The sequence below is a fragment of the Halosimplex carlsbadense 2-9-1 genome (assembly GCF_000337455.1).
Classification (GTDB): Archaea; Halobacteriota; Halobacteria; order Halobacteriales; family Haloarculaceae; genus Halosimplex; species Halosimplex carlsbadense.
In genome coordinates, this window is sequence record NZ_AOIU01000044.1 from 1 (window position 1) to 57671 (window position 57671).

Below are 57671 nucleotides of genomic sequence, written 5' to 3' on the forward strand. Positions count from 1 at the left end.
GATTCGGACAACGACGGCGTCGTCGACAGCATCGAGAACGGGACGATCCCGCTGGGCAACGGCCTCACGACGACGACCGACCCGAACGATCCCGACACAGATGGCGACGGCCTCAGCGACGGCGAGGAATTGCGGTTGACCCAGAAAAACGACGCCGGCTACAAGATCAAAAGCGACCCGAACGACCCCGACACGGACGGCGACGGGCTGACGGACTACCAGGAGATCGTCGTCTTCGACGGGCTGAATCCGATCGACGCCGACACCGACAACGACGGCCTCGACGACGGGGAAGACCCCCAACCGTTGGTGCCCCAGAGCGAGGCGTCCTCGTCGGGTGACGTCGACTTCGTCGACGCCTCGGGCGAGGTGGCGGGCAACGCGATCAAGGGAGCGGTACTCGGCGACGCCGGCGTGGTCTACGAGGTCGACGGCTCGAAGACCCTGGAGTACTACGGCGGCTGGCTGACGGCGAGCATCGCACCGACCGTCGACGTGGCAGCCGACACGCGCGACTGTCTCGTCTTGAACAGTGATATCGGTACGAACGTCCTCGACTGCGGCGGCGCGGTCATCAGCGCCGGTGGGAGTATCGGGACCGTCGTCGGGACGTTGACCGCGCCGACCGGGCTCGGCGCCGCGCTCGGGGCGGGCAGCTTCGCGGTCGATACGGCCGAAGACATCAGCGACGTTGCGACGATTACCGCACGGTTCGTCAAGTACGCGCCCGAGACGGCGACCAGCGTCGGACGCGTGCTCGACCAGAAGATCGGTAGCAGATTCAGCGCCGCCTTCCCACAAATTTCCAGCAGGTTATCGCCTGGCATTGCCGACGATATCAGGCGCGGCGCCCAACGCGGCAAACTAGTCAAAGCAGGCCTCGATGGGGACACCGCCAGGGCGCTCGAAGACGTCTTGCCGCGGGTCGACGCGACGGCCGACGAGGTCGCCCAGCTGACCACACGGATCGACGGTTTCGACGGCCTCGCTGGAGCCGAGCAGCGGTTAGTCGTGCGGAAGGTCGCCGACCGAAGCAACGCCGATCAACTGACCGATGCGTACAATGCAAAGACCCTGAAGCAGTTGTCCCATGCCGATACCGGAGGAAGTGGCGACGCGCTTTCCCGTGCGAGTGATGCCGTTGTCTCTGGCCGTGTCGATGATATCGCAACGTTGGCCGACGATCTTGACCCACGAACGTTGGATGTCGTTCTGGACACGGGTCGAATTCAGGAGGGCGCGACGTTGCTTCGACGGACAGACAGCGGTGGGGACCTATTGAATGCTTTCGACGCTGAGACTATCGATGCGTTCCTCTCATCGACAGTTGGTCGCTCCGATGATATGCGGGAGGCAATCACTGTCGCTGTTTACAAAGCGCCTGGCTTCGACGAGATGACTCCACAGGTTGCTCAGCGGTATGCGAAGGCGCTGAAGCAGTTAGAAGATCAAAAACCGGACCGGCTGGCCAGCCTGGTAAATGGTGATATTGCTTCACGTGTCGACAATCTCCGTGCTGGCGATACGAACAACGTCAAAGGTGGAATCTACGAAGTCATTGCTGACGCTGAAGTACTCGATCCGGCAACGATCACGAAGGTCAATGATAAAGGTCAACTCAACGGTGGTGCAGATATTAGCGGTGAACTCACAGTATTTGAGCGGGGCGGAAGTTCGAGCGTACAACGGTTCGACAGCGTCAGTGATTCGTATGAATTTGACGCTGTGACCGATAGCAACGAAGTTCTCGTTGAGATGAAAAGCGGGAACGTCGAGAAGCAAGATGTTCTACGGAAACTCATCCGATTCCGATTTTTCTTGTCTCAAAGCAAAGATGTCCCGGTCGAGGATATCGATAGTGGGATTCGATTTGTGGTGAACAGCCCAGCAGATATCAGCGACCCAGTCCGACAAACGATCGAAGCCAATGGCGGCGAAGTGGTCTTCGAATCAGTTTATAAGACGGGAAGCTGAAGACCAAACCGGCTAACGAGCAGTCGATACCGATTCGGTTCGGAGGCACACGTTCATGGTTGATACACTCGAACTATACGCACTCTACGACGAACCGTTCGACGACGACGCTCAACTCACGGTATATCAGCGATTGCTGGAACTCGATGAGTTTGAATGTAGCACACCACCAGCGGAACTCCGACGTCAGCTTGCGACGGACGAGGACGTCTTTCTGACGGCAGCGTTTCGATCGGTTCATCTTTCCCTGGTATTCGGGAGTTCGGTGCCTGGATTGCCGAAATTCCCACACTTACTCGTCTCGATAGAGGGAACGGAATTCGAACATCCAAGCCTCTCCGCTGACGAACGGGCAACCAAGATTGATGACCTCTTCGAGTTCGTTCGCTTATTGTACCTGCACTCCAGTGCGGCAGGCTATTCCCCCCGCTATCTGATCGGGGCAGGACCAACTCATATCGACCATCTTCGTCGGGATACCGACTTCCTTCGGACAACTACTGGTGGTGTTCGTTCTGAAGAGCTTGAGGAACTGTACTGGTTGCAGTTGCTTCCCCCTACGTTCGCTGAGTCCGTGGGGTACGACCGGATCCAACGGTCACCTGCCCCACGACTTGTCGAACTCGAAGACGGCGGTATCATCTTTACGGCTCACGAGCATCCGCTGGAATTCGCCGACGACTACCTACGGATGCTGGATCATTTCGGTCTCAACCGATCATAAGACCTCGTTGCGAAGTTGGGTCAGCGTGTAACACCCCGTGAAACCGGGCCGGTCGATCCGGAAGGAGCTCGGAGGCGTCGATTCCGAGTAGGTCTTCTGGATACGGGAGTCGCCGTCCAGCGGGTCGTGCAGCGCCTGGATGATCTCGTGGGCTTTCGAGGTCGACATCGCGACCCAGAGCGCCTCCTCGGGCTCGCAGGCGGCCATCTTGTCGTAGTCGTCGGGCACTGCCCGGCGGGTGTCGTGGTTGATGCGCTCGACTTCGACGGTGACGACGATCTCGCCGTCCTCGTCGAGCCCGGCCACGTCGAGGCGGCGACGCTCGAAGTCGTCGGCGGCGTCGGCGGCCGCCTCGTCGTCGCCGAAGAAGGCCGCGGCGTCGACCGACCCCTCCCGGAGGTCGTAGTAGGGGCGGACCGTCACCACCGCCGAATCAGGGTCGTTGACGTACTCGCGGGTGAGCCAGCGGACGACGAGGTCGACAGCCATGACGTGCTCGCTGGACTCGTCTAGATCTCCTTCGCCGTGGCCGAAGGCGGCGCCGTGGCTGTGTGACTCTTCGAGGACGTCCCGGCCCTCGGGACGGACGGAGTAGAGCCGATGGGGGCGGTCGGTGTCCTTGCGGAGCAGGTCGTCGTCGATGAGTTCCTGGATGGCCTGGTTCTCGATGCTGACGTACTCCTGGAGCCGAACCATCGAGTCGCGGACGATGTCGTACTCGGGGCGCTCGTAACGGCGCCGTTGAACGTTGTAGACGACCTGGAGGAAGAGGAGCTGCCGAGCGCTGTAGTCGGCGTCGGCGACCTCCTGGGGACTCAGCTTGCACTCCGTATCGCAGACCGGAATGTCGTCCTCGTCGACGGCGGCCAGCGAGTGACAGCAAGTGACCGCCTGGATCAGCCCGCGGCTGTCCGTACTGTGGCGGCTCTCGCAGGTGCCACAGCGGAGGACGTGCGAGGCCTCCTCGTAGGCCACACAGTCGGGCAGACGCTTGGTGTAGGGAAGGAGGGTGTCCACGTGGGGGACGTCCATCGCGACGGTCTCGTCGCCAGTGTCGAAGTCGTGGTCGACGGTGCTTGGCTCACCAAGCTCGATGCCAGCCTCGTCGGCCGTCCGCTCGATCACGTCGTCGACGGCCGCCTCGAACGCGTCGCGGTCAGCGCCGGTGATCGGATCGTCGCTGGCGGGGTGGCCCGGCGGGGCGGGCAGCGACTCGCCCAGCAGCGGTCGCACGGGGTCGTCGCCGAAGCCCGCGCCCGGGCGGACGAGCCACTCGCCGCGGCCGAGGGCGCCGAGGCGGCGTTGCACATCATCGGGGGCCATCTCGCCCGTCGCGAGCACGTCGGGCAGATGGCGGTCGACGGCGACGTTGCCGACGACGAACGTCGCCGTCTCGTTGAGCGCTTCGCGGTAGGTGTTGTTCGCCGGGTCGGGCGAATCCAGCTGTTCGAGGAACTGCACGCCCAGCGTCACCGACAGGTCGAAACTGCGCCCCTGGGCGAGCAGCGTGTCGACGAGTTCCGTGTCGGCGACGTCTTTGGCCTCCTCCAAATAGAGGTTGACCTGCGGAGTGTCCTGGCCGCTCGGGGTGCGCTCTTCGCGAGCCTTGAGTGCGGTCCAGAGATTCGAGAGGAGGACGAGCGTCAGCGTGCGCTTGACCCGTGTCTCCATCCCGCCGAAGTCGAAGATCACCACGCAGTCCTCGTCGACGATATCACCGAAGTCGAAGCGAGCGTCGTCAGCCTCGGGGACGTGGTTGAACAGAGGTGCCAGCCGGGCGTCGGTCGCGATGGTCTCGACGCGGGAGATGGCGCCACCCATGATCTTCGTGAAGACATCCCGGTCGCGGTCGAGCAGGCCGGCGAAGTACGTCTCGAAGGTGGCTTCGGAGACGGAGGGCGGGGATTCACCACCTTGGGTGCGCTGGAGCGCGTCGTAGAGTTTCGAGTGGGCGAAGGCGGTGTCGCCGTGGACGGGGTCGTACAGCGCCCGCAGGTGGTTGCGGATGACGCGGGGCGACTCCGTCGCGTCGTCGTACTGGCCGGCAGGCATCGCCCCGCGGAGGATTTCCTCGTAGTGGCCGGTCTTGCGGGAGCGGGCTTCCTCGCGGGGGAGGCCCGCTTCGAGCAGGGGTTCGATATCGAAAAAGGAGAAGGCCGGAAGGACGCTCGTCAGGTCGAAATACAGCACGTCGTCCAGATCGCCCTGGGTGGCGTAGTGGGCCTGGAGGTACTCTCGGGCGGTGCCCCCGCCCTTGTAGTCGAAGAGGATGTCGGGGCCATCGGTTGCGTCGAGATTCGACAGCATTGCACTCATCGTGAGGACGGATTTCCCCGAGCCGGTGTCGCCGACGACCACTTGGTGGCGCGGCTGGAACGCGGGCGGCAGGACCAGCGGCCGGTCGAGCGGTTGGCGGTCGCTCGTGAGCGGGCGGGCCAGCGCCATCCCCGGCGGGCGATACCGAGCGAGCTTGCCCGGCTCGGGCAGCGCGAGGCCCGTGCGTTCGCGGTTGCGGACGCCGACCGCTCGTTGCCCGGTCGGGGTGAGCGCGCTCCCGTCGAGCAGGCACAGGCCCGGCAGTTCCGCAGGGGTGGCGACGATGCCCGGGCTGGTGAAGCGACGGCGCAGGCGATTGTAGGTGGATTCGTAGGCGACGGGGTCGTGTTCACGGGCACAGAGTGCCTCGAAGCAGTCACTGGCTGGCCCGTCGGGGTCGTCGGGATCGTCGACGTGTATCTCGGCGTCGAGGTCGTGATACTCACCGGCGACGGGACTGAGCGCGGTGGCGATGCTCTCGGCGAGTCGTGTCGGCGGGCCACGGTCGTCGGGACCGAGGACGGCCCGGGCGGTCACCTGGAAGGTGTGTCGGGTGTCCCGGTCGGCGAGACCGTCGAGGCGTTGTTGGTCGGCGGCCGGTGGCTCGTAGGCGCGTTCCTCGTCGACGGGTTGGGGGAAGATCGCTTCCCGAAGCTTGTCGCCGAGGGTGGCCCGCCCGTCTTCGAGGGCGAGTTCGTATTCCTCGGCGTCGGGCGTGATATTTCTGTACGGTCGGCAGAGGACCTGGTAGACGGCCGGGGCGTCGGCCTCGCGGAGCGTCTCGACGAGGGTCGTCAGCGGGAGGCGCCGGGTGTCGTCGCCGCGGTGGTGGTCGCCCGTCAGGTCTCCGAAGGGAGTGAGTGGCGTCTGCCAGTCACAGGGTCGGTCGGCGTGGCCGTGGATATCGACGCCGACCAGCGGCGGCGTGTCGGTGTCGGCGGTGTCCGTGTACAACCGGGTGTGGTCGGTCGTTGCTGTGAGGCTGGTGAACTTCTCTGGATGCCAGGCGACCGTCTGCAGTTCGTAGGTGTTCGGGAGGGCGGTCCGGCAGATGCGTTTGCATTCATCGTGGAGGTCGGGGTCGGTGACGCCGACGAGCCACCGGACGCTCGTGTCCGTGTGGCCGTCGGCGACGAGCAGCCACTCGACGCTCGGCGGGGTGGGGGTGCCGAGTAGTCGGTCGCGCAGGCGCGTGTCCGTCGCTCGGTCGAGCGCGCTGTGGAACTGTGCCATCGCCTGCTCGACGGCGCGTGGGGCGAGCGGCGTGTCCGTCGGCGTGATCTCGACGTACCGGCGGGGCTCGGGCTCACTCGGGTCGTCGGTCGTCGCAAGCGCCGTGTCGTCAGCGGGGACTGGTAGTGGTAGGTGAGCGGACTGGGCGGTGGGGGCCGACTCGTCGTTTTCGCTGGCCATCGGCGATCCCTGTTTGGTGTATGTGTAGACGATTCGTGTAGTTGTTTTGAATGTTGTGGGATCGGACGGGAGGGAGATGCGAGACACAGTGGGGGCAACAGCGATGGAAGCCCTCGACCCGCTCCGGGCCCGCGGACTCGCTGCGCGCTTCGCGCGACGCTGCAGTGCTTGCGTCGCCGGGGGCCCCGGAGTGCGCCTCGCCCTTCCAGTCCGCCAGGGGTGTGGGTGGTCGCCGGCCGACTCAACGGCTCGTGGTATTGGGGAGTCAACGCTCTCGGGAGTCTGTGTTTGGTGACGGTGACACCCAGGGCTACGCAGGGTGGACGACCGTCAGGCACTCGGGGCACTCCACGTAGTAGCGGGTGGTCGTGTCTGTGTCGTACTCCACGAGAATATCTCGCTGGTGGAGGGGACTGCCGCATTCGGGGCACGAGCCGATCGAGTCCGAGTGCTGGGGCATTGGTCGTGTTTCAAATGGGAACGGGCGCGTGTGACACCCGCGAGGACTGCGTCCTCTGTTCGATCGTTTGGTCTCGTGTCACTTAACGGTCCGCTGACCGGGGCGAAAGTGAAAATATTCCATCACTTGGCGGGTGTACCGTCACCCCCACTTGACGACGGAAGTCACACGCAGAGCAGCGTGCGATGTCGATGCTAACCGATAGTGGACCGGAAGTGGATCCGATTCAACTGGACACGAGCGCATGGGGGCGGTTCGGGTCACGGTCTCCGGTCACCGAGCGCCTGACTGCTGGGTTCCGAGTGTCGACAGCTCTCTCGGTTCGCAGAGACAGGTATCGGACCCGCAATCTGATAGTGAAGCACCTCACTACATGATCGCTGTTGGGTTCGAAACCGAAGTCAGTCAGCTATCAACGGAATCCTACCAGTCGCGGACGGCGATCGCGTAGACGGAATTCTCCTCATAGTCACCGTTCCCAACGTAGAGATTATTTTCTCCCACTACCGGCCGCTCCATCCTATCATCAGTCTCGAATGCCCACTGTTCGGTTCCGTCGGCTGCGTCTATTGCGTAGAGGGCCTCACCGGTGCCGGTATACAACGTCCCATCGGATACAGCCGGCGAGGAGACCGAGGTTACCGTATTGAACTCCCACTGTTCGACTCCACTGTGTGCATCAAGTGCAGCTATTCGATCCAAAAACCCGACATAGATGCGGTCACCGTCGAGAACCGGATTCGGAGTGATATAATCGTCCGGCTCAATCGACCAGTTGATTGTCGCAGTATCCGTGTCAAGGGCATAGAGACGGTAGTGTTCAGTCTGGGGGTTGTATGTTCGAACATACAGCGTCTCATCGCCGATAGCAGCAGCAGCTGCTTGCTCCTCCGTTTCGAAGACCCATGCCTGGCTTCCATCTTCAGTATCGAGCGCATGGACGCCTTGCTCGGTGCCGAAATATGCTGTTCCGTTTGCGACCACGGGTGAGGATGGGTCCGCTAGATTGCGATTCCAGAGCTTCGTTCCAGTCTGTTTGTCAAGTGCCACCGCCTGGCCGGCACCGACATACACCCTCTGATCGCCGACGACAGGGATAGTAACAGCTGCTTCAACCTGCTTGCGCCATTGCTCGGTTCCGTCGGTAGCGTCAAGCGCATAGACGATGGTTCGATTGTCACAGACGAACACCGTGTTATCGGCTACAACGGGACCGTATACCTCTGATCCAACCGCTTCGAGTTTCCAATCCAACGATCCGTTGGCCGTGTTCAGTGCATAGAGGTTTCCATCCCAGCTGCCGACATATACAGTTCCCTCGGCTATTGCAGGTGAGTTATACACCGTGTCGTCGGTTTCGAATCCCCACTGGAGTTTCCCGGTCCGTGACGTGAAGCCGTATTCGAGACTATCCGGAATACCAGGGTCGTTGGCTCCGCCCAGCGATGGGTATACGTAGCCTGCGAATCCGAATAGGCCAACACCAGCCATGCTTACTGCCTCTCGTCGTGTGACCGACTGACGCAACGTATTCGCTCCCCGGCCGGTTTTGGTCGCCCCCGCAATCCTGTTGTCTACCGTCTGTTGCGTGTCTGTTCTCGTGGTCGACGAGTCAGTACCGGACGCACTCTCGTCGGGCACTTCCTCGTGAAGGGCTGTAGTTAGTGCTTGTCGGAATTCGGAGATCGATTGCTGACGATTCGAGGGCTCCGGGTCGAGCCCAGTTCTAACAACCGTGTCGATAGAAGCCTGTAACGGTGATTTCTGGTGGTTCGGCTGTGCTTCGTCCTGCGTCCCGTCGTCAGTTTCGTCGAGGCGATCGACATCAGCAGGCGGGCTGCCGGTTAGGGTAAAGTACGCCAAGGCTGCCAGTCCGTACACCGTTGCCTGCTCGGATCCTCGTTCGGGGTCCTCGTGGCATTCGGGTGCGACGTAGGCCGTCGGCTGGGGAGACTTGACGGCGCTACGACATCCCCCTTCCAGCCAACAGCCATCGATCGTTACATCAAGCGTCCCATCAGTGTCGGTATCTTTCACTCGGATGTGTTCCGGTCGGATATTGTGACAGGACAATCCCTGATCACCAATCCGCTCGAACGCGTTCGCGACCGTCGTGATGACGGTTTTGACATCGGCTAGCGTCAGTTGTTGGCGAATATCGGGTAGCCGATCCGTGTCGGCGGCGTCGATCGCCAGCCAGGGTCGGGGTTCTTCACCGACCGCTTGTATCGTCGGGATGCTGGGGTCGTCATCCAAGATCAGCCATCGCTTGCGACCGCTCCGGAACGCTTCGTGGACCTCATCTTCGACTGCATCGGGGAGATCCCTCTCAACTATCAGCACCCGTGTTGGCTCGTCGAGATTGTCGAACTCGCTCACGTACTCGTGGACAAAGGTATCCGGAATCGGGAGTGAGTCGTCCGCGTAGTAGTTCTCATACACTTGATCCAGCACGAAAATGGCAACCACAAACCAACCCATCCAGATGACAATCCGTGGCGTATCGGGAAACAGTATAATGGCGGCGACAAAGGGGATCAGCAACAGTCCGCCTGTCGCGTCCGCAACCGTACTCCAGGGGGGGCCACTCCGTTCTAACCTCCGTTTGAGGTCCGGCCTGTAGTGTACTCCCAGGAATGTAGCTATACCTAGTGCAAATACCCCGAGTTCACTCGTTCTTGGTAGCGCAACCGAGATCAAGCTGAACCATCCATATAGCAGCACAAACCAACTTCCGTAGATCCAGTTGTCCGATACGGCTGCTTGGGGTGCCCGTCGGAGTGTCGCCCGGACCCAGAGTCCAGCACCGACCACAGCCAGCGGCCAGAGGACTCCATATGCGGCTTGTACGACGTAGATGTCGGCATAGAACAACTCTGGACGCAACGCAGGGAGTGCAGCTATCGCGATGAGTACCGGAACTGCCATGCCAGCACGTGGACGGCTAACGCTCGGCTTCGGCGGGTTACCGGGGATATCCATACCCTGGCGTTCCCAAGAGTCGATAAAGGCAGTGCTTCGCCGTGCGAGACGAAGCCATCCCCACAGTAAACAGAGTGAACCCACCACCGAGAGTACCACAGACCCGACGACAGCAGTGTTAGCAACCGGCTTGATTGGGGACGGGATTGTACCAGCCCATGACATTGTGGTGCCAACTCCGCGAGTCAACCGATCGGTGAATATCCTCAGCCCAGAGATAGCTTGAACTAACATAACGACCGAACTGAGTGCGACGAACAGCGTTGCAAATGCAAGCCCGTGCGCCTTGTCGTTTTGGAATGACCTGAACGCGAACTTCCCAAGCCGCTTTTCGAGATCTGTGTCGAGAAAACCGGCTTTGATCCGGTCAGGTGTGGTGACGTATCGTTTGGCCTGGGCCGTCACTGTCGTACCGATTACTAGTAGCTCCGGGATTGGATACAGGGAAGCGAGACTCGCGATGATACCGCCGAGGATAAAACAGGATAATGAAATAATACTCACTAGCGATAACAATTCAAAGGCTGTAAAGAGCCGATAGGCAGTCGGGTTCTCAGACTGCTCGATGTTTTAACCGACTCGTTGATCATCTCCCAATTGGTCGAGCAGATCTCGGAAGACGGACTGCTCTGCCAATACCGGTTCCGACCGGCCGAGCCACAGATACACCGAGACCACTGCCGTGTAGGATACAGCGAACAGCATCACTGTCTGCAACAGTGCCGATCCAGACCCTCCAGTAGACACTCCCGTTGTCGAAGTCGTCCGAAGCGACCCGAACACAGTGGTCAACGGCTTAGCAATTACAACCGCACCGACTGCAAGGAGCCACATGAGTACACGATCGTGTGCCAGCGGTGCGACCGACTCAGGCAGCAACTGTGGGACCAGTAGGTAGATCGCGATCGCAAACAGTACCCACATCAGCAGTTCACCGACTGACTGCCCGATCCACCCACTCGAGAGACTGATCGCCGTCCCAACGAGCGCCCACTCACTAACCAGTTCTATCGCATCAATTAGTGATACATTTCGAATCCCCCGAATCAGCACATCGAGACTAGCGATGATACCGAGTGGTGTGAGTGTCTGCGGATCGATATCTCGGAGGCGATCAAACACGTCTCTGCCACTAGAATACTCGGACTTATATTATTGGACTGTAACAGAAGTCGCCGGCACCTGCCGGTTCTCGAATCGTCTCAGTCGGCGACTTCGGACGACTCTCGTACTCACCTGTGGTTCAGCCGTTGCGTGGGGCCCGTCCAACGAACCCTACCGAGCAGCCCGTCGTCCGAGCACGAAAACGACCGTCGCGATCATAATCGCGCCGGTAGCGGCTTGGAGGGTTACGAGTCCACGGCCGAGTGTTGTCGCCGGCTGGAAATTACCGAAGCCCAGGGTCGTGAAGGTGAGCGTACTGAAATACAGTGCATCGACGAGGCCAGAGAGTTCTGCATTCGCTCCGGTCACTTCGATAAGTCCGAAGCCGAGATACAGACTCGCAAACGAGCCGATAATGACCAGGCTCCAGGCCAATATGCGACCGAGACTTTCGCCGTATTTGAACAGGCCTCGCGATACCTGAGCGAACGCCCACTCCAGATACTGCTCGTTGACGCGATACCGACGCCGTTGCACGTCTTGGCGGCGCACGAACATCTTGCTCTGCAGCTGTGGAAACGAGTTCTCCCTGGCGACGGCTTCGAGTGTCCGGTACGTATCTGCCGCTTTGAGGAGTTGGTCGTCAGTCTCGGAATCCGCCGGGAGATGCGCGTGGCCATCTGGAGTCCTCGTGTCTCTGGCGTTCTCTGGGTCGTACGCACACCGCGCCCGGTGGTGCGTTCTCCATGGGAGCCACCCTTCGTCGTCGGCCGGCCAGAAGGCCGTGCGCTCGTTGATCTGCACGTCAGCGACCGTCGCCCCGTATGGTCGGATATCGCACAGCGTGGCATCGAAAAGGTCCGTCCTAACGAGCACCGCGCGTTCAAGTCCCCAGTCAGATCCGCAGCCGGAAGATCGGCGTCAGTGAGATCCACGCGTCGGAGATACCCGTCGGAGAGGTCAGCGTTCCGGAGATATGCCTCCGTGAGGTCGCTATTCCACAGTGATGCCCTCGTAAGCGTCGCATCTTTCAGGTCAGCTCCGCAGAGCGTTGCGTCCTTCAGGTCTGCCTCGCTGAGGTCCGCGCCCCGGAGGTGTGCATCGGTGAGGTCAGCATCGCGGAAATTGGCGCCGGTGAGGTCGGCGTTCGTCAGGGAAGCATTCCGGAGGTCGGCTCCCTGAAAATCGGCGCCCACTAAGTCGGCATCTCGGAGTTCTGCATTCTGGAGACCAGCGCGTCGGAAGGACGCATCTGTCAGTGTCGCCCCACCGAAATCGACGGATTCCAAGGTTCCCGCGGTGAACGATGCCCCGGGCAACACTGCATCTCTCATGGTCGCTTCGCAGAGGGTCGCCCGCTTGAACACTGCCTCGGGTGCCGTCAGATCCCATAGGTGCGCCCTTTCGAGATTGGCGTCTTTGAGGATAGCACCACGCATGACGGCTTTGTCCCCGGATAGCTGCGCGAGCGTCCCACTGGTCAGGTCGGCTTCGACGAGCACTGCACCCATCATATCTGCGCCTGTCAGGTCGACCTCGCGAAGTGACGCATCTGTGAGGATCGCCCCTTTCAGAGTACTACCAGCGAGGTTCGCCCCCGATAGGTCTGCCTCTCGGAGGACTGCTCGCTCCAGGAGCGATTGCTTGGGGAGAGCAACGCCACGCAGTTGAGCGCCATCGAGGAGGATTCGATCAGCGTGCTCAGTCGCTTGCGGTGCAGTCCCCAGGCTTGCGCGGAGGTTTGATACCGTTTTTTCGACCGCCGATTTCGGTGTATGCCAGAGGCAGTGTGCTGTCTCGTCGTGTCTCTCCCGATAACAACAGTTGGCCCGAGGCGTCTCGGCTGGTGACCCATCGGTCGGGAACGCAACGCCACACCGCTCTGTCGGGGGTTCACCTCTCGAAAGATCGGTTCGACGGCGGTGCGATTCCCGTGGCGACGCATCTGAAACCGGAGTGCAGACCGTTGTAGTGCAGTTTGGAGGTGTTGGGCACCGTAGACGAGAAACAGTAGTTCCGATACCGTGTTTGTCCCGCAGCCCGCAAAGCAAGATTTCGGTCAACGATGTTGCGATCATGGAAAACAGCAGGACGTGATGCAGAGCGTTAGTCTCCGTTCTGAAGCGGCATACAGCCTGAATTTCTGGTCGCTGATCCGAATCACTATCTCATCGAGCGCGACTTGATTCGGGGACCGGCCAAATTCGGACTATAGATCGGCTTATTAGAACTAATCGTTGATTGATTTCCGGCTCTGTTGGGCAATCAAGGCGTTAAGTAACTCTACGGAATTCGATAGCGACAGGACCGCATTGTATGATTGAATACCGAACACCATCGCCAGCTCTGGTGTCCGCTCGCGCTCCACGAAATCCGAATCGATCCAGTCACTATGTCCGCTAAGGCGGCTGATGTCTGGTATCGGCACCAAGGAGTTCGCCGTCTCAGTTTTCACGCTCAACTAAATCACAACTATTGAACTCTCCGAAAATATCGGAGATAATATCCCAAACTTGCAGTCAATGACTTCTTTTTCGAGCTATCTGTGTGGATCGGGCTACCTCACCAAGAGCGATGACGAGGAACACTACCGCTCCGGTCAAAACAACCCTATAAGTCCGAAGCCCCGTCGAGGTGTCTGGCTGTCCTCGAACAATCAATATAAACACGATTAGAAGCGCAATCAGACCAGATACGATCCTAGACCCGGGTTGCCACAAGTAGAGACACCATGCCATACCAGCCCCCAAGACGAGAAGTAGGACAACTGCATTTTCCGGATTGGATATGAGCGCCTCTGGAACCAAGCTGAGCGGGATCCATCCAACCGTCATGATCAGATAACCGAGGAAAGCAACCCACCCATCGAGCGGCGGTGAAGGCCTACTGGGGATTAATTCTGAAATAGATGGATTTCCGCGATAATATCCGATCAAACCAGCAGCTACGAAAGAAAGCCCTCCGAGAAATATCTTCAGTCGGCCACCGGTAAAAACGTAATCTGGTGGGCCTATTATGGTCAGCCATAAGAATACACCAGCCGCAAATGACAGGAGACAACTGTTCTTTCCCCACCCTCTCACAGCAGCGAGTAGTGCTAAGCCTGCTGGAGGATACATGACTTTGACTACGTTCGGATTCAACAAGCTCGTATCTGGAAGTGCAAGAGGGCCAATACCCCAAGATCCCATGCTCCCCCAGACGACGAACAACGCTCCAACTCCGACAAGAATTGTCGCAAAAGATCTATTTTGCATCTTCATCTTTGACTGTTCTGAATCATATGGATAAATCAGTTTTGTGGCTCTTCTGAAGTTGAAGTTAAAACATAGTTATATAATGTGTGGCCGAATAGTATCTTCAGTATAATTTCGGGACCAGATCGTGTTTGTCCGCGATGTAATAGCTTGGACTGGCTATGAGTTCATACTGATACTCCAGATCGTCACCTATTACAGGGCACTTTCTCTGAGATGGGTCGTCTCTTGAATCACCAACACCACCGACGATGTGGCCAATGGCTGATAGCGTTCCTGATTCTCCGTTTTCTGGTGTGAATACAGGCCCTCCAGAGTCGCCCTCCGCAGAGTCAACTTTTAACCGAATTCCAAATCCACCGTCTGAATCCGAAAGCCCACTGTTACAGTATCCATAGGCGCCACTGTACTCAATGGCACTGACGCCACTTACCGCCTCACCGGTAGATCCTGTGACATATCCCTGTGAATACACTTTTTTCGATTCCTCAATGGCAGTTACGAGTCCTTTCCTCGTGAGCCAATCCCCATATTGCCAGCGTTCGTCCTTATCGATCCATTGGACGCCACTCTGGAACGTAACATCAGAGTCTGAGTCAATAGAAATAGTCGTCCAGTCAGCGTTAGTGTCTCCTCTTGTTGTCTCGCCAATATAATATTCACTATCATCTTTATGATAGGTCTTCACTCCAGTCCTCATATTGCATTCAAATGCCCCATCGATATCCGTAACGTGGCCAGCAGTCAGGAAGAAGTCAGAGCCCCCTCCGGAAACATCCAGCATTTGATGGCCTAAGGTTCCAGATCCGTTCGGAGATGAAAAAAGGATGCCACCGCGGACGGGATCAAAGGTCCGGTCTGAATAGATGCAATCACCTTCTACGTCTGTTTTGAATCCGTTCCGTTCTGGGACCTTTTTCACAGGAACATTATTTATATTGTCTGGAACCTTCTCTTTATTTTTATCTGGCACATTTCCCTGGTCATCAGTAGCTACTTCTGCTTCTAGCTGTGTGAACTTCCATTTTTTATCTGAGTCCTCATTTGGAATGATTGCGGTTGCCTTGATGTTTGGATTTTTTCCAGTTCTGTTTTCGAGAGCACGTTTTGCATTTTGCATCCTCTCATAGTTCCATTGGTATTTTCGCTTCGGAACCTTCTTTACTTGTATCGGCTCTTTCTCCTCCCCCCTCGACACTACGACCTTTTCGACAGGATTTCGACCTGCCACCCCGTTAGTAAATGCCACTATACCTCCAACCCCGGCAAAACTCTTGAGAGCCCTTCGACGTGAAATTGTCGACTGGCCGTTATTCACCGACGATTCTGAAGTCGTAGACGAATTTCGATCTTTTTGTGTCATTCTGACTTCGATTTAACGTTGTAATACATGTATTTATTTCTTACTAAATGTCAATTATCTACATTTGAATGCCAGTTCGAAACTCCGGAATTCGAAACTATTCTGCCATTCACGTTTTATAAATAGTGTCTTACCGTCGGTAACAGTACGCGCGAATCCCCGTAGCGGTTGCACACGATAATCCTCTGCAATAAAGTCGTGCTCTCAGTAGGGTTGACCGACTCACAGCACGACCGAAACTATTCTCCGAAGTTGACATAGTCGGTCGGGAACTCCTCGTTCCGGTACCTCTGCTGCCCGATCGTGGTGAATCGCCGCGCCCGGATCGCCGGGCGGTATCGCTCCCGGCCCTGGATGTGCTGGCGGCGGCAGCGGATGTTGGCCGCGACCCACGCATTGTACGCGAACATCCCGTAGAGGTACAGATACGTCCGAAGCGCCAGCTCAGTGGACTTCGTCTTCGGGAGGAAAGTCTCCTTGAAGTCGCCGTACGAGGATTCGATAGACCAGCGATACTTGTAGTACTCCCGCAGCGTGCGGGCCTCGGCTTCGTTCGCATCGATGTTCGTGATGTAGGTCAGCCACCCGGCGTTCTTCTGTCCGAAGTCGATGCGATCCTCTTCGTCAGCCTCTTTGGCGGCCTTCTCCCGGATCTTCTTCCCGGTCTCTGTGTCCTGGCGGTTGTTGACGTACTCGGGCTCGGGCTCGACGCCCGCCAGCTCGTCAAGCGTCCGCTGCGTGTGCCCGGGATCGTCTTCGTCCTCATCGTCATCCTCGTCGTTCCCGGTCTCGGCGAATGTCTTCGGTGTCTCACTCCAGAGGTGCTCGTAGCTACAGAACAGCGTGTTCGTGGTCTCTTTCGGCTTCCCCTTCCCCTCGTTCATCGTGTACTCGTCCACCACGCCGAAGGTCTTGTTCTGGTCCTCGAACTGGTCGGTGTACTTCGAGACCCAATCGTTCGGCACCTGGATGATGAAGTTGAGGCCGCGGTTCTTGATCTCGTTGACGACCTCGCCGGGTGCGAACTCGGAGTCGGCCATCAAGATCCCGATGTCGAAACCGCGGCCCTCCACCTCATCAAGCAAACTCATCAGTCTCCGGCTTCGGTTCTTCGGCGTCATCTGCAACGCGTGCGCGATTTGGAACGGCATCCCGTCAGAGACCGCTTGCGCCGTGAAAATTCGGTAGGCGTAGTGCGTGTTCGCCATCTTCTTTGTCCCGAGCACGCCCGAAACGTCCGAGGTCTCGTTACTCCAGGTCGGGATGTTCGTGGTGTCCACCGCGATCGGGACGCCGCGCGACCGGAGTTCCATCGGGTAGACCGCGTCGAGCAGCTTGTCGGTCCAGTCGTTGATGGTCGCCACCCACTCGTAGATGTCCGGCCTGTAGATGTCGTTCCTGAACGTCTCCGCGTCTTTGAAGATATCCTCGCCCTTCTGCAACCCGCGGTTGTCCGCGAAGTTTTCGAGCTCCGCCTCGGGAGCGCCGCCCGTGTCGCAGAGATGCAAGGAGAAGTCGAAGTGGAGGCCGTAGTCCGTCCACGTCGAGATATCCTCCTGCTTCGAGATGGGCATGTCGTCGCGGCCGATATCCAGCGCACCCTGCGCGTACCCTCGCTTCAGTTCGATGGGCACGGTGATCACGCCGCCGTTGTTGGCGAGACGCTTGTCGTCGATCTCCGGGAAGCGGTAGTCCCGCTGCATCCCGATGGCTTCGATCTTCTGTGCCCAATTCGCGGCGAACTCCTGTGCAGCGCGGCCGAACCGTTCGTTGAAGGCCTTCCGGATGGTGTTCTGGTGCGGGATGCTGTCGAACCCGAATATCTTGTGAATCGGCACGTCATCAACGGCGTTCGATCGCCGAAGGTGGCTTACCAGCTGCGGCGGGTTTCGAAAACCCATCATCTCGTAGTAGACGGCCAGCCGCATCATCTTCATATACAGAATCGCATCCCGGCGCTTCGAGTTGTCGTCGTGCGGCGGGTACGCCCAATCGACGTGCCCGACCAGGACCGCGATGTGGTGGTACCAGTCCGAGTCGCCGAACGGGCTCGGTGCCTTGTCGTTGAGGTCTGACGCGGCGTGTCGGTAGCCCCACTCGCCTTTCAGCCAGTCAGCGTCGGAGTCGAGCGTGACGTACTCTTCAAGCCGCTCGTACGGCGGCGGCAGGTGAGAAACCTCGTCTTCGTCGTCGCCACCCTCGAACACAGTTGTCTCAGTTCAAGCCCGTCAGGTATGAAATACGTGCTGGTTGGTTCTCAGTCAGAATCCGAATCCCGATCCAGAGCCTCGTAGTGCTCCCGGGCGTCTTCCTTGGCCGCCGCCGAGAAGTAGTAGGTTAGCTCCTTCTCGTTCACGCGCTGTTTGTCGCACCCCATCGCCGCCGGGTCGAGACTTGCCAGCTCGTACTCGCGGCGATGCCACGGCATCGTGGTCTCGAACTTCTCGCCGGTCGGACTCGACCGCTCGTACTCGGTTGCGTCGTGGTTCCAGAGGCGGGCCGTGACGACCCAAAAGTCGCCGTCTCTCCCCTGGAACACGTCGTCTTTGTCGTACTCGTAGGCTTCGAGCGTGACGTTCTCCCACCGAAGGCAGTCGTCGCAGAGGCGGTTGTACTCCGAGTTGAGTACACTGCTTGCGTCACGATCTCCGCAGCGGTCGCAGGCCAGTTGGTCGGGCGTCGCCCTCCGCCAATTGCCGCCGCAGTCGGCGCACCGCCCTCCAGGCGCGCTACCCGAGACGTGCTTCCCGCAGCCGTCGCAGACCCATCCCGCGTAGCCGTCGCTCTGGCTCACTCTGAGTCACCTCGCGTGCAGATGTCAACCACCCACTCGCGGATGTCATCGGCGAGTTCCTCGTCTTCGGTGGCCTCCGCATACCGGATCAGCGCTTCCCGAGCTGCCGAGTCGTCTTCAGGTTCGAGGACGAAGCAGTTCGAAACTTCCTCGCCCTCTTTGTATACCTCGTACTTCTCGTAGAGGCCTTGCTCAGGCATGGAAATTCACCTCCACACCGTTGATTTCGAGAACCCGGTCGCCGCACTTCGGACACTCGGTCGTGACGTTGTCGGGGAAGTAGAGGCGACCGTAACCGTCCATCTTGACCCGACTGTTGCCGATGTCGAACGACTCTACCCACCCGTCGCACAAGTCCGGTTCGAGCTCTGGAATCTTGCAACGGACGGTGAGTGTGTCTTCCATCAGCGCGTCCGGAATCTGGTCGAAGTGCTCACTATTACCGTCGGTCTCCCTGACGGTGTTACCCTTCGACATCTTCGGTCACCTCCTGTGAATTTACCAGCCAACGCCCATCACGAACTCGCGCGCCGACGACTACGAGGCCTATCCCGACCAGTGCCACCGCGACGCCGCCGAAGCCGGCGACGTAGCGCGGCAAGCTCGAAAAGAGTGATGCGCCGATGCCGGTGAGTGCGAGTATCCACCCGAACTGCATCATCGGCGTGCTGCCGGTATCTGTCGTTGATTCGTTGTTTGTAGACATCGTATCACGGCGGTAGTCCGCCAGCCAATCCCCGCCGGGGAGTCGAACCCCGGTCCGCCAACCGGGGTCACTCCCGACTGAATCCGATCCGGCTCGTTGCGAAATCAACGAATTTGACGCCCATACCGCGCTCTTCCATATCGTCAAGGAACGCCCGGCCAGCGAGCTTCCCGTTGTCGAGGGAGACGTAGACCTCTTCGCCGCCGTGCTTCCAGCTCCACATCTCGATCTCGGGGTGGTCGTCAAGCAGTTCTTCCACACTGTCCGTCTCGCCACCGTCGTGAGCCATTTCTGCGCTCATCGTTACTCGCCCTCCTCAACGCGGGTGAACGTACGCCCGGTCTCCTCCCACACCATGACCTCGACGCCGTCTTCCCGAGTGAGTTCGACGCCGTAGCGCCCCCACTCGTTCTCCGTGCCTTCGACGATCCCGCGCGTCTGACCGTCTTCCGCCACGTCGGAGACAATCACTTCGTCCCCGGCTTCGAGGTCGCTCGGGTCAACCGCGGCGTACTGTGCATCGTCGGACTGAGCCACTTCTGCGCTCATACTACTCCATACAGTAGCATGGATAATAAGTGTTACTCCAAGTAGTAGCCTACTCGGTGGAGTAACTATTATCCCGTTGGCTACCACAAGTAGTAACATGGGCACGGCAGAACAGCGTGCAATGCCAGAGAAGGACTACAGAGCCATCCTTACCGACCGTGAAAAGGAGATCATACGGGGTGAGGCGGATGTTTCTGACAAGTACTACTACCGCGTGATCACTCGCGTCCGACAGAAGATCGAACAACTGGAAGAGGACCTCCAGGTGCTCGACGACAACCACGACTCACTCGGTGACGAGATGCGCGAAGTCGTCTGTGACGATGGTCAGGAATCTGAGGATTGATGGAACGGTGTCGATTCAACGCCCGCGAAACACCCGACTTTCTTTCACAGAATTATCGTGTGCAACCGCTACGGGGATTCGCGCGTACTGGTAAAGGCCACAAGAAGCAGCCACTAGGTGATTAATTGTGGGAGATCAGTATTAGACCGCTGACCGAGCAACGGATCTGCGTACCGTACGATTACCCGCACAATGCCAGGATCGATGAACTGCGCTATAATCAGCCCTCCACGGCTGAGACTATCAACTCCGCGGTCAACCGCTCGCTCGGCGATGCCGTGCGAGCGCTCGGGTGGTATCGGCAGTTCCGTGAGATTGTCCTGATGTTCGCTATCTCCAACATAGAACCGCTCTGTGAACCACTCTAACCATGACTCAGCATCTATTCAACACGGCATACAATAGTACGAATGGCTTCTGGGGATGGGTTCGAGACGGGGCACGTGGATTCGATCCACGTCAGAGCACTCTGACCAGCTTTTGAGCGCTCAGCGATTCTACAACGCAGCGGCTCACTGTGTCCATCGCGCGTAGCTTTTCTGGGATACCGACTTCTCAGTCAGGCGAGAAAGGGCCCAACTCAAAAGTTGGTTCCCGGAGGTTCCACACCTCTCGATTGCTATCAGTCGTCTCTGCTTCAGCCATCCAGTTGACCGACAATTCCGGATCCAGCTTCCCTCGGTAGCTACCGAAACTGGCGCACCGGGGCTACAGTCACGAACTGGTTCTAAATGGGCGGGTCTACCTATTTGTCGTCGGCCATTTCGTACGTTCATTACTGCTTCAAGGGGACCAGAACTAGACTGGTGTCATCTCGGATTTCGGTGGAACGGCCAAAGAACTGAATGGCTGCGGTACTACCCAGTATCGTTTTGACAGTCCTTGACGAATTACTGTGTCTGATTCACCGCATCCTTCGTCCCGTTCACAACGTCGCCGACATCGATACCGTCGCCGCCCAACAATCCACCATCGTCACCGCTATCGCTCGTTGGAGTGTCGGTCCGCTGGGTCGCATTCACGGCATTCGTCCCGCACTGCAGGATATCCTCAGACACCGACTGTACGGTTCCATTCTGCATCGTCAGATTCGAATTCGACAGCACCCGATCCGCACTGAGATTCCGGGCAGTAGCTACCGCTTCCACGTCGCTCCGGGTCAGGTTGATCCCCATTTCGGTGCTTTTCCTGAGTACGTTCGAAGTCGTCGTCAACATCCCAGCGCGGAGCCCGACGTGAACCTCGCTCATCCCCAGTGCCCAGCACCGGTTCCCGCAGACGTACCGGAGCCGATACAGCCCGACTTGGCTGGCCTTGTTCGTGAGGAAGCGAGTGCCGGCGAATGCCGGTTTGTAGAACGCGCCGGTCGTGACGAGCATCGCGTCCACCCCGAACATGAGCGTCGCAGTCTTGTACTCCACGAGGGCGGCGTCAGTTCGTTGTTCGGCGGCAGCACACGCTGTGTCTGCCATTCGATTGTAGCTGCCGATGAGCGGGGCGTACTTGGCGACGTCACCCGTAATGGCTCTGACATCACCAAAGATCTTGACGGGCGCGTTGCCATCGATCTCTTGGACTATCTGGGCAGCGAAATGCGCTCGGCGGACAGCGTGGTTCGTCGTCTTCCCACCCTCTTTCAACATCGCCGGCCTGAGTTCGGACGTGTAGTTGCTGTCGGCGTTACAGAGCCGCTCGGAGCTGTTGAGTAGGGTTCGTCGCCGGTCAGATTCGTTATCGACGCTGTCGTAGAACCCGGCGACGAACGCTTGGACTCGCTGTCGTTCAGTCTTGTTGAGACCCGCTGATCCAGGTCCGAGACGGTCGCTGTACTGAGAGAGGTTGAGTCTCTGTGCTGGACTAGTGTCGGCTCGCTCGCTCGCTGGCGGCTGTGCCGTGGGTGTCGGATTCGGCGTTGGGTCCGGTGTGACCGGTTGAGGAGTGTCTGGTTGCTGGTCGGTACGTCCGACTGTCGTCGTATTCGAACACCCCGCGAAGACGACCATCATCGCAACGGCGACCGCTAGCAGGTGTGTTCTGGTTAGTTTCGTGTTGAACACGGTTGCTTCGGGACGGTGACAGTCCGCTTGGTAGATACGTCGAGGTCCGGTATATACCTATCCGTGGGTTGGACACTCTTCTCGTGGGATAGTTCTCTCCGGTAGATCGAACATGACTGCGGGTGACGACGAACGTTGAAAGCCCTCGGCGCGCTCGCGGTCACTGCGACGGGATATCCGCGCAAGCGCGGATAGTGGCCCACGCAGGCGACCACGCGGACGCGAGCGCACCTCGCCCTTTCAGTCCGCCAGGCTGACGGCTGGGTACCCGGTCGGGACTGTCGGATGGCTAGGATTCGCGACGGCCAGCCGGGCGCGCGCCGCCCGGCGATACCATCAGTTTCTGATATTATCCAGTCGTCCCCATAGAGGCACCTCCAGCGGGCACCACTGACTGTAGTCAGGATCCAGGTTGCGGTCAGTCCACTCCGCGGAAAGCGTCAGGTCGAGGCCCGACCGGGCCCCCACGATCCTGAGATGGCAGTGCAGTGCTCGGCTTCTTCGACCGCTCTGCCCCGGTCAGCATCCAGCAGACTCGTTATTGAGGGTCCTCGATAGGTGCCCCGGACACGTTCAGGCGGACGCTTTCCAGGCCCTGCTTTGCCTTCTGTTTCGATGAGTAGCCCTGCCCGCCGTCGGCGATGATCTCGCCGTTATCGTGGGCGAGTCGCCAGCGCCACTTGCCCTCATTGTCCTCGTACAGTTCGAACGTCGCGTCGCTCCCCGGCTCGTCGGGCTCGTGTCCGTCGTCGTTCGACTGGTCGACTACCACCGCATCGGCTGCGTTCGTTTTGACGCTCTCGAGTCCTTGGGTGACACTCTGCTTGGCCGTGTACCCCTCGCCGCTGTCGGCGATGATGTTCCCGTTGTCGTGGACGAGCCGCCAGCGCCACTGGTCGTCTGCGTCCTCGTAGCGTTCGAATCGGGCCTTACTGACCGGTGTGTCCGTCTCGATGTCGCCGTCGGCATCGTCCCACTCCATCTCGATATCGAGGCTTGCTACGTCGCCCTCGCGGTCGAGTTCAACCTCAAGCTCCGCCTCCGGCGGGAGGTCGGCGGTCACCGTCTGCGCCTCGTCGACCGGTGCCGGCTCGCCCCGTCCCAGCGCATTTGCAATCCGCCGCAGGTACGTCGCGATGCCACGCCGGGTTCGCTTCGATTCCGCCTGATGTATTGCATCGTCCGACATGCAATCGATTCCTAGAGTGACTCACACATAGTTGTACGTCTCCATCGGATCGCTTTCCAACTACCGTTCGAATCAGAGCGAAGTGTGACGGTCGAGGCGACTCCTAGCCACGATCGCGTCTCGCCCTTTCAGTCCATCAGGCTGGTGAATGCGCCCTTAGGGTTCGCTGTCGGCTGGCCGGTGTGTCGTGACGGCCCGCCCCGCTCGCCGCTTACCGCCCGGAGTGCGCTCGCCACCGACCATTCCGGGCTTTCGGGCGCTCTCCGCACCGCGAGCGCCCGTTCCGGGCCTACTCCGTCCGTTCCGGATGGCGCTGTGCGCGGCGGGCACTAACGCGGCCCGCCGTGCTCGCGCTATCCCGCCCTCGCTGCTCTCGCGCTCTCCACGGCCTCCGCGTGTGCCTTCGCGCCAGCGGGTCTCCCGGTTCGGTCCCGGACTTCCGGAGGCTTCCGGGACTCGGGGACCCGCGACGGACGTGGTTGCGGTCGCGGGCGAAACGGGGACTCCGCTGGACGCGCGCTCCGGGCGGGTCGGCGCGCGGTGCTGGTTGGGTGGCTAGCGTTCCACCGCGGCGCCGCGGCCGAATCAGCACTGCCGCCGCGGCGCCGCGGCGGTGGTGCGCCACGATGGAGCCACAGTCACTCACCGAACACACAGTCGAACAGTTGCTAACCGCGCTGCGTCCCTCCGACCGGCAGCGCGTTGCAATCGCGGAGCTCCGGGCGATGGCCCGCGCTCACGACGAGGACCCGGACGAGGCGGTCCGTCAGTACTGCGAACGGCGGCTCGAACAGCAGTACTTCGACACCGAACAGTTCCTCCCGCCCGCGGCCGACCCGGCGTTCTACTGACGACCCGCCTTTTTGCGCGCGCTCAACGCGAATCTTCCCACCTGCGGAGATGGCGTGTCCCACACTCGTGCTCGCGATCGAATCTCCCCGGGTCAGCGATACGGTGGTGTTGACCGAACCACTCGATTCGGCTACAAGTCGGCGGTCAGAACCTCGTCGGGCCACGATCTGGTTGTCGCCTTCGGGATGACGTCTCAATCACTCACTGACGGTTGGACAGTTCGGAAGCACCGCCGATCGTCCTTTCGGGTGAATTCGAATCTGTGGCTCCCAATGCACAGGACGGTATTTCTTGGGGTACACTCGTCGCATCCGTGGTTAGGTCACCAGCCATCGCGGACTGGACCCTCGATGATACGCATACTCCGTTTGCCTCGATGGCGCGCCTGGTCGAATTAAACAAATTCTCCCGTCTCGAGTCTTGTTGCGGCGCTCCTCGCCTCACCCGGCCGCGTTGCTCGCTACTCTCGCGGCGCGGCCGGGTGGCCTGCGGGCGTCCTCACTGGCGAGTCTCGGCGCGCCCTTCCGAGTACTACGGTGAACGTATCCGCCCACCTCCCTCCAGTCTTCTCCGACGCGCCTTCAGTCGTTGCCCGGGGGGCCACCGGGCATGTGGCGCGCCACTGACGGCGCGCCATTCCGGGCGATCCCCCGGGACGCCTTTGTTCAGGCGCGCCGGAGATTTCCCACAAACCCGGCGGGTTTGATCGTCGAGGGAGCGCGTCCGCCTTGAAGGAGTCGGGACGCGGTTTGCCCTCGGTCGCCGCTCCCGGTCCCCGCGCCACACCGCGGCGCGGCGTGACGGGAGCAGGCTCGGTCGGTGTGCCCGCGTCCTGCCGGGGCCCGCCCGCTCGCTCCGCACCGCGCGAGCGGGTCCCACCCGGCATCGCGGCGCTTGCCGCACCGCAGCGCCGCGACGAATCCAACAAGGCGGACCGTCCTGCTTGCTGTGGCGGCCCGCGGGGCCGCGATCGCTTGCTCGCGTCCTGTCGTCGCTCGCGGGCGCGTCGACGGCCCCGCGGGCCGTCCTCGCGGGCGCACTCCTGCGCTCCGTAGTGTGGGGTGTAGTTGCCTCGGAGGGTCGGCCGAGACGTAGCGGCACCGCCCCGCACGTGAGAGGGTCGGCAGGCGACGAGTCGTCGGCTGGCCGGTGTACGGTCGACGGCGGCTCCGCGGTGGCTACCGAGGTGTCGCGTTCCCACCTCGCGACGCGCGGCGTGGAACGCAGGCCGCACGAGGGTGGTCAGGTCGGCGTCGAGAGCCGCGGCTGGAGAGCCGTGGTAGCAACGGAAGACGCCGAGTGAGCGCCTCCGTGCGGAAATCACAGTCCAAGTGATTCCAATGAACAGTAGCACGCGATTCGGTAGTAAAGTTTCGGACGCACAGACGGACGAACAAGAGGTCGAAGCGGCGGTCGACGAGGGGCCGGAGCTGCGGCGGTCGGTCGACCAGGAGATACAGGGGAAGGTGGATACGAATCACCCCGAGGCCAGGCCCGAGGGCATGACGCTGGAAGGCGAGGAAAAGTTCCGAGCGCGGGAGGCCGAGATTCGAAGCACCCGCCAGCGGCTGGATAGGCGCCAATCCTCGGATAGGGAAGCACGGACGCGCGAGGTGGTCAGGTCACAGACGCGCTACGCCCAAGAAGATCCCCTCGAAGATCCGCGGACCAAGTTGAGTCAGGCGCAGTTGGCGGAAGTGAACAAGCGCGCAGCACAGATAGCTGAGGAACTGGACGAGCGTTCCAGGGCGGGGGCGGCGTACCGACTCGCGAAGAAGGTCGCTGAAGGCGTGGACATGCTGAACGCGGCGCTGCTGGTCAAAGAGGAGTTGCACGCCTCACCTGGGGTGCCAGTCCCCATCGGGACGCTCGAGGAGGTGCCACGGTCGACGGTCGACATCGAAGGTCAGGTTGTGCAGCTGTGGGATGCGGACAATCCCCGGATTCAGCAAGTCGGCTTGATAGAGGACGACTCGGGACGAACGAAGTTCACCACCTGGGAGAAGAGCAGGAAGCCATGGGTCGAAGAAGGGCAGACGGTGCGGCTGCGCGAAGTCGAGAAGAGCTGGTACGAGGGCCGCGTCTCGGTGGCCGTCACCGGGTGGTCACAAATTGAGTTCCCGGAACGCGGGCGGTGGTGGGACGAATAGCAGCCACTGACTGCTCTCATTTTTTGTTTGGTGCCGGACCAGCCCAAGCCCCGCCTCCCCGCCCTCCGCTCCGTGCTCGCTTCCGGTCGTCGCTGCGCGCGCAGCCACGACCGATATCGGTAGATTCCATCTCGTACGCTACCGGACTCTCTTTCACGGTCGCTGAATGGTAGGTTTTTCGCGCCCAGGAGGGCCGAGGGCGTCTCACACCCTCGGGAGCAACTGATTGTCGTGAGTTCCGACGATGACTTGACCGACGTATCGACTGATCGGGCTTCGCTCGCTGTCGTGATCTCCAACTTGGAGACAGGCACTTCGAACGGTGTTCCAGACGACATCGTATCGCTTCGCACTCGTGAGCGAACTCCTCCTGATCCATCCACCCGTGGTGTTGAACGAAGCGTGAAACTGACTTCGGTGAGGACGACTGCTGTAAATCTAAATCCCAAAACCATTTTATACAGTTCAGGTCGAAGATTTACACAGATGCTTACTGAGGCCGGACTTGCCGTCATCGGGGCGTTGCATACCGGCCGGGAAGCGACGGTAGCGGAGCTCGCGGCGGATACCGAGTATTCGCAGGCCCACCTCTACGATATCCTCGACGACTTACTCGGAGCGGGGCTTCTCGACGAACGTCGTGGGCCGAGCAATCAGCGGGTCGTTCGTGTTACGAACCACCCGGTCGTCGAGGCGTACCGGACGCTGCAGGCAGATTTGGGCCACGTTGACTGGGCGGACCTGCTTTCACCGAGCACGCTCCGCGTGTGCTGGTATCTCGACGAGCCCCGTCGAGTGGCCGAAATCGCGGATCGACTCGACAGGACTCGACAGGCCGTCCACAAGGCGCTGTCACCGCTCATGCACCGTGCGATGTTGTCCCCGTCCGGCCCGGAGTATGCATTGAACAAGGAGCTCGCGCCACTGCTGTCGTTCGCCCGCGCTGTCGTTCGCCACGAGCACCGGTCACGAGTCCGAGAAGTCGCACCGAGTGCGGTCGTCGAGTGGTGTGACCCCTCGCGGGCACTCGTCCGCGTACAGAACTCCGAAGATACAGACGCACTCGAGGTGGCGTCGGAGTGGCAACTGACCGGGCTCGCCCGGTTTGCCGAGTACGGCTTGCAGTTCTTCCTCGCGGACAAACCTGTGTTCTGGTACGCACCCGAGGAGGAGCTCACCCCTGCAGAGGTAGTGTGCCACACGCTCGTCCTCGATAGCGGCTCGCGCCGTGTCAGCTACGCGATGCTGTTGATCGAGCAGTTGGATATCGACCAGGAGACGCTCACTGAGACGGCGAGGTGGTACGAGTTGGAAGCAGCGGTGACTGCGATGTATCCCCCACTGCAGGGAGCGTTCGACGCCTCGGCAGAGTCCTCGGTCGTCCTCCCGAGCGAAGCAGAATACGCGGCGCTCAAAGCACAGTACGGAGTCCAATGACGGTGTTCACTGGTAGCGAGGCGATCGAAGCGTTTCTCGAAGAGTTCGATAGCTGGCTATCTGAGTCGGTGACAGTGTCGCTTCTCGGAGGGTCGGCGATGACGGTCCAGGGGTTGAAAGACCAGACAGAAGATATCGACCTGGCGCTGAGTGTTGCGTCAGAGTTCGAGCACGTCCATCAGGTGCTTCAGGCCGAGGGATTCGAGGTCATCGACGAGCCGACGGCGTCGTTCGAGGGCGTCGGGAGAACGGTCGAGTTGCAACACGCCGAGCGTGGACTCCAGATCGACCTCTTCGAGCGGCAAGTCGTCGGGAAGGTCTGGATCACCGATCGGATGAACGACCGGGCAACGGAGTTCTGGGATGGGACCTGCGCGACTACAGTCGTTCCGTCCGACGAGGATATGTTCCTGCTGAAAGCTGTCTCCGGTGGTGACCTCGCAGGTGGCCGGCGACGCGATATCGCGGACATGCGGACATACGCCCAGCGTGGGTTGGATTACGAGGTGATTCTGACGGAGATCGACGAGCAGCGGCCGTTCAACACCGGGGTGACCGAGGCACGACAGATCCGTGACCGGTCGCACCCATTGTTCGCGATCGAGATGGCGGTGAGCTCACTCTCGGGACTTCCGGACATGTTCACGTCCCGTATCACAGCGTTCGCGACGGCTTTTGAGATCGAATACACCGTACTGAGTGCTGTCGACGAAGGGCTCACCGATGTCGAGAAGATCCGAGCCCGTGCGCACTCGACTGTGCAGACGCTTTCGGACGACCAATCCGGCGCTGTCGACGACGCGATCGACCGGCTGGCCACAAAGCAGATTCTCGAGCGCGACGACGACACGGTTCGACTCAGGTGAGCAGGCATTTCGATGTGTGTCTAGGTTCTCTCCAGCGAAGAACGGGCCTCGTTGATTCGCAGAGACAGGTCTTAATTCAATCCATAGATCGCGGCCAGTCGTAGGACGAGTAGTGGCGCGTCACTCCCACTGTGTTGCTTAATACCGGACCTGCCCGGACCCCTCCGCCCCACCCTCCACTCCGTGCTCGCTTCCAGTCGTCGCTGCGCGCGCAGCCACGACCGAGTTCGAAAGTACCCATTTCGTCGGCTACCAATTTCTCTACTGGGTTCCCGCCCCGGTAGGTCTGTCGCGCCCAAGCGGGGCGAGGGCGCGTCGCGCCTTCGGAGACAACGAACCCCATGCGTGAGAATGATAGTTCGACTGACGTATCGCTCCGGTTCCCGTCGATGGTAGGCAGACCATCGCAGAGATAGTCACGCCCGGTGAAGTACTGATTCTCACACTCCCGAGTGAATTCTCACCGCTGGGGTATCCGAAGTTCTCTCCCACTACGAGTTTAGTCTCTGTGTCTGGCGGGATCAAGATGAGGAGACTACACGACGTCTCCAAGAGCAATTTCTTGTTGTGAAAAAGAAAACAAATAAATGTAACCGGTAAGCGTGTGGTAGCAATGGGGCCACTGGGCCGAATTGGGGCACTTGGGTGTGCTCTGCTCTTGGTAATGGCAGCGATCCCCCCTGTCGTGGGTGGTACGACCGGATCTGCGGCGATCGGAAACGCCGGTAACGTGGCGACGCTCGCCGGTGCGGGCAATGTCCCGGCGGGACCGCCGATCGCGTTGAAAGCCGAGGCTGCGGCGGCAATCGACGATGCGAGCGTCGAGAAAGAGCGGTTCGCCTCGGCCCGCGACAGCGCCTACGACCGGATCAACGGGACGCTCGACGACTATCGCGATCCCGTGCGGGTGGCGTCGATGGGGTCGTTTACCGACGACGCGGTGGGTGTGCAGGCGCTGGCGAAACTCGCCCGCTCGGACGCGAACGTGACCGCACTGCGTGCCAGCCGCTACGTCGCGCTCGCGGACAACCGGACGACCTATCAGACGATTCTCGACGCGCGACGGGCGCTGAATCAGACCGAAGGCGACCTGGACAATCAGGGGCTCCGTCGGAGCGCCGAGGCGCACTTCGACAACGCCGAGCGGCAGTTCGACCGCGCACAGCGGCGACTGGACCGGGCGAACGACTCCGAGGGTCGGCGGGCGATCAGTCAGTACGCCCAGGCGATCCGGGCGCTGCGAACGAGCTGGCAGCAAGCACAGCAATCGCTCCATATGCTCGACCGAGAGGTCGACCCCGGCGTCGCGATCGTGAATCGCGCCGACCCGATCCGCAACGGGTCGGAGACGGTGACGCGGACTGCGGGAGTGCAATTCTCGGATCCACGACCATGGACGCTCGGGAACCTCACCGTGTACGTCGACGGCGAACAGCGCCGTTCACAGCCGGTCAATCAACTTCGAAATGGGCCGATTGAGAACCGGACGATCGGCGTGCCCGTACGCCTTTCCGACCGCGTGGCGAATGTCACTATTGTCGTCAGCGATAGCGACGTGAAGCCCGGTCAGAACGGAAATAGTGGGCAGACGGCGCGGTCGCGTGCGACGCTGTTGCTCGACGGCGACGGCCTCGACGAGTCGATGGAAACCGCGCTTGGGACCGACCCGCTCGACCCCGACAGCGATTCGACCGAAACCGAGCGCGACGAGAGCGACGACGGCGTCATCGACGGCCGGACGGACTTCGACCATGACGGCCTCGGAACGTTCGCAGAGTTCGACCTGGGGACCGACCCGCTGGTCGCCGACACGGACGACGACGGGCTGGAAGACGGTAACGAGACATCGGTGACACGAACTGATCCGCTGGTGGCGGATACCGACGACGATGGCACGGGTGACGCACACGAAGACCCTGACGGCGATACCCTGTCGAACGCCGAGGAACTGGCCGTGGGAACCGATCCGCTGTACGCGGACATCGACGGGGACGGACTGACCGATGCCGCTGAACTCGCGAACGGAACGGACCCACTGAATCCGGACACCGACGACGACTCACTGGCCGACGGTGACGAGCAACAGGCACCGTTCGAGACAGACCCACTCAACCCGGACACGGATGGTGACGGCGTCCTCGACGGCAACGAGACGTACACCACCACGACAGGCAACGAGTCGCTCGGCGCGACCGTCGACATCACCGGTGAAGGCAACGTCGCCGGCCAGACGACCGTCGAGGAGCCGACACACGTCCGCTATCAGGAGGAATACACGCCCAACGCGTCGGTCGCCCCGTTCGTCGACTTCGAGTCACGGGCGAACTTTTCACAGGCGAACATTACCATCGCCTACAACGAATCCCGCGTCGGGAGTAGCGAAGGGAACCTCTCGATCTATCGGTTCAACGAGAGCGAACAGCGCTACGAGCACGTCGAGTCGACGGTCGATCCAGAGTCGAACACGGTCACCGCGACGACCGAACACTTCTCGACATACACGGTCTTCGACGACCGGCAGTGGCGGAACTACCTCCAGCACCGCAACGACATCCTCTCGCTGCGGCCCGACGGCTCGACCACCGAACGGATCGCCAACTGGACCTTCGAGTCGATGCCGTCGTCGATCGAGGACAGCAACTGGACCTGTAACGTCGAGGACCGCGGTGGAGGCTACAAAGACCAACCCGCAAACGGCGGCTGCGAGATCGAACCCGACAAGGACGCTATCCGGGTCTGGGAGAAGACCAATCGCCAGCGGTTCCTCAACCGGACGACCACGCTGCCCGACGAGGGTCCGCTGTTCGTGAAGGTCAACGTCACCGCCCATATCCAGAGCAGTTGGTCGCACGCGGCGGCGGTCCTGTCGATCGACGCCGGCGACGGTGAAACCGACATCTACCGGCTCGAAAGCGACTGGGATGGGAGTTCGAAAACCAGAACGGTCGTCCGTCGCGTGAATATCACCGAACACGCCGGCGAAACGGTCACCGTCTCGCTCCGCGCGGACGCGCGCCACACGGGCGGCGACAACTCCTGGCTGCGCGCACACTACATCGACTTCGAGCAAGCCACGGAAAGTGTCGCCCAGCGCGACTCGGACGGTGACGGTATCCCCAACTTCCGCGAAGTGAGGGGCGTCCCGCTGGCGAACGGTCCCACTGTCACGCTCGATCCGTTCGATGCGGACACCGACGGTGATGATCTCGAAGACGGCGAAGAGGTCAACCTCGACGCTCGGGTGACCCAGGAACCGCCCAACAGTCAGGCACTGGAAACGGGCTACCGGTGGTTCAGTAACCCCGCCTCGGGCAACAAAGACACTGACGGCGATGGGTTGAGTGACCAGCAAGAAAAGTCAGGTTGGGATATCCCGGTGATGGAGAAACACGGTCAGCCGTATCGCTGGGCGCCTGCAGTACGATATCAAGACGATAAGCTCCACGTCACGTCAGACCCAAGTACGTCACATAGCGACGCTGACGGACTGAACGATACCCAAGAGAAACTGTACACGCACACAGATCCGCAAGCGGTCCAAACATACGATATCACCAGCGAGCGTGAACAGCGATTCAGATCGGTATTCAAAGGCGAGAAGTCGTCAGAGGAGTGGCGTCTGAAAGCCCAGTTGGGCATTCGTAGCGATTCACTACCGAAGATCGACAACATCGAGGAACCGGATTTCACGGACGGCACGGACGACTTCGACTTCGTGACCGATGAGAGCCAATCCGGCCTCCACCAATTTAATTTCACCGCTCTTGACGGGGCGAATCGGACGGATTACTGGCTGTCGAACAAAGCAGAGGTCACCAACTACGAATCAGCCCCCTCGAATGGACAACTCACGAACGACGGGTATCTGTATCGGCTGGATCCGTGGGATCCCGATACCGACGACGATGGACTGACCGACGGCCAAGAGATCGACGGTGTCTCGGCTACTCTTAATGGGGCGAGCGAGACGTTCCATACTGACCCGACCGACCCCGACACAGACGGAGATTACTATTGGGACGGCTGGATCGGTGTCTACGAGATGTCCACCGACCAGGGACAAACAATTCCAGCACTCGATAACGTAGTTCTGTACCGTCAGAACCTCCAATCGGGTACTGGAGTCACAGGCGATGAAATCGTCCAACAACAGATTGGGGTTCATCACGCGGATCAAGTGGCTTCCGCCGGCGGCGCCGACATCGACAACGATGGAAGGGGGGAACACTCGAACGTTCACGTCGGTGAGCTCCAGTGGAAATCAAACCCCGAAGACAGCGGGGACACACCTACTCTCGGTCTCTCTGTCGAGGTCGATTTCGCTCCGGGTGACCCAGCGAACCTGAACACGTCCACGTGGGAGGCTGGAATCGAAGAGAATGCGGCCCTCTACGGTATCAGTCTCGACATCGAGCGTGATGATACGCTTGACGGACCCCGTGAAAATATCGGTGAGGGTGACGGGGGCGCAAAATGGATCGATACTGCCAACAGCCTAAACAATGACCTCTACGTGATGGTTGCCGGTGAAGTGCTCAGCGGTCTAGAACTCCACCCCAATCTCGACAAGTTCGACGATGCATGGGGCTTCAACGTCGAAGCAACCTCAGACGAATATCCCCAGACCAGCTGGCTCCCGAACAACGGGATCATTCTCTTCGAGAACGAGATCTCGAACGCAGCGCTGGGATCAAACGGTTTGGTATCGTCGACGGATATTAAACAGTCACCCTACGTACTCAAACAAGAGGTAATTGCTTCCCAGGTATTCTTACATGAGATAGGTCACTCCCTCACGATAGGGGAAGCCGACGATTCGGCCGGAAGGTTGCCCTTTAGCGAGGTCTACAGCGGTAGTCAACAGGACGAGACGATAGAACGTACCACGATCAGGTCGGATACAGAATCAGTGTGGAGCATCATGAGAGCGGGTTGGGGTAGTCAGTCACTCATCTATCACGGTGATACAGGCTATCACGTCTATAGTATCGAAGAACTACTGAGCGCCGAACAGATGGAAGAATAACACATGCCGCGACGCTATCTCCTGCTACTAGTGGCGATCACGGTCGTCGTTAGTGGTTGCCCAACGAATCTCCCGTCTGGTGGGTACGTGACGTTCAACGGTGAGATGAACGCGACAGCACAGGGATTTACTCTCAACGGTACGATCGAGAATCAGGGCCAAGGCGATGTCCCGACGTTCCGGAACGTGACAGTCTATCTGTACACGACCAACGGGTCTCTCGTCGCTTCGAAGAGCGTCGGAGAACTCTCCAGACGAACCGGTGTTTCGATGGACACAACCGCAATCCCCGAATTCGTTGTCTTCGACAGTCCAGATTTCTGGGACACTGAAAGCATCCAGGTCGACTACTACGAATATGTGAACGAGAGTGAGAGGGACTACACGATTCGCAGTGTAGGGTCGCGCGAACAGCTGCCACCGGATTCTGATCACAATTAACAGAATTTGAACCCGCGAAGCGCGCTTGGGGAACATGAATACGAGGATACTCCTGCTTGTCGTCGCGGGTTCGGTCGCAATCAGCGGATGTCCCGCCGGGAATTCGGACGGCAGTATAAATTTCAGCGGCGAACTGAAGGCGACAGAGTCGCAGTTCGCCCTTGATGCAGCGGTCGTTAATACAGGGTATGCAGATACTGTTTACCGGAACGTCTCTGTATCTCTATTTACGACAAACGGGACCGTGATCGAATCTGTAAGTATCGGAGAGCTGCGCAGATCAACTGATGTCTCCATGATGTCCAACAGGATTCCAGAATACGTGATAAGACACTCACCGGACTTCTGGACGGACGGAAATATCGACGTGAGCTACTACGAGTTCGTCCGGGATTCTCAGGCGCCGGACGGTATCTACACCGAACGAAGCGTATCGAACGAGACTGACTTCCCAGTCGTCGTTCCCGCCGCTACTGAGTGATTGTTAATCCGATACACGAGTAGACGGGAACAATTCGCCTCTTGAAGAGCGGGCTGGCGTAAAGCCTCGCGATCAATAGTGGTACGACTGCGACCAACGAGCGGACACTCCTACCAATGATCGAAGCCATGGATCCAACGGCTGCAAAAGTCGTCTTAGCGATTCAACGCGGTGACTCAATCAACCGTGTCGCGAGCAAGGTCGACATCTCGTACTCGTGGGTGTACGACTGGGTCGAGCGGTTAGAAGACACAAATATTATCGCAAATACTGATAGTGGACTTCGGGTCGTGGATCACGAATTGCGTCAGCAGTACGCCGAACTGATGGGTGCGTTGTACAGCCGCGACAGTATCTCACAAGAAGAGGCGTACATCATTCCCCACTTCGCGGGGATGGCATTTGCGTACACTGAGATCGATGCTGCGTACGTCTGGACACACGGTGGCTACCAGCTCGCCCGTGACCACGAGGATTACCCAGTCTTCATCGCAGTCCACCAGCGCGATGTCGACCGATGGCTCGCCTTTTTCCAGCAGTACGGTGTGGATGCGACGGTCGGCGAGCGCCCGGACCCTCGTGCCGTCAACGGATCCGTCCACTACGTCCTGTTCCCGACGACCGACGGTTTCGATATCGAGTGGGTTGACGGCAATCCAGTCATCCCGCTAGCCGACGCCGTCGACCAGATGGTCGCAAACCGTCCGGCCTTCGAGCCCGCACTGGAGATTCTCACCGAGGAGTACGATCTCGACATCGACGCCTCGCACCACAGTACGACGACCGCTGATTGATCATGAGCCTTCCCGAACGCCAAGCCGAACTCGTCGACACGATGCGCTGCCGGCAAACCGACGCCGAGTAGTCGTATCGCTATCTCCACGAACACAGCACTGTGGCGTCGCTCGCCGTAGCTGACGAGCTTGACGGGCGTCTCCTCGAGCCAGCACTTCTGTTCGCGATGAAACTCCACAGCGGCCGCCTTGCAGACACACGTGACCTCGTCGTCATCAGCACACGGGCCGACTTTGACCGCATCGAACGGCACGTCCACCGCGGCGACTCTGAAGAACTCGACGAGCAGATCGAAACGGTGGTGGGTCGACTTCAGGCAGAGGGTTTCGCAAATTCGTTCAAGGGCGTCTTCCAGCAGGAGCAGCTGCCGGCCGATGCGATCGACGACCTCGTTTCGTTCCTCGCGGATCAGCGTGAGCAACTCTGAGTTACTGGTTCTGTCGTGGCTGTGTTCTTCGGCTTTCAGTCCCCAATCAGGTGACCACATGGGAGCGCGCGACGCTCGGTCGGGCCCCGAATCCCGATTCCAAAGAGTTCACAGCCACACTGGGGACACTGCCTCGGCCACCCATCAGTTGAGACTTCTCGTCGGTCCTGCGGAGGGCCAGTAGTCTCGTTCGTCACGGACTGGCTCCTCGGTAGACCGCTGAACAGTGGTTCCGTCCGTCGAGGGGCTCGACTGCGCCCCCCTTGACAGTGACGGATCGCGAGACGTCTCGCACTGGGTTACCACATAGATTAATGATACGTCGGTATAAAAATTCTCATTAAATAATGTGGCTAGCAACATGAATTTATTATTGGAACCTGATATAACCCCGCCCGCCGATGTAGGGTCAACGTGGCCGACCGTCGTACGCCGCCGGGGTGGATGCAGTTGCCGATAGACGATCGTATCCTCGAATGTCTCTCGTCGTCGGGACTGATTCTCTCGCCGTCGGTCATCGCGATCAACATCGACAAATCCCGGGACGAGGTGAATCGTCGACTATCGACTCTCACTGACGAAGGGTACGTCGAGCGCGTCAAACGGGGGTACTACCGGATCGCGAACTTGGGCGAGCGGTACTTGGAAGGCAACCTAGACGACGAATCCGGATAGCGCTTCGAAGTTACCGAGGAGTTCTTTCGGAACTCAGCTATGATGCGGGTCACTCCGAGTACGCCGCGAGCGTCGCGTCGGTAGTGTCGGCGAGCCACTGGCGAATATCGTCTCGGTCCCACCCCAGCGGCGAGAGGACGCTCTCGACGGCGCGGACCAACTGGGTCTCGTAGTAGGGGGCGTCGTAGCTATCGATGACTTCGTGGGCGAGTGCGACACGATCCCGTGAGGACTTGTCGTCGTCGACGACGACATACGCGACCTGCTGGCCGGGGTGGACGGCCAAGTCCTGGTCGCGAGCACGTTCGAGCGCCGCGACGGTGTGGGTGTACTGCGTGTAGGCTTCGAGTGGCTTCGAGACGCGGATCCGCTCGGTGAGCCGGTCCGGGTCGACCCTGCCGGCTCGTAGCCGTCCGATCGCCGCGTGAAGCCGTTCCAGTACCGGCTCGGGGGCGCGGGCCTCGCCGAGGCGGTCGAGACAGTCGCGCTGGACGGCTTCGACGAACGGCGGTGTCGACCGTTGGCGGGTCTCGATACCGCGGATTTTGTATTCATCAGTGTCGGCGAGCCGGCCGAAGTACTTCGTCAGCGCGCCGGCCGAATCGTTACGTCGCGGGACGAACGCCACCCAGTCGTAGGCGGCCTCGTACTCCAGGCGAATCCCGACCGCGTCGGTAATCTCGGTCGCGAGCATGTCGAGATCGGTCCGCTCGCTGGCCGGGACGTCCGGCGCCGGCGTCACCCAGATCGAATCGACGATGCCGTGGACCACGTCCCAGCCACCGGCTTCCAGCCGTTGTTTCGCCGTCAGCAGTATCTCCCGGGCGAAGGCGTTGATCGCCTCGTGGCACTCGATCCGGCCGAACTTGGCGTTCGCGAAGCCCTGATAGCCGAAACACGCGACGAGGATCCACTTTAGCGCGTCCGAGCGGCCTTCGAGGGCAGTGAGTCGTTCCTCGTCGGGGTCGTCGGTCGCGCGTTCGTCGCGAATGGCCGCCTTGATCGCGTCGCGGTCGTCGATGATCGGTTCGAGGACATCGACGAGATAGCCACGGTCGTCGCAGATCGCGTAGTCGAGGCCGGGCACGTCCGCGCGGTCGCGGTGGCACTCACAGCGGATCACGTCGGGGGAGACGTTCCGAGTGCAGATGATGTTCGGATACAGACTGGAGAAATCCAGTTCGTGGACATTCTCGTGGATCCCCACGTCGGGGGCGAAGATGAACCCGCCCCGGTCGGCGTCGTGGAGCGTCCCCATCGGCTTGAAGAACTCGTGGCGCCAGGAGTTCCAGGGCGTCAGCACACCACGGGCAGTCGCCTCCCGGATCTGGATCGCCGTGAGCACGGTCCCGATCGACGCCCAGGCGAGTTCCTGGACGGGCTTGTGCGAGCGCCCGACCAGGTCGACGACGCCGTCGAGGTTCGTCTCGTCGTACAGGAACGTGGCCGACTCGTCGATGATCGCACGCCCGGGGACGTTGTAGCGCGCGGGTGAGTGGCCGACCCGGCCGTAACTCGTGTACGTCGACTGGCCGGCGAGTTGCTGGTAGTCCATATCGGGCCAGCGACTCAGCGTGAATTCGTCCATCCCGACCTGGGCTGCCATGTCGTACAGCGTCGGGACGATCTCGGCGGTCGAGCAGACGAGTACGTCCGGGTCCCGACGGTCGATGGCGGTCGCGACGGCGTCGAGGATGGTCGCCGGGTCCCCGGTGACGGTGTCGCCGGCGACGGTCAGCGTCTCGTAGGCCTCGCCGGTCGTCTCGGTAACCGGCACCGACAGCGACAGGGTCGTCAGGTCCGCGGCCGGCGTCGGGTCAACCCCACGTTCGAGACAGTAACGAAAGCCACGCGAGAAATCGACGTTGTAGCAGGCCACCTCGCCCACCGGGTAGGCGTCGAGCTGGCGGGCCTGCCGGGCGAGCGCGCTGACGCGGTCGACATGGTCGACGTCGACGTCGACGGCGAGGAGGCGTTCGGCCTCGCGGCGGAAGCCGGGACGGCGCTCGATACACTCGACGCCGATGACGGCCGGGTGGCGCTCGTAGAAGCGCCGGAGCCGCGTGAGGTCGATATCGGCCTCGGGGTCGCGGGGCCCGACGAAGAATCGCGGCGTGTAGTCGTCGACGACGGTGGGATCGGCGCCGTCGTCGGTCGCCGTCCACTCGAGAACCCGGCCGTCGTCGAGGAAGTCGAAGGCGAACGGCATTGCGGTCAGTAGTCGTCCTCGCCTGTTGATTCGTCGGGGGCTGGCTCGACGGTCGCTTCGAGCGTCTCGACCCGCGACTGCAGCCGCTCGATCGCCCGTTGCTGTTCGAGCGCGATGCTCACCAGCACCGGGGCCATCGGGTCCTGGTGGTTCAACAGGCCGCTGGCGTCAGCGTGCTCGCGAGCGTGGGTGAACAGCCGGTCGAAGTATGGCTGGTCGCCACGGCGCAGGGCACGGCGGTAGTCGCTCCAGCGGTCTTCGAGCGCTCTGAGCGTGTCGCGAAAGGTGGGGTTGGTGCGGCCCATCGTCAGCGCCCCCGTCCGGGCTGGCCGGCCCACGTCGCCAGCAGCGGCGCGCCCGGTTGGCGGGGCGGTGCGGTTGTGACCTGGTCGTCCGATTCGTCGGCGCCGAGCGACGGCCGGGAGGGGGTGGCGGGCTGGCGCCCGATTCCCTCTGCGCGGGCGGCCAGCAGATCCGCCCAGTAGGCCAGCGTCGTCTGATAGGCGTCGCCACCGGCGACGGGATACCACTGCGGTTCGAACTCCTCGCCGGTGATCCGCGGCCCCATTCGCGTCGACTCACACGTGTATCGGTGGGTCGCGGCCGCCTCGATGGGGTCGGTGAGAGCATCCCCTTCGGTTCGAGTGCAGAGAACGGGCACGTCGTAGGCCTCGGCGTACTGCCGGAGGCGAGCGAGGCCGCGCGCCAGCAGCCGGCGTCTCTGGGCGTCACCGAGCGTATCGTCGGCCCGGTACAGCGCGTCGACGGCGGGGGCGACGATGAGTCCCGGCGTCAGCTGGGTCTCCTCGCCGTCGCCCGTCTCGTCGTCGTGGCGGCGGAACGCATCGGTAGTCGTCGCTTTGACGTGGGCGTTGACGGCCGCGGGCAGGTCAGCCAGCGCGCTGAAATGTTGGTAGGCGGTGAACCCCCGGGCGACGTGGATGCGGTCGAGCAGGTGTCGGCTCGGGGCGATTTGGGACAGCGTCGCCGTCGTCGCGTAGCCCTGGGCGTCGACCCAGAAGGCGGGCCCATCCGCGTCGAGGAGATGGTCACAGACCAGCGCGTGGACGACCGGGACGTTGCGGTCGGTCTCGATGTCGAGGAGCGTCAGGCCGGGAGCGAGCGAGGGCACCAGGCCGTCGACGTGCTGGTCGGGGGCTTCGGCGACGGCTGACCGATTGTGCTGTGCTGGCCGCGTCGGCGTTCCTGCATGGTGCTGGGACGGAGTGTCGGTTTGGGTACGGTCGGGCACACTCGATCGATGCCGGCGACACGCGGTAAGGGCTCGCGTGTCGCTTCCGGAGTTCGGAGAGCGGATAGAATTGAACTATCACGGCCAGTCTCGGTCGCCTGTGGGTCCCCCTCCAGCTTCCAGAGCCATTTCCTGAATGGTCGCGATGGTCGTTTGATTTGGCTCGTTTGGTTCACTGAGAGTATGACACAAGAACTCACTAGGGGATTGTTGCCACATCAGCTGGCTGAATACATTAGTACGCAAGTGTTCCAACTGACCTGCAGCAACCAGAACACTCCCTGTCTCGATTTAGTTCCAGTACTCCTCAATTTCCTCGCGGTACTGCTCATTTAGCCGGTACTGGTTCTGATCGCCCATCCAGTCCCGCTCATCAACGCTGAACCCCTTTCCGTACTTCCGGGTGAATCCGGATCGGATACCGGAGATTGCTTGCGGTCCACCACAGTTCAAGTCGTAGTCATCCTCTAGCTGTCGGCGTATCTCCTCATTCGATAACCAGCCATCTGCTTCGAGCAGGATCTCCACGTAGGCCTTCTGCCGTTGAGTGATCCGGCTGAAGAACGAGTCTGGAAGCGTTTTGTATTCCTCTGTAGCTTCTTCAGAACCGTTCGAACTCTCAGAACCCTCTTCGAGTTCTTGTGAGGGGGTTCCAGAGACCTTAGAGTTCTCACTATCAAATATAATGCCCATAATTCGAGCTGCCTTTGCTTCAGATACTTCTCGGTCGACCGCTATTCCTTCGCCGTCGAGCTTCGCTGTCACCGTCATGGCGTATCTAGTTCTGAGAGCAGTATCTGCCTTAAGCCTTTTCTAGAGTTCTTTCGAATTCTACTGAGGTGCGAGAACGAGCTGAAACTGATTTAATGACCACTATGACTTTATTGAGCGGAAGCCACTGCTCACTCACTGCGTCGGCGACGTCGTTGCCGGGTCGACGAGCCCGTATTCCCGATCACGGCTTGTCCCCTCGGCGGTCAGCAGATTATACTGGGTCATCTTCGAGAGATAATTCCGAACGGTCCGCTTCGTCCGCGGGTCGTCGACGGCGTCCGTGTAGTGGTCGTGAATCTCCCCGGGCCCGAGTGGCCCGTGCTCGCGGACGATATCGTAGACCTCTCGCTGGTGTGGGGTCAGCGAGTCGAGGTTGGTCTGTCGGATCGTGTCGCGGGCGTCGCTGGCGGCGTCGAGGAGCATCTCGTCGGTGATGCGGTCGGCGCCGCGCCGATCGGCCGCACTCGCGGCGGTCCGGAGGATGCCGATGGCGAGGCGGGCGTCGCCGGCCGCGGCGTCGGCGATCCGGCGGAGTTGATCGTCGGTGATCACCTCGGGGTCGAGGCCGCGGCGGACGCGGGCGGCGAGGATATCCTGGAGCTGGTCGACGTGGTACTTGTCCATCCGGACATGTTCGCTCGCGCGAAGGCGACTGACCAGCCGGTCGTCGACGCGGGCGATGAGGTCCTCCTCGCTATTGGCGATGCAGAGCAGCCCGAACTGCGGGAGGCTATGCAGGTCGTAGAGCACGTCGGGATTCTCCAGCTGGTCGGCCTCGTCGAGGATGACGACTGTGCGGGGCCCGTCGTACTGCTGGAGCCGTTCGACGAGCTCGTCGTGGGGCGTCGACTGGCGGTGGATATCGATCGTCTTACCCAGTTCGTCGAGGATCTGGTAGAGCGTCCGGAAGCGGGTGTAGTTGCGCCAGCAGTTGACGTACACCGTCTCGATGTCCAGCACCTCCTCGCGCAGCCGCTCGGTGACGAACTTCGAGAGGCAGGTCTTGCCCGCGCCGCTCGGGCCAGTGACGAGGGCGGTATCGGCGGGCTCGCCCTCGGTGATCGGGTCGAGAACGCTGGAGAGGTGATTCACTTCGGCGTCGCGATGCTCGATCTCTCGCGGGACGAATCCGGCGCGCAACACGCGAGCATCGCGGATCATGTTGGTAGGTTCGTTCCGGCTTCGACTACAAAAACGTGTGCGGGCCGTTTCCGGAAAATCCTCATAGTCGGGTTGGATTGGCCTTGACCGGCTCCGTTGCGTGTGGTTTACCGAATAAATCTGGACTGAATTTTCCGGAAACCAGTTCTGGACGGGGTTGGATATATATCAGAAGAAACTAGTTCTGGTAACTACTCCGCAACCCTCACCCGCGAGGCCCTCAGGAGAATACGAGTTTATATTCAAACATGCCAGCAATTCCTCCTGCTATTGCCACTATTCCAATGAGGAGGGTCACGAATCGGATGTCGGGGATAGCGGACAGATACCAGAGAATCATAAATCCGATTCCAAATAGGATTAATGAAATAGCGGATGCATGCTTCCGCCAGCTATGTTCCTTAGATAGACGCGATTCTACGTCCGGATTCCAGTAGAAAAATAGCATCACTGCTAAGATAACTCCTATCGCGCCCCCATGGTCTGGGCGATATGTAAAATCCAACCACAATACACTCACAACGTAAGGGATAGCGTCAATTGCGTATATCCCTACCCAATTAACAATGAGTGCGACCGGTAGAACGTAAGATTCCGTATTAACGGGTTGTGAATTCTTTGCTTGGGTGATCTTTGAACAGTAATACAGTGACACAGCAAGAACCGGCCAAAGTATAGCAAATAACGCGGTTAGAGACTCTCCATGACCAAAATAATAGTCCAATCTCTGCATTGCTGAGTAGATGCTTGAAATAGTCATCACGAGAAGGAACGGCATCAATACACCTACGGGCCGAGTACGAGGGGGTCCAAGGTCCATCTCTGATAAGGTAGGCGTTTCTGAGTGTTTCTTCTCCCATTCTTTAATGAAATGTGGTATTCTACCCATCTCGCGCAACCAAAACCAACTACTAAACAGAAATGAACCGAAAAATGTGGTAACTAACCCTAGTTCTGTCCACATCTGCATTGGTTCACCTAGTGTGAATGTCTGAAGATAATTGATGAAGGTGCGAAGTCCGATCGTTAATATCGGAATATTTGATACCAACCCTAACAAGACTATCTGTGTCGTAGATAATCCCTTCGCAGAGCGATATATGTTGATTATGATCGAAAATATCCTTCCTTCAATATCCAGACGGTCTTGTTTCGGAAACCAGCCTTTTATCTCAATCCTAGAATATTGTTCAACGACACTACCAAGACCCCAAATTATTGCAATAATTTCTGGAATTGGAAACAATTGGCCTGCACCGACGATACCCACCGTGAGAACTGGGAACGGCAGTACGAGTGCTGTCCCGAAATAAAATGTACTAACATAATGTCCAGGTTCTGATCCCAAATTTACATCATTGGGCCTCATACGTTCAAACATTCGATTAATGATTGACTGTGAGTCTATATCTTCTTGGAATTGAAGCACAAATGAGTACAAATATATGACAGATATCGTTAGAAGCACTATCAGGGTTGCCTCTTGAGTCCAACTGGATAATGCCATATCCTCAGAAAGGTACATGGTAAATCTCTCCGCTGACAGAAGAACAAGGATCGTTAGAAGTACCCGATAATCCGTTCGTTCATAGGCCACAGACAGGCTCTCAGGAAATAATCGTGGGACTGTGGCGTACACAATGTACCCAAAGAACAACAAACCAGAGATTGATGCAATAATCTGTAGTTTCGATTGGCTAATGGAAAGAATTGATATTATGGCTGTAGCGGTACTTGATTCCGCTACGATACGAAAGATGTCGCTGAAGGATGTGGAAGACGATCCAGACAATAATATGCAAATCGTCTCGAAAATGCCGAAGATTGCAATCAATATTCGGTCTTGAACACTCTCTATTCGCTCCCACATCGCCTGTTGTGTAGATGATCTAATTAGTTAGCCCTTGTTGCAGAGTAAGATCAAATGGATACCTCGATCATAGAGATATCTCGTTTTTTCATCTTTTATTTCGATGAATTTTCAACTATAACCAGACCGTTTCAAGGGTTCAGTTAGTGTGTCAGTACACCTACGACAGCAGTTGTGGAACTAACTCAGTTCAGTTATGTCGTCCCCAAATCAAATCATTGAACTTCATTGTTTGTTTGTCTTATCTACATCGGAACCAGAATTTGAGAATGGTGATATATGAGGGCTTCCAGAAGTCAAGGCTTCTTATAAACTCTGGCCCCCTGATATGGAATTGACTAGGAGTAGACAGTGTGACGTGAGATAGTCTTATGTAACAAAATGGCTCCATAGCTGGCAGGCTGTTACATAAGAATGACTTCCCGACCAACAGCCGAGGCCATTTGCAACCAGTATACTACGTTCGGGGGTCTGCGATGTCCCCTCAACCGGCTCGGATGGAACTCAAGTGTGCGCTCGTGTGGGTTTGTGTGCGCCGCCCGAGGGGTGGGGCGCGTCCCCCCGAAGACGCCTCCGAATGGAGTCACTATGATGGAGGTACCTGACTCGCCGGTCTCGTTCGACGAGGCCGACACGCGAAACGCCGAGATGCACAGTGCGATCGACGAGTGGATCGACGAGCTGGTTGCGGCCGTCGACAACGCCCGAGCCAGCGAGGAGTTTCAGGAATGGCTGGATGTCCAGCAGCGCTTCCACGACTACTCGTACCGGAATACGCTGCTCATCAAACGGCAGTGTCCCGAGGCGACGAAGGTCGCGGGGTATCGGACGTGGCAGGAGGAGTTCGACCGCCACGTAAAGGAAGGTGAGTCGGCCATCTGGATCTGGGCACCGATCATCACGACCCGGTGTCCCGAGTGTGAGAATGCGCCGAGCTACCACGAGGACAGTGACTGCGAGTACGACGAGACGCCACCCGAGGAGTGGTCAAAGGGACTCGTCGGGTTCAAGCCCGCGCCGGTGTTCGACGTGTCGCAGACTGAGGGTGAGCCGTTGCCCGAGCTGGAGACGAGGGCGAAGGGTGATGCTGGCGATCTCGTCGGCCAGTTGTTCGATATCGCAGACGAGGTCGGGATTTCAGTGCGCATCGTGCCTGACGAGGTATGGAGGCATGGAAACGCCGACGGCGTCTGTGCGTGGCCTGATGAACGGGACGGGCAGCCAGTCGTCAAGATCCGGGACCGCCCCGAGCGGGCTGCGGTCGTCGGGACACTCATCCACGAGTACGCACACGCGTATCTGCACTTTCGTGATCTCGACGAGACGGAACGGGCGAAACGTGAGATCGAGGCCGAGGCCGTTGCATACATCGTCGGCCGATACTGTGGGCTCGACATGAATGGGTCGGCGTTCTACCTTGCCGCGTGGGGCTCCGATGAAGCGGATACGGTGCGGAACCGACTCGATCGGATCAGCCGGGCAGCGGCCGAGATGATCGAGGTTCTCGAGTCATGAGTGGTATTGGTTTATTCCCCGGCTATCAGCCCCCACGGATACATCCGGTCTCCATCGAGTTTTCGTTGTAGACTCCACAGATGCCGTCAGTCTCTTAGACAATTTCCTACGTGCTGATCCCGCCTCTATCGGAGTGGGATATTCACCTCTGCGAGAACACTGAACTGAGATTTATTTAATTCGACAGTATCCTGCTGAATAACTCTATCCGGGATGTTTTTTGGCTGTCCTTAGGACGACGGTTGTTTTTCGGCGCCCGCAGTGGGCGGGGCGCATCCTAAACGTCCCAGAAAAAAGATGACTGAAGAGCAGACCACACTATCGTCGGTATCGGATCTCAAATTAACGCGCGAACGAAGTCGAAATGAAGTGAATGCGTTCTTGGAATCCGATCCAGTGGATCACAAACTCGGTGGAGTTCCGGGATGGAAGGCTGCATTTGGAGCTCGATTCAATTCCGAACTGATTGCAGTATGTGTCGTCGGTCGACCGGTCGCTAGAATGGTTGATGCTGAAAAAGAGATTTCAATCACAAGATTCGGGGTCCGTCCTGATCGACCTTCTAACACTGGGTCGTGGCTCATTGCTCGAGCTCGGATGTGGGCATATTTGGAAGGATTCGAACGGATTTCAGCTCATGCCGGTGTAGCAGGTAATGATGGGACGATATATGCAGCATCTGGGTTTGAACTTGTCCGTGAGGAAGAGGCTGACGGGTCTGGATGGGACTCTAGAGAAGGAAGAAATACAGTAGATGACTTTGTTCGTCGAAAATGGGTGTATGATCTCAGCGAATTAAACCTCTAGAATTGGTTTACTGGGTCCGAGAACCGATGCAAGCAAAGTTCACTCTTCAAGAGAGTAGAGGGAGGTGAAAGAACATCGCCGTGTAGAAAGCCCGTAGGCTTGGGGCCTGAAGAGCATCACACTATTCGGAATCAGAGTTCAACATTTCGTTGTCGAAATTTTCACGAATCTGGGTGAGTATCGACGGTCCCGTTCCATCCGGGTCATCTTCAAACTCGTCAATGTAGTTCACAATCGCGTCGGTCGGGTCTCCGGAAATATCACCGAATTCAGACTGTGCGATTGCGACTCCACCAGTCGCATATTGGCTGATAATCTTGGCCTGGAGTTCGGTCTTGACAAGGGCATCTGGGTCATTGGTATCTTGATACGCCAGACAACCGCCGATCACCTGGTAGAGATCATTTGAATAGAAACTCTCAATCCGAATGTTACCCTGCCCGACGCCATCCTTGCTTCCCCGGAAGTTTTGCCGTTCCACGCTATCATTGGCGTAGCCCAGAACAGCCATGAACATAACCGCATCGTAGAGGTTCTCGAAGATTTCGTATTCCTCAACCCATTCGTCATAAATATCTGTTTTTTTAAATGAAACGCTCATCGACATTGTTATTCACCCGCCATTGCTGCCTGTTCCGACCGAATGTGTGTCAGCGGCCGCCCGTTTTCATCACCCTCCTGTTGGTAGTCAAGCCAGTACTGTTGTTCAATACGGTCTGACATGCGCTCCGCGACAGGGCCCTCCCATTGTGAGTCGGTTGCTAAGACGATTACCTGTGAGCCAAGTTCCGGAATGACACGACTGACCTCTTCTCGGTGTTCGTTGTCAAGTGCGCCGAATGGTGAATCCATCACGAGCGGGTAGATTCCACCAGTGAAATAGTCATATTCGGAATCATTTTCGTACCGGTCTTGAGCAATTTTGACCAGACTCCCGATGAATGCGAGACTTGCAATCTGACGCTCGCCAGTTGAGATATCTGTTGTGACTCGGTTTCCATCCTGATCCTCTCGGTAGATCTCTAACGAGAAACTCTCATTTATGCCAGCACTGTAGTTTTTCGACGCGATCTGATCGAAGGTTGTACGGACACGTTCATCCGACCAATTGCGGACTCTATCCTTCAGTTCGTCAAATGAGTCCTGGAGGTCGTGTTGGACGCGCTCCGCTGCGTACTGACGCCGCCGGGCGAGGCGTGCTTCTTCTTCCTTGTCCCGATGTTGTTGGATCTCTTCTTCAATTTCATCAAGCGATGTCTGCTTTTGCTCAATTTTTTCGGAGAGCTGCCCGATTTCTTTATTTAGGTTCTCCTTCTCAGCGAGTTTATCCGCGCGCTCACTTTCAAGCTCTTGAATCGACAGGCCATCGCCAGCTTCCGTCTCCATCTCCTGAAGTTCGCTCGAAATGTCGTCGTTCCGCTCCTCGAGATTGCTAATTTCATCTCGCTTTTCTTTGCGGTTCGCGATGCATTCAGCTGTTTCCGTCGAGAACTCCTCTTTCCGCTCGGAAAACTGCTCCAGTCCACCAACAAGTCGAAGGGCAGCTTGGTCGACCCCGTCGGTCGAGACATCCCCCTTCATCGATGCGACCTGTCCATACGGTTCCGTTCCGTGGTCCAGAGGCCGACCACAGATACACTCGTGAGCTTCGAGGAGCGTATTAAGATATTCATTGCTCAGTCGTGACGGAAGATCACCTTGCTCTCGGAGCCTATTAATATCCTCTGCTGTATCGGTAATCAGGGGCATTCCAACGGTGATGAAGCCGTTCCTGTTGATCTGAGCACGGAGGTCGTCCTCGATATCAGCAACTTCTTGCTCGAGATCGTCAATTGAATCCAGGTTTTTTTGGCGCTGCTGTTGGAGCGCTTTGGTATCCTCTAAGTTCTCCAATTGCTGGTTGCAATACTGAATTCGTTCCTGAACCTGTTTCTTTGCGCGCTGCTTGTCGGTTCGCTGTGTCTTCAACTCTTCAATTGATTGTTCGAACTCCTTCTTGTCCTCAATGAGCGTGGCGAGTTCATCGCTCCCGGTTTCCGCTGCTTCATCTTCGAATCGTCCAGCGACTGTCTCTAGATGCCTTGTTGCCCGTTCCAAGATAGTAAGCCCCATTATATTTTGAATCGCTTCCTGAACGTGCTCTCGGTTTTCAAATTGCGAAAGTTCGTCAATGTCCTCACCGTCAAAAAAGAAGAGGTCGCTAAGTCGTTCCGGGATCACTTTTTCTAATGTATTCTTTGGATTGCCGGGTTCTCGCGTCTCTCCATCGTTTCTGATCGCGACAGTCAGGTCATCATCAATGATCTCGCCGTCGTAATCTCCCTGAGTGCGCTTCCGAAAGGCAGCAGTCCGCTTTGCAGTGTATTCAGCCCCCTCATGACTGAATTCCAGTTCGACTGCGACCGTAACGCTCTCACCCACGTCAGCTGCAGCCATTGCTCCCTCTGTCGCGAGTCGATCTGGGCGATCCTTGAACTCAATGCGGTCATATAGAAGCCATTTGAACGCGTTGAGGATCGTCGTCTTTCCAGCACCGTTTTGACCGTGAATGACGGTCACGTTCTCGTCGTCACCACTGGCAAACTCAATAGTGCCTTCACGAAACTGCCTGAAATTGGTAAATGTTAACGAACGAAGTATCATTATGAGATTTCTTCACGGATGATTGCTTCGATATCATCGTTGATGTTTCGGGGTAGCTTGAGATTGAGTTTGTCCTGTTCAGCTTTCAAAACACGCGCCCGGATCCGGTTCCGTTTTCCATCAGATATCTGTAAATCCTTAGTCGCGTCGTCAGTCATCGTCTTGCACCAGACAATTTGACTATTTAAAGTTACCTCACGCACTTCAAGCAGCAATAATCCTAATCTTGCGGTCACTGGAGTACTACCATGGCCCCTGGAACTACATCTATGCTGATGATTTGGATATTGTGCCCGAAAACACCTGATTTGATGAATGCTATATAGAAACTATATTATACTTCCGCTTCAAATTCTGGAGCGATCCCTCTGTAGTCGGGATGCCATCTACCTCTGCGTCTGGGTGGTTTCGTGCGCCCTTGGCAAAGGTGAGCGCCCGTGTGAGTTCCTTCTCGATCAGCGACTGGTCAGATCGCTGTCTCCCCTCAGCAAGGAACTCTGGATGTGTGTCAGCATCTGGAACGGTGATGAAATCGTGGATCACTGCTACCTCCTTGCCGGGATGGTTTCGCAAGATCCGGCCCCGGCGTTGGACGTATTGTCGAGGATTGGTAGTACTCGCGAGTACGTATGCGGTGCGTGTTGCCGGCACGTCAATTCCCTCATCGAGACAGCGAATCGCGGTAAGGATCTCTGTATCTCCCTGTTCAAACTGATTGAGGATCTGTTCTCGTTCAGACCGTGACTCTTGGGCAGTAAATCGCGAAACGCTAAATTCACAATCGGTGCGGAGGGCCTCTGTTGTAGCGTCAACGTGCCGCCGGCCGCTATTAGATTCGAGCCCAGTTGAACCGTCGCTACAGTATACCAGCGTATATTGAGAGTTCGATTGGCGCTCGAGTAATTCGGTCAGTAAATCGAGTTTGTTTTCCGCCGTACCGATGAGCCGTGCTCGTTCAAAAAGGAGATGCTTCAGTTTCGGATGATCGTCCAGATTGACGTTCAAATCCCCCTCATCCGAATTTGGCCATTGTTGCCCTATCTCCGTCGTGAGTTGCTCAAACACCTCTAACTCCTCATCAGTCAACTCGACAATATGGGGGATATAGTAGTACTCACAGAGGGCGCCTGCCGCGATTGCCTCTTCGAGACCGTATTCGAAGACGGTGCCGCAAAAATACTCTGTTAACGCTTCTGTACCCGCATCATCATACCATCGGTCTGGTGTCGCCGAGAGCCCGAGCCGAAGGTCAGCGTCCAACAGTAGTGCTTGCTGGCGGTGTGGCGCACCAAGATGATGGACTTCGTCACCGACGAGCATAATCGGCACCTTCGCTCGTGCGAGAGTCTGGTGTGTCGCTTGCTTTGATAATGTCTGGTGAGTAGTGACTAAGACCGTCGTATCTCGAGCAGTTCGATTCAGTTCTAGTAGTTCTCGTTCGAGCCGCGGTTGCCACTTCTGGCGGGAATCATATCCGTAGACTGGATCGCCACCGAAGTCGCGAATCTCCTCTGCCCACTGGTCAACGAGATGCTGATATGGGACCGTAATGACGAGAAGAAAGCCGCTTTCGGCACTTGCTGCAACTTGACTGGCCGCCTGCAGCGCGGTCACCGTCTTGCCAGTCCCTGTTGCCATGCGAAAGATACCAGAGCAGTCAGCCTCAAACCAAGCACGTATCGCGCGTTGCTGATACGGCCGAGGCTCAACCCAATCAGGGGCTGTCAAGGTGGTCATACGCACCTCAACTGCTGTGATTGGGATTGTCTTAATTCGCTCTCACACATGTTCATGCTTCCGAGAATCTACGCAAGAGATAACAACTATCTTCGCAGCAATTGTGTGAGCGATACCTCGTCATTCGTTATCGCCAGTCTCGAAGTCGCTCTGCAATGTTTCCAAGATGCCTTCAGCGGAGTCATCGTCACCATCATCAGGTGTTTGCTGAAGGCCTGGCTCACTTGCGCTGCCGGAAGAGAGGTGATGAGTCTGTCTGAGTTCTTCACAGACATCTTCCCATCCTCCGAGGTAGTGATCGATCGTATTAGCAGATACAGCTCCAACATTTCTCATATCGGCGCGCGATGGTTGTTCACCGATGGATCTCCACACCCGCACGACTTCGTCTCGAAGTTGTGAGTTGCGGTCAATCTCCGTGGCCTCGAACGCTGAGCGTAAATCTCCAAACGCATCGGAATATTGTCTGATTGTGAATTCACTGAACTTTCTAATCTCTGTTGCAGTAACTAATCCGTCAAGTTCGGTATCAAGTCGCTCAAGTTCTTGAACAAGATCCGGCATCGATGGCTCACCACTGCTTGTGTTAGACTTGTCCTGTTCTGGTGATTCTGTGGTCATTTCAGACCTCGTTTAGGGTAGAAGAAAGATTTCATTTAAGTATGGAGATCGTAGGGGTTCGTGTCAGAGATGCCCTGTTTATCTGTATATCATACATGCAAATCACTTGGTGTGCGTGTATCATCTTCTCAGACATTCAAAATACTATCGCCGGTTGTACACCTAAATACGCTGCTCGCCTTGTATCATTCCGAGATGCGTCCGATCAGATCGCGCAGATAGTCGGTATCGACATATATTCCCTGCAAACGGGTAAGTGAATCCGCTTCTTTGAAGAGCATGTCTCCATTTCCACCGAGCCCCTCAGCACCAGATTCATCCAAAATAACCTGGGAGTCAGACGCGGAAGGAAGTCTGAAGGCGACACGCATGTCGAGATTTGCTCGAAGGTCTGTATCGATGATCTTCGCACTCGGCCGCTGCGTCGAAATCACAAGATGAATCCCGACACTTCGTGCTTTCTGAGCGATACGACGTACGTTCGTCTCAAACTCGTCACTTAGGTCGCCCAGGCCATCTATGAGGTCTGCATACTCGTCAATGACCACAACTAACGGCCGAAGTGGCTCGTCTGACCGCTCATTGTGTTCTTGGATGTCGATGCTACCACTCTCCCCAAGGACCTGCGTCCGGCGAGGAATCTCTTCGCTGGTGATCCACTCGAAGAGTTCCGCAGCATCCTCATCCTCCGTGATGACCTGGTCATGTTCCAGATTGGGGAGTTGATTGAAGAACATAAAGTTGGTCAGTTTCGGGTCTACAATCGCCAGACGGAGTTCCTCGGGTTCGAATCGCTTGAGGAAGCAGGTTAGCAATGAATAGAGGAAGACGGTCTTCCCGCTGCCGGTGGTACCTCCGACAAGCATGTGGGGCGCTTCGTCGAGTGTCGCTTGATGCGTGTCTCCAGCTGGCCCAATACCCGCTATGAATGGCAGTTCGCTGAGCGTCAGGTCTTCACGTGCAGGGAGTTCGTCGAGATAGTCATCAATATGGACGATCTCCGTTTCATCCCGTGGGACGTCTACAGCAACATACTGGGTCCCAGGAAGCCGATGCACGTATGGCTCGCGTTCGAGTGCCATCTCGCGAGCGATGTCCTGCGATCGGCTTTCAAGGGGCCCCTGCTTTTGGCCACTGGCGAGTTCGATCTTATATCGGATAATATTCGGTCCTACTTCGACTTCGTCGGAATCGATACCATCGATATCGATCCCGAAGTCGTGGAGGGCCCGCTTTAGCGATTCAACTTGGTCGGCATAGTCTTCCGGATCACCGAACGACCCATCCACAGACGAAGAAGACTCAGTTACGTCGTCGTCTTCATTGCTATCTATCTCGGTCTCATCGGATTCCTCAGTCTCCTCGTCATCGCTCTTTTCTGGTTCCGTCACGGCATCGTCTTCGGCTTCGTCTTTGCTCGTCGATTCATCGGCTGTGTCTACCTCTGAGTCTGTCTCTTCGTCCTCGGGATTAGTTTCTGTAGGGATTTCGTCGGCCCCATTTACGATGAGCCGGACAACCGTGCTCAGAGGCAACCGAGTAACGGTGAGACTCTGCATATCCTCTGTTACACAGTTGACCGTCGACTCACTCGAAGATTGGTTATTGATTTCGACGGAGACGATCCGTGAGGCAATGTTCATCTGCTCTTCCCCACGGAACACGTTGTTCACACGTTCCACCCAGTCATTCTTATTGCCGGCGACATCCTGACCGATGAGTTCGTAATAGAGTTGCTCACGTAACGCTTCGCGACGTGGTGGCGTCGTCACGTTATCATCGCCTTCGAACAATCGGCGGATCGTACGTGTTGTCTCTGCAATTTGATCAGCTGCATCGCCGGTGACCTCGGGTGTGTCCCCCGAGTTAGAGACTTCAAAAGCCTGATTAGGCTCATCGAGAGATTTGACCTCTACGATCTCCATCTCCAGACCACCTTGGTCGTCCGGCTGGAGGACGATGAAGTCGGCCCGACGGTTGGAATCTCCGAAGTTCAGCCAACGTCGCGTCCGTGGGTCGTCGATTGAGAAGACTAATTTTGGGTTCTCGTATGTTTCTTCAAGCCACTGGACTGCAATAATCGCGCCAAGGAGTCCTTTCGAGTTCCGGGAGTGTTGCCCACCAATGGTCTCCTCAGTAATTAGTCGCAACAGGCCACTGCGCTCTGTTTCCGCGATTCGGGTTGCGATCTTCTGAACATCTGCTGTATCGGGTGCGATCGGATACTCGTTGAGAATTCGTTGCAGTGCCCGAGTGAACAGGTCGATATCCCCTGAATATATCGCGTAATCACGGTCTCCACGTCGTTCTTTGGAAATGAGATTCTCTTCCCAGAAGGGATCGGAGTTCATCGATGGCGCGGACACACACGTCCAAATCGCTCCCTTGGTTAACTTATCGACTGTCGACTTATCGATGTTCAAGTCATGAACGCCAGCATTGTGGAGTTTCTGACGTTGATTTTTGAGTTGGTTTACGAGGTCCTGATACTCTGAGAAGAGGCGGCCCTCCGTTGACGCGCTGATATTGATTTCATCCTCAAAGGCGTCGTATTCGTACTCTTTGGGGACATAGAGCGGATTAATCGAGGTATTCATATCACGCTCAAACTCTTCGATGTAGAACGAAGATTGGTCGTTCAGTACGATGAAGTGTTTCTGCCGCTCGTTGAGGTACTCGACTAACTCATCGTAGTTCTGGCAATCATGCGTGAGGATATTGAAGGCCTCAGCATCGCCTTCTGGCCCGAAGAGGTTGATAATCTCTTCTTCCTCAGCAGCTGTGCTACCTTCGAGAATCTGTTTTTGCTCGCTGTTGACGTAGATGTATTCGACTGTTGCTCCGGCTATCTGACTACTTTCAGCTGCTGAGACGATCGCATCGAGTAGTTGATGAGGCTGGATTGGATTGACGACAGCAACTTTCAGATGCCGCTCAGACGGCGGATATGCGGACGTGAACTTGTCGATCAGGTAGTCCCACAGATAGCTGTTGTCCCCCGGTTCAGCACGATCAGCTTCAGTGTAGACCGGTAAGTTACCGACCTCGCCTGACTGAATCAAATAATGCTCCTGTTGGAAGAGTCGGCCGCCACCTATAGTGAGATTTGTCAGGACGTGTGGCTGCTCTTCGATTGTCTCTTTCAGGAACTGTTGGTCCTCATCTGATAGGGACGATCTATGGTTTGACACTTCAGATGCGAGTTGGACATACTTCCACAGATGAAGCGGATGGAGTGGAGGGAGAATGAGTTCAATTCCCTGTTCGGTTTTCAGAATCACTGTATCCAGTAGGAGGAAGTCCGAGAGAAGCCGGCGTGCCCCTTGAGCACTTGCATCCTGAAGTGCCCGGTACTTGTTGTCAATTTTGTTTTGGACAGCGCGATAACTCTCAAGATATTCTTCAGCTACGTCAAGTAACTCAGGATCACCGAGTAGGCGGATTAGGGGACTATGAACGAGTGACGGGACGAACTCGACTAATTCGTCACGAGCTTCGACATATTCGTCAAACGACTCGACAACGGATTCGAATTCGCTGTTTGTCTCCGCGAAATTTCGGAGTTTCTGGAAGCTCCCATCCGGGTTATTGATGGTGAAGTACTCCGTATCAAGGGTGGTGAAATCCGTCATCACCTCTTGTCGAGTTGTCCCACCGTCGATGACACCCCCATATCTGTCAGCAGTTACAAACCGGCCGATGAAATGAGAGAGATCGGAATGAATATCGACATGCAGTTTGCTGTCGTCATCGTAATCGACTTCGATTGATTTCTCGTTTTTCTCGATGCCGTCCTCAATTTGCGCGTCAAGGCCTGAGGCAAGCTCAGAAAGTTCTTCTTCTTGATCATCAAACGCTAATTCGACGCCGACCGTAGAATCATCAGTTCGTCGGTTGTAGCTGGTCTGTCGACCACCACCGCGTCCGCCAGTAGGCGTTTCTGTCGACCCGTCGTCATCGTCATCTCCATCATCGACAGTTGCGGAGACTCGCTTTGACTTTGTGCTGAATGCATCGCGGACTCTATCAAATTCCAGTTGTCGGAGCAACTCCTTATCCGACGTCCGACGGAACCGGCGGAGGCGATCAATGAACTCAGCTTGGTCGTCCTCTTCTGACCGTTCGATACTATTGATCAGACGCTTGCGGTCCCGATTTGTGATATGGATGGTTCGGCTAACCAACTCGGCGTTCTTTTGGAGCCGTCCAGCAACGTTGTCGGGATTCTCGAGAAGTTGTGAGTCTGTAAATAGTCCTAAGACACTCAGTTGCTGTCCGAGGGCATCGATAGACGCTTGACTAGATTGTTTCAGCACACTCACTGCATATTCGGAGACCGTCCGAATATCGAGATTAGCGTTTATATCGGATGCGAGTGCCTCCCAAACCGCTTGAGAGGGGAAGTTTCCTGCGAATTCCGAACGCTCACTCAGGAGGCGACAAATTGTCTGCCTGACTCGGCCCAGTGGGATACTCGAGAGCCGATGAAGTGATCCGAGTTTGGGCGGGTCACCTCTGACGAACACGACAATCCGGTCTGGCGTCGTGTCGCCATCCCAATCAAAATCAGTCTCTGTCTCATTCCGCCATTTGATCGCAGTCGATAACTCGTCAGTGATCCTGACATTCGTACCGTCGGTGACTGGCTCAAGGGTATCGAAATCTACCTCCTCGATGCCGACGAGTGCAACCCCGATCGTGTGTGAAGAGTTGTCCGCCAGCGATTCGATCATCGTTTCCGGGATGAACTTCGGTGGTGTCTCGACCATCACACCGAGCGGTTCATCCCTGATCGTCTCGGCTATGTGAACGCCCATTGCCTCCCCAACGAGGAGAGTACTTGCTTCAGCCCGGTCCAAGTCTGCCGATGGAAGGTCACTAAGTCGCATTGTTCGGAATTGAGACGATGGTTACGCCATCAGCGTATTCGCGAGCGAATCCAAGGTCGATAACCGCCTGCTTGAACCCCTCGTAGTTACGGTTTGACAGTGGGTCACTTTCCACCGTGCTTGCGCCTACAGAAATGTCCCACTCGTCTAGGTGGTCTCTGTCTTGGTCAGTTCCACCAACGATGATGCCGTACCTTTGACGGAGACGCTGGCAAAGATCTTGGAGCGAAATCTGTTCGGATGGGGTCACCACGGAGAGGACGATTGCCTCAAGAACGCTGGGGTCTGGCGACAGACGCCGTTCGTTGGCCCGGTTCCCTCGCGGTTTGATGATTCCAGCTCGCCAGCCAAATGTTTGAATCGTATCCACAGGCGTGTATGTTTTATACCGCGATTGGTGGATCGCGTCTGTGACTGTATTGACGAGTCGGTCGAACTCATCAGTAGCTGGATCCCCTTCGAAGATGTAGCGGAACGTATCGAAGTCTTCCTTGATTTTTTCCTCACTCGTGCGATTCAGATCCAACAGTTCCTTATCCTCGATCTTTTGAAGGATGCCAGCCTCATCGTACTCGGATTTATCCTTGTATCCACGAGTGTCGAGTTCCGCTTGTACTCCAAGTCGAGAGGTAGATTGGACTTCTGCCCCCACTGTATCGTAACACTCGAGGCTCGCATCCGCAACCGGGTTATCCCGGTCACCCGTGTAATTCAGGACTAACGGGACTCGAGTTTCTCTTGCATTTGCCTCATCTCGAATTTCGTTATGCCGGTTTGCCATGAAGACATAGAGTGAGAATGCCCCGAATTTCACTACTCTACGGAGATCTCGGGGATAGTTTACTGACCCAGCATAGGAATCCTTGAGATGCTTGCTCAGGTTGCCATAGCCTTCCATCAACTGTGGAGTGACTTTTCCATCGGCAAACGGGTCGTCGGCGTCCGGCTCCTTCCAGGATTTGACTGTCGCACTCTCTTTCGGCGCATCCTTGACCAGTGGTCGAAACAGCACCGAAATACTATCGTGGTGATCTGTAAGTTGCGATTCGAGCTTTGACTCGATTTCGCTCTCTGAACGCGCCATGAGATCGTGGATGAAGCGACCGACAGTGACACCAGCTGTCGTATTGATGATGAACCAGTCACTTGTGCACGTTGGCGCCGACCCCTGTTGCGATGAATAGAGTGCGTTGTCGTTTGCGAGAACCTTCCGAAGTGTTTGGCGGAGTTGGTCTAGCTGTTCGTCTTTTTCCCGCCCTCCAAATTCGAACCGCTCTTTCAGTTCAGACGGTAGTTCACTGGATGGCGTCTTACTGGGTTTCTCTGTGAACTGAAAGAGTTCTTCCGGTGAATGAACATGGCCCAGAGAATGGCTGAACATAACCTGGGCGACATGGACGGGTTTGAGCGACCGGCTTGTCGCTTTAAAGCCGTATGCCCACTCCGATGCGTCACCATTGATTGTATTGAGTTTCAGAGCCATTATCGTCGATAAATATCGTTGTTGATGTCGACCTCTTCAACACGCCCAGTCTCCGTGTCTTTGACCGCGACCGTGCCTGTTTCCTCGCTATGGGTTTCATGATACTCGATCTCCTCCATGAACTCGAGGATCTGTTGTTCCACGTCCCGGTTTCTCAGTGTGTATGGGATATCTGCATCTAATGCCCCCAGTGCGCGGTAGAGTGATCGAGTAATGGACAGTCGAATCTTAGACTCTCTGTTCGTATAGGTCAGCGCCGTATGGTTCGGTGTGTACCCGATTGCATCCCGAATTGCCGGGTGTAGTCGCGGACGCTGTATTTTGAA

Annotated in this window: 43 protein-coding genes and 4 pseudogenes (1 of these 47 running past the window's edge); 16 read left to right on the forward strand and 31 right to left on the reverse strand. The window is 57.8% G+C overall.

Going from position 1 to position 57671, the window contains the following annotated elements:
• Window positions 1-1974 (forward strand): annotated as a pseudogene (locus C475_RS24045) (hypothetical protein); the annotation flags it as partial.
• 55 nt (window positions 1975-2029) lie between these two features.
• Window positions 2030-2698, forward strand: coding sequence for a hypothetical protein (locus C475_RS23440; protein WP_152436526.1), 669 nt, complete (start codon window positions 2030-2032; stop codon window positions 2696-2698).
• Here C475_RS23440 and C475_RS19175 read toward each other — a convergent pair.
• The 15 genes and pseudogenes from C475_RS19175 to C475_RS19225 form a co-directional block, all read right to left on the reverse strand.
• Entirely contained in the window at window positions 2693-6427 is a 3735-nt protein-coding gene (locus C475_RS19175; protein WP_006885551.1) for an ATP-binding protein, read from the reverse strand. The two genes, C475_RS23440 and C475_RS19175, sit on opposite strands and share 6 nt — an antisense overlap.
• 310 nt (window positions 6428-6737) lie before the next feature.
• Window positions 6738-6887, reverse strand: a complete 150-nt coding sequence (locus C475_RS25460; protein ID WP_006885552.1) for a DUF7837 family putative zinc-binding protein — start codon at window positions 6885-6887, stop codon at window positions 6738-6740.
• Between the two features lie 423 nt (window positions 6888-7310).
• Window positions 7311-10373, reverse strand: coding sequence for an outer membrane protein assembly factor BamB family protein (locus C475_RS19180; RefSeq protein WP_082223370.1), 3063 nt, complete (start codon window positions 10371-10373; stop codon window positions 7311-7313).
• 771 nt (window positions 10374-11144) lie between these two features.
• Window positions 11145-11777 carry a potassium channel family protein gene (locus C475_RS25000; protein WP_235728486.1) on the reverse strand — a complete coding sequence of 211 codons (633 nt, stop codon included), beginning with the start codon at window positions 11775-11777 and terminating at the stop codon, window positions 11145-11147.
• Between the two features lie 98 nt (window positions 11778-11875).
• Window positions 11876-12700 (reverse strand): annotated as a pseudogene (locus tag C475_RS25375) (pentapeptide repeat-containing protein); the annotation flags it as partial.
• A gap of 152 nt (window positions 12701-12852) precedes the next feature.
• A pseudogene (locus C475_RS25010) lies at window positions 12853-13395 on the reverse strand (IS6 family transposase); the annotation flags it as partial.
• Between the two features lie 97 nt (window positions 13396-13492).
• The gene (locus tag C475_RS23455; RefSeq protein WP_152436529.1) at window positions 13493-14236 is read right to left on the reverse strand and encodes a hypothetical protein; all 744 of its coding nucleotides are present in this window, start codon (window positions 14234-14236) and stop codon (window positions 13493-13495) included.
• Between the two features lie 97 nt (window positions 14237-14333).
• A complete protein-coding gene (locus C475_RS23460; RefSeq protein ID WP_161625222.1) occupies window positions 14334-15548 on the reverse strand; it encodes a trypsin-like serine protease in 1215 nt (404 codons plus the stop codon).
• A gap of 284 nt (window positions 15549-15832) precedes the next feature.
• Entirely contained in the window at window positions 15833-17800 is a 1968-nt protein-coding gene (locus C475_RS19195) for a transposase (protein ID WP_006885557.1), read from the reverse strand.
• Window positions 17801-17850: 50 nt separating this feature from the next.
• Window positions 17851-18387 carry a hypothetical protein gene (locus C475_RS19200; protein ID WP_006885559.1) on the reverse strand — a complete coding sequence of 179 codons (537 nt, stop codon included), beginning with the start codon at window positions 18385-18387 and terminating at the stop codon, window positions 17851-17853.
• Window positions 18384-18587, reverse strand: coding sequence for a hypothetical protein (locus tag C475_RS19205; RefSeq protein ID WP_006885560.1), 204 nt, complete (start codon window positions 18585-18587; stop codon window positions 18384-18386). Before C475_RS19205 ends, C475_RS19200 begins: the two co-directional genes overlap by 4 nt.
• Window positions 18580-18864 carry a hypothetical protein gene (locus C475_RS19210; RefSeq protein ID WP_006885561.1) on the reverse strand — a complete coding sequence of 95 codons (285 nt, stop codon included), beginning with the start codon at window positions 18862-18864 and terminating at the stop codon, window positions 18580-18582. Before C475_RS19210 ends, C475_RS19205 begins: the two co-directional genes overlap by 8 nt.
• Window positions 18851-19093 carry a hypothetical protein gene (locus C475_RS19215; protein ID WP_152436531.1) on the reverse strand — a complete coding sequence of 81 codons (243 nt, stop codon included), beginning with the start codon at window positions 19091-19093 and terminating at the stop codon, window positions 18851-18853. The genes C475_RS19210 and C475_RS19215 overlap by 14 nt, the downstream gene beginning before the upstream one ends.
• A 67-nt stretch (window positions 19094-19160) precedes the next feature.
• Window positions 19161-19394, reverse strand: a complete 234-nt coding sequence (locus tag C475_RS19220) for a hypothetical protein (RefSeq protein WP_049931006.1) — start codon at window positions 19392-19394, stop codon at window positions 19161-19163.
• Window positions 19395-19396: 2 nt separating this feature from the next.
• Window positions 19397-19642: a hypothetical protein gene (locus C475_RS19225; protein WP_006885564.1), complete on the reverse strand. Its 246-nt coding sequence runs from the start codon at window positions 19640-19642 to the stop codon at window positions 19397-19399.
• Window positions 19643-19739: 97 nt separating this feature from the next.
• On the opposite strand from C475_RS19225, the gene C475_RS19230 reads away from it, so the two are divergent.
• Both C475_RS19230 and C475_RS23465 read left to right on the forward strand, forming a co-directional pair.
• Window positions 19740-19988 carry a hypothetical protein gene (locus C475_RS19230; protein ID WP_235728487.1) on the forward strand — a complete coding sequence of 83 codons (249 nt, stop codon included), beginning with the start codon at window positions 19740-19742 and terminating at the stop codon, window positions 19986-19988.
• A gap of 215 nt (window positions 19989-20203) precedes the next feature.
• Window positions 20204-20356 (forward strand): annotated as a pseudogene (locus tag C475_RS23465) (IS5/IS1182 family transposase); the annotation flags it as partial.
• 522 nt (window positions 20357-20878) lie between these two features.
• Here C475_RS23465 and C475_RS19235 read toward each other — a convergent pair.
• Complete coding sequence (locus C475_RS19235) at window positions 20879-21994, reverse strand: hypothetical protein (RefSeq protein WP_152436532.1); 1116 nt, start codon at window positions 21992-21994, stop codon at window positions 20879-20881.
• A gap of 589 nt (window positions 21995-22583) precedes the next feature.
• Window positions 22584-23234: an HVO_2922 family protein gene (locus tag C475_RS19240; protein WP_049931008.1), complete on the reverse strand. Its 651-nt coding sequence runs from the start codon at window positions 23232-23234 to the stop codon at window positions 22584-22586.
• Between the two features lie 626 nt (window positions 23235-23860).
• Between C475_RS19240 and C475_RS24055 the strand changes: the two genes are divergently transcribed.
• The 10 genes from C475_RS24055 (at window position 23861) to C475_RS19280 (ending at window position 36384) form a co-directional block, all read left to right on the forward strand.
• Window positions 23861-24085 (forward strand): hypothetical protein, encoded by a 225-nt coding sequence (locus tag C475_RS24055; RefSeq protein ID WP_161625224.1) that lies wholly within the window; start codon window positions 23861-23863, stop codon window positions 24083-24085.
• Between the two features lie 1341 nt (window positions 24086-25426).
• A complete protein-coding gene (locus C475_RS19245) occupies window positions 25427-26236 on the forward strand; it encodes a hypothetical protein (RefSeq protein WP_006885568.1) in 810 nt (269 codons plus the stop codon).
• Between the two features lie 486 nt (window positions 26237-26722).
• On the forward strand, window positions 26723-27673 hold the full coding sequence (locus C475_RS19250) for a winged helix DNA-binding protein (RefSeq protein WP_006885569.1): 951 nt from the start codon (window positions 26723-26725) through the stop codon (window positions 27671-27673).
• Complete coding sequence (locus tag C475_RS19255; RefSeq protein ID WP_006885570.1) at window positions 27670-28539, forward strand: hypothetical protein; 870 nt, start codon at window positions 27670-27672, stop codon at window positions 28537-28539. Before C475_RS19250 ends, C475_RS19255 begins: the two co-directional genes overlap by 4 nt.
• Before the next feature lie 613 nt (window positions 28540-29152).
• Complete coding sequence (locus tag C475_RS25015; RefSeq protein ID WP_152436534.1) at window positions 29153-33565, forward strand: HlyD family secretion protein; 4413 nt, start codon at window positions 29153-29155, stop codon at window positions 33563-33565.
• Between the two features lie 30 nt (window positions 33566-33595).
• Window positions 33596-34006 carry a hypothetical protein gene (locus C475_RS19265; RefSeq protein ID WP_152436535.1) on the forward strand — a complete coding sequence of 137 codons (411 nt, stop codon included), beginning with the start codon at window positions 33596-33598 and terminating at the stop codon, window positions 34004-34006.
• 34 nt (window positions 34007-34040) lie between these two features.
• Window positions 34041-34487 carry a hypothetical protein gene (locus tag C475_RS23475; RefSeq protein WP_152436536.1) on the forward strand — a complete coding sequence of 149 codons (447 nt, stop codon included), beginning with the start codon at window positions 34041-34043 and terminating at the stop codon, window positions 34485-34487.
• Between the two features lie 128 nt (window positions 34488-34615).
• A complete protein-coding gene (locus C475_RS19270) occupies window positions 34616-35281 on the forward strand; it encodes a helix-turn-helix domain-containing protein (protein ID WP_006885573.1) in 666 nt (221 codons plus the stop codon).
• A gap of 101 nt (window positions 35282-35382) precedes the next feature.
• A complete protein-coding gene (locus tag C475_RS19275; protein ID WP_006885574.1) occupies window positions 35383-35709 on the forward strand; it encodes a hypothetical protein in 327 nt (108 codons plus the stop codon).
• A 444-nt stretch (window positions 35710-36153) separates the two neighbouring features.
• Window positions 36154-36384: an IclR family transcriptional regulator gene (locus C475_RS19280; protein ID WP_006885575.1), complete on the forward strand. Its 231-nt coding sequence runs from the start codon at window positions 36154-36156 to the stop codon at window positions 36382-36384.
• A gap of 49 nt (window positions 36385-36433) precedes the next feature.
• On the opposite strand, the gene C475_RS19285 is transcribed toward C475_RS19280, so the two are convergent.
• From C475_RS19285 to C475_RS23480, 6 genes are all read right to left on the reverse strand, one after another.
• A complete protein-coding gene (locus C475_RS19285) occupies window positions 36434-38593 on the reverse strand; it encodes a type B DNA-directed DNA polymerase (protein ID WP_006885576.1) in 2160 nt (719 codons plus the stop codon).
• Window positions 38594-38598: 5 nt separating this feature from the next.
• Window positions 38599-38898: a hypothetical protein gene (locus tag C475_RS19290; protein WP_049931014.1), complete on the reverse strand. Its 300-nt coding sequence runs from the start codon at window positions 38896-38898 to the stop codon at window positions 38599-38601.
• A gap of 2 nt (window positions 38899-38900) precedes the next feature.
• Window positions 38901-39845: a P-loop NTPase family protein gene (locus C475_RS19295; protein WP_152436537.1), complete on the reverse strand. Its 945-nt coding sequence runs from the start codon at window positions 39843-39845 to the stop codon at window positions 38901-38903.
• A 291-nt stretch (window positions 39846-40136) separates the two neighbouring features.
• Entirely contained in the window at window positions 40137-40616 is a 480-nt protein-coding gene (locus C475_RS19300; protein ID WP_152436538.1) for a ferredoxin reductase domain-containing protein, read from the reverse strand.
• A gap of 135 nt (window positions 40617-40751) precedes the next feature.
• On the reverse strand, window positions 40752-41780 hold the full coding sequence (locus C475_RS19305; RefSeq protein WP_006885580.1) for a Cdc6/Cdc18 family protein: 1029 nt from the start codon (window positions 41778-41780) through the stop codon (window positions 40752-40754).
• Between the two features lie 220 nt (window positions 41781-42000).
• Complete coding sequence (locus tag C475_RS23480) at window positions 42001-43305, reverse strand: hypothetical protein (protein WP_204366197.1); 1305 nt, start codon at window positions 43303-43305, stop codon at window positions 42001-42003.
• A gap of 933 nt (window positions 43306-44238) precedes the next feature.
• Here C475_RS23480 and C475_RS19310 point away from each other — a divergent pair.
• Window positions 44239-45165, forward strand: coding sequence for a M78 family metallopeptidase domain-containing protein (locus C475_RS19310; protein WP_006885581.1), 927 nt, complete (start codon window positions 44239-44241; stop codon window positions 45163-45165).
• A gap of 396 nt (window positions 45166-45561) precedes the next feature.
• Complete coding sequence (locus C475_RS23485) at window positions 45562-45972, forward strand: XF1762 family protein (protein WP_152436540.1); 411 nt, start codon at window positions 45562-45564, stop codon at window positions 45970-45972.
• Window positions 45973-46093: 121 nt separating this feature from the next.
• On the opposite strand, the gene C475_RS19315 is transcribed toward C475_RS23485, so the two are convergent.
• From C475_RS19315 to C475_RS23500, 8 genes are all read right to left on the reverse strand, one after another.
• The gene (locus C475_RS19315; RefSeq protein WP_006885582.1) at window positions 46094-46579 is read right to left on the reverse strand and encodes a hypothetical protein; all 486 of its coding nucleotides are present in this window, start codon (window positions 46577-46579) and stop codon (window positions 46094-46096) included.
• A 2-nt stretch (window positions 46580-46581) separates the two neighbouring features.
• Complete coding sequence (locus C475_RS19320; protein ID WP_049931017.1) at window positions 46582-48615, reverse strand: AAA family ATPase; 2034 nt, start codon at window positions 48613-48615, stop codon at window positions 46582-46584.
• Window positions 48615-48773 carry a hypothetical protein gene (locus tag C475_RS24060; protein WP_161625226.1) on the reverse strand — a complete coding sequence of 53 codons (159 nt, stop codon included), beginning with the start codon at window positions 48771-48773 and terminating at the stop codon, window positions 48615-48617. The genes C475_RS19320 and C475_RS24060 overlap by 1 nt, the downstream gene beginning before the upstream one ends.
• 160 nt (window positions 48774-48933) lie before the next feature.
• A complete protein-coding gene (locus C475_RS22595) occupies window positions 48934-50352 on the reverse strand; it encodes a DEAD/DEAH box helicase family protein (RefSeq protein WP_082223371.1) in 1419 nt (472 codons plus the stop codon).
• A 120-nt stretch (window positions 50353-50472) separates the two neighbouring features.
• Window positions 50473-50973, reverse strand: coding sequence for a hypothetical protein (locus tag C475_RS23490; RefSeq protein ID WP_152436541.1), 501 nt, complete (start codon window positions 50971-50973; stop codon window positions 50473-50475).
• A 185-nt stretch (window positions 50974-51158) separates the two neighbouring features.
• Window positions 51159-55862 (reverse strand): DNA translocase FtsK, encoded by a 4704-nt coding sequence (locus C475_RS22600; protein WP_082223372.1) that lies wholly within the window; start codon window positions 55860-55862, stop codon window positions 51159-51161.
• Entirely contained in the window at window positions 55852-57345 is a 1494-nt protein-coding gene (locus C475_RS23495) for a hypothetical protein (RefSeq protein WP_152436542.1), read from the reverse strand. The genes C475_RS22600 and C475_RS23495 overlap by 11 nt, the downstream gene beginning before the upstream one ends.
• Window positions 57345-57671, reverse strand: the 3' end of a protein-coding gene (locus C475_RS23500) for a hypothetical protein (RefSeq protein WP_152436543.1). The gene runs 1215 nt beyond the window's last position; only the last 327 of its 1542 coding nucleotides appear in the window; its start codon lies beyond the right edge, outside the window; the stop codon is at window positions 57345-57347. The genes C475_RS23495 and C475_RS23500 overlap by 1 nt, the downstream gene beginning before the upstream one ends.

Bases quoted from the DNA above. Each gene is read 5' to 3' on its own strand.
- C475_RS23440 (WP_152436526.1), top strand. From the start codon at position 2,030: ATGGTTGATACACTCGAACTATACGCACTCTACGACGAACCGTTCGAC.
- C475_RS19175 (WP_006885551.1), bottom strand. From the start codon at position 6,427: ATGGCCAGCGAAAACGACGAGTCGGCCCCCACCGCCCAGTCCGCTCAC.
- C475_RS25460 (WP_006885552.1), bottom strand. From the start codon at position 6,887: ATGCCCCAGCACTCGGACTCGATCGGCTCGTGCCCCGAATGCGGCAGT.
- C475_RS23455 (WP_152436529.1), bottom strand. From the start codon at position 14,236: ATGAAGATGCAAAATAGATCTTTTGCGACAATTCTTGTCGGAGTTGGA.
- C475_RS19205 (WP_006885560.1), bottom strand. From the start codon at position 18,587: ATGCCTGAGCAAGGCCTCTACGAGAAGTACGAGGTATACAAAGAGGGC.
- C475_RS19210 (WP_006885561.1), bottom strand. From the start codon at position 18,864: ATGTCGAAGGGTAACACCGTCAGGGAGACCGACGGTAATAGTGAGCAC.
- C475_RS19215 (WP_152436531.1), bottom strand. From the start codon at position 19,093: ATGTCTACAAACAACGAATCAACGACAGATACCGGCAGCACGCCGATG.
- C475_RS19220 (WP_049931006.1), bottom strand. From the start codon at position 19,394: ATGAGCGCAGAAATGGCTCACGACGGTGGCGAGACGGACAGTGTGGAA.
- C475_RS19225 (WP_006885564.1), bottom strand. From the start codon at position 19,642: ATGAGCGCAGAAGTGGCTCAGTCCGACGATGCACAGTACGCCGCGGTT.
- C475_RS19230 (WP_235728487.1), top strand. From the start codon at position 19,740: ATGGGCACGGCAGAACAGCGTGCAATGCCAGAGAAGGACTACAGAGCC.
- C475_RS19235 (WP_152436532.1), bottom strand. From the start codon at position 21,994: ATGATGGTCGTCTTCGCGGGGTGTTCGAATACGACGACAGTCGGACGT.
- C475_RS19240 (WP_049931008.1), bottom strand. From the start codon at position 23,234: ATGTCGGACGATGCAATACATCAGGCGGAATCGAAGCGAACCCGGCGT.
- C475_RS24055 (WP_161625224.1), top strand. From the start codon at position 23,861: ATGGAGCCACAGTCACTCACCGAACACACAGTCGAACAGTTGCTAACC.
- C475_RS19245 (WP_006885568.1), top strand. From the start codon at position 25,427: ATGAACAGTAGCACGCGATTCGGTAGTAAAGTTTCGGACGCACAGACG.
- C475_RS19250 (WP_006885569.1), top strand. From the start codon at position 26,723: ATGCTTACTGAGGCCGGACTTGCCGTCATCGGGGCGTTGCATACCGGC.
- C475_RS19255 (WP_006885570.1), top strand. From the start codon at position 27,670: ATGACGGTGTTCACTGGTAGCGAGGCGATCGAAGCGTTTCTCGAAGAG.
- C475_RS25015 (WP_152436534.1), top strand. From the start codon at position 29,153: ATGGGGCCACTGGGCCGAATTGGGGCACTTGGGTGTGCTCTGCTCTTG.
- C475_RS23475 (WP_152436536.1), top strand. From the start codon at position 34,041: ATGAATACGAGGATACTCCTGCTTGTCGTCGCGGGTTCGGTCGCAATC.
- C475_RS19270 (WP_006885573.1), top strand. From the start codon at position 34,616: ATGGATCCAACGGCTGCAAAAGTCGTCTTAGCGATTCAACGCGGTGAC.
- C475_RS19280 (WP_006885575.1), top strand. From the start codon at position 36,154: ATGCAGTTGCCGATAGACGATCGTATCCTCGAATGTCTCTCGTCGTCG.
- C475_RS19285 (WP_006885576.1), bottom strand. From the start codon at position 38,593: ATGCCGTTCGCCTTCGACTTCCTCGACGACGGCCGGGTTCTCGAGTGG.
- C475_RS19290 (WP_049931014.1), bottom strand. From the start codon at position 38,898: ATGGGCCGCACCAACCCCACCTTTCGCGACACGCTCAGAGCGCTCGAA.
- C475_RS19300 (WP_152436538.1), bottom strand. From the start codon at position 40,616: ATGACGGTGACAGCGAAGCTCGACGGCGAAGGAATAGCGGTCGACCGA.
- C475_RS19305 (WP_006885580.1), bottom strand. From the start codon at position 41,780: ATGATCCGCGATGCTCGCGTGTTGCGCGCCGGATTCGTCCCGCGAGAG.
- C475_RS23480 (WP_204366197.1), bottom strand. From the start codon at position 43,305: ATGTACCTTTCTGAGGATATGGCATTATCCAGTTGGACTCAAGAGGCA.
- C475_RS19310 (WP_006885581.1), top strand. From the start codon at position 44,239: ATGATGGAGGTACCTGACTCGCCGGTCTCGTTCGACGAGGCCGACACG.
- C475_RS19315 (WP_006885582.1), bottom strand. From the start codon at position 46,579: ATGTCGATGAGCGTTTCATTTAAAAAAACAGATATTTATGACGAATGG.
- C475_RS19320 (WP_049931017.1), bottom strand. From the start codon at position 48,615: ATGATACTTCGTTCGTTAACATTTACCAATTTCAGGCAGTTTCGTGAA.
- C475_RS24060 (WP_161625226.1), bottom strand. From the start codon at position 48,773: ATGACTGACGACGCGACTAAGGATTTACAGATATCTGATGGAAAACGG.
- C475_RS22595 (WP_082223371.1), bottom strand. From the start codon at position 50,352: ATGACCACCTTGACAGCCCCTGATTGGGTTGAGCCTCGGCCGTATCAG.
- C475_RS23490 (WP_152436541.1), bottom strand. From the start codon at position 50,973: ATGACCACAGAATCACCAGAACAGGACAAGTCTAACACAAGCAGTGGT.
- C475_RS22600 (WP_082223372.1), bottom strand. From the start codon at position 55,862: ATGCGACTTAGTGACCTTCCATCGGCAGACTTGGACCGGGCTGAAGCA.
- C475_RS23495 (WP_152436542.1), bottom strand. From the start codon at position 57,345: ATGGCTCTGAAACTCAATACAATCAATGGTGACGCATCGGAGTGGGCA.